Source organism: Trabulsiella guamensis ATCC 49490 (assembly GCF_000734965.1).
GTDB lineage: Bacteria > Pseudomonadota > Gammaproteobacteria > Enterobacterales > Enterobacteriaceae > Trabulsiella > Trabulsiella guamensis.
The window spans coordinates 55,346-104,117 of record NZ_JMTB01000062.1 but is presented as its reverse complement, the minus strand read 5'-3'; the positions used below and the strand labels follow the sequence as shown (position 1 = coordinate 104,117).

The following is a 48,772-nucleotide window of genomic DNA, read 5'->3' as shown; positions in this document are numbered from 1 at the left end:
AATTGTGGTTCATCGTCAGTTAAATTTTCGGTGATTGATGTAGAAACGCAGGATGTATTGCTGACGGGTATTACAGAAGGTATCAATACAGAAAAGGCATATTTACGTGTAAATGGAGGTGAGCCAGCTTTGCTGGCTCACCAGAATTACGAATGTGCTTTGAAAGCGATTACCTTCGAACTGGAAAAACGCAATTTAATGAACAGCGTGGCCTTAATTGGTCACCGAATTGCTCACGGCGGCAGTATATTTAATGAATCGGTAGTGATCACTGATGAGGTCATTGAACTGATTCGCCAGGTTTCCCCCCTGGCGCCGCTGCACAATTTTGCCAACCTGCGCGGCGTGGAATCCGCTCAGCAACTGTTTCCTGGCGTGAAGCAGGTCGCGGTATTTGATACCAGTTATCACCAGACCATGGAGCCTGAAGCCTATCTGTATGGCTTACCATGGCGCTATTTTGAAGAGCTTGGTGTGCGTCGCTATGGCTTTCACGGCACGTCGCACCGCTATGTCGCTCAGCGCGCGCATCACCTGTTGCGGCTGTCAGAGAAGGATTCCGGCGTAGTGATTGCTCACCTCGGAAATGGCGCGTCCATTTGTGCGGTGCGTAATGGCAAGAGCGTGGATACCTCCATGGGTATGACGCCGCTGGAAGGGTTGATGATGGGCACCCGCTGCGGCGACGTCGACTTTGGCGCCATGGCGTGGATTGCCAGCCAGACCGGGCAGACGCTCGGCGATCTCGAGCGTGTGGTGAATAAAGAGTCCGGCCTGTTAGGCATTTCCGGTCTGTCATCAGATTTGCGTGTACTGGAAAAAGCCTGGCACGAGGGGCATTACCATGCGCGGCTAGCCATCAAAACATTCGTGCACCGTATTGCGCGCCATATCGGCGGCCACGCCATGGCGCTGCATCGTCTCGACGGAATTATTTTCACCGGCGGTATCGGTGAAAACTCCTCACTTATTCGCCAGCTGGTTGTCGATCATTTACAGGTGTTTGGCATCGAACTGGATCAGGAAAAGAATAAATTACCGGGCAGTGCCGGTGAGCGCATTATTTCTGCGCCAGATTCGCGAATTGCCTGCGCGGTAATTCCTACCAATGAAGAGAAAATGATTGCGCTTGATGCCATTCATTTAGGAAAAATTAACACGACAGCCGAATACGCTTAATTTCTAAAGAGAGTAATTTCATGAAGGTAAATATCGATACCAGCGATATGCTGTATGCCGACGCCTGGCAGGGATTTAATGGCTCTGAATGGAAGCACGAGATCAACGTTCGCGATTTTATTCAGAATAATTATACGCCGTATGAAGGCGATGAATCATTCCTTGCCGACGCTACCCCGGCGACCGTTGCGCTGTGGGAAAAGGTCATGGCGGGCATCCGTACGGAGAACGCCACGCATGCGCCGGTCGATTTTGATGTCAACGTGGCGACAACGATTACTGCCCATGCACCAGGGTACATTGAAAAAGATCTGGAAAAAATCGTCGGCCTGCAGACCGACAAACCGCTGAAACGCGCGCTGCATCCGTTTGGCGGCATCAATATGATTAAAAGTTCATTCGACGCCTATGGCCGCGAAATGGACCCGCAGTTTGAGTATCTGTTCACACACTTACGTAAAACCCACAACCAGGGGGTTTTCGACGTTTACTCGCCCGAAATGCTGCGCTGCCGTAAATCAGGCATTCTGACCGGTCTGCCGGACGGGTATGGTCGTGGCCGCATCATCGGCGACTATCGCCGTGTGGCACTGTATGGTATTCGTTATCTGGTTCGCGAGCGTGAACTGCAGTTTGCCGATTTGCAGTCCCGCCTGGAGCGTGGCGACGATCTGGAAGCCACCATTCGCCTGCGCGAAGAGCTGGCAGAGCACCGCCGCGCGTTGCTGGAGATCCAACAAATGGCGGCAAGCTATGGCTGTGATATTTCACGCCCGGCCCGTACGGCGCAGGAAGCGGTTCAGTGGCTCTACTTCGCCTATCTGGCTGCCGTGAAATCACAGAATGGCGGGGCGATGTCATTAGGCCGCACCGCGTGCTTCCTGGATATTTACATCGAGCGTGACATACGTGCCGGTGTGCTGACGGAAACGCAGGCGCAGGAGCTGGTCGATCACTTCATTATGAAGATCCGCATGGTGCGCTTCCTGCGTACACCGGAATTTGACTCGCTGTTCTCCGGCGACCCGATCTGGGCGACAGAAGTGATCGGCGGGATGGGGCTGGATGGCCGCACGCTGGTGACCAAAAGCGCGTTCCGTTACCTGCATACCCTGCACACTATGGGCCCGGCACCGGAGCCAAACCTGACCATCCTGTGGTCGGAAGCGTTACCGATCGCCTTCAAGAAATACGCGGCGCAAATGTCGATTGCCACCTCGTCATTGCAGTATGAAAACGATGATCTGATGCGTGCGGATTTCAACAGCGATGACTACGCCATTGCCTGCTGCGTCAGCCCGATGGTGATCGGCAAACAGATGCAGTTCTTCGGTGCCCGCGCCAACCTGGCGAAAACGCTGCTGTACGCGATTAACGGCGGGGTGGATGAAAAACTGAAAATCCAGGTCGGGCCGAAAACCGCGCCGTTGATGGATGATGTGCTGGATTTCACCACCGTGATGAACAGCCTGGATCATTTCATGGACTGGCTGGCGGTGCAGTACATCAGCGCGCTGAATCTCATTCACTACATGCATGACAAATACAGCTATGAAGCATCACTGATGGCGCTGCATGACCGTGATGTTTACCGTACGATGGCCTGCGGTATCGCCGGGTTGTCCGTGGCGGTGGATTCGCTCTCCGCCATCAAATACGCCCGCGTTAAACCGGTGCGAGATGAGAACGGGCTGGCCATCGATTTTGAAATCGAAGGGGAATATCCGCAATACGGCAACAACGATGATCGTGTGGACAGCATCGCTTGTGATCTGGTCGAGCGCTTTATGAAGAAAATCAAAGCACTGCCGACTTACCGTAACGCAGTGCCGACGCAGTCGATCCTGACCATCACCTCCAATGTGGTGTATGGGCAGAAAACCGGCAACACACCGGATGGTCGCCGCGCCGGCACCCCGTTTGCGCCGGGGGCGAACCCGATGCACGGTCGTGACCGCAAAGGCGCGGTGGCCTCGCTGACGTCGGTCGCCAAACTGCCGTTTACCTACGCCAAAGACGGGATCTCCTACACCTTCTCTATTGTTCCGGCAGCGCTCGGCAAAGACGACAGCGTAAGGAAGACTAACCTGGTCGGTCTGCTGGATGGCTACTTCCATCACGAAGACGCCACGGTCGAAGGCGGGCAGCATCTCAACGTCAACGTTATGAATCGCGACATGCTGCTGGATGCCATCGAACATCCGGAAAACTATCCCAACCTGACGATTCGCGTGTCGGGTTATGCGGTGCGTTTTAACGCGCTGACGCGCGAACAGCAGCAGGATGTCATTTCGCGCACCTTTACCCAGGCGATTTGAAAAAGGAAATGAACATGAAAAAAGTGATTGAAACCACGCGCGCGCCGGGGACCATTGGCCCCTATGTGCAGGGCGTTGATCTCGGCGCGATGGTCTTTACGTCCGGGCAGATCCCGGTGAACCCGGAAAACGGTTCAGTGGCAGATGACGTCGCCGCGCAGGCCCGTCAGAGTCTGGAAAACGTGAAAGCCATTGTGACCGCGTCCGGTCTGAGTGTGGGAGACATTGTGAAAACCACCGTCTTCATCACTGACCTGAATGATTTTTCAGTGATCAATGAGGTCTATAAGCAGTTTTTTGATGAGCACGATGCGGTATATCCGACGCGCAGTTACGTGCAGGTGGCTCGCCTGCCGAAAGATGTGAAGCTGGAAATTGAAGCGATCGCCTTTCGCGGTGAACGCTAAGCGTGTGTCAGCCTGCAGGCCGTCTTCGTGACGGCCTGTCCTGAAGTCGGGTTTCCCCATACTTTTTGAGCGGGTGCTGAAGATGATTAGCTCATTCGATATTTTTAAAATTGGCATTGGACCCTCCAGTTCTCACACTGTTGGCCCTATGAACGCGGGCAAACAGTTTATTGATGAGCTGGAAAGCCTGGGATGGCTTTCACAAACTGGACGCATCAGTGTTGATCTGTATGGCTCACTGTCTCTGACCGGCAAAGGCCATGCCACCGATACCGCGGTGATCATGGGGCTGGCAGGCAACAGTCCGCAGGACGTAAAAATTGACGCCATTGCGGGATTTATTCAGCAGGTGGCCCGTAGCGGGCAACTGCCGGTGGCGAATGGCAAAACGCTCGTCTCCTTCCCGTTGCCGGAAAGCGTGGCTTTCCACAATACGGCGTTGCCACGGCATGAAAACGGGATGCGCATCACCGCCTGGCGTGGTAACGAGCCGCTGCTGGAGAAAACATATTACTCCATCGGCGGTGGGTTTATCGTCGAGGAGTCGCAGTTCGGCCAGAACCACAACATCGAACAGCCGGTACCGTATCCCTTCAGCTCTGCCAGCGAACTGCTGTCGTTGTGTAAACTGCACGGCTTGTCCATCTCCGGGCTGATGATGCAAAACGAACTGGCGCTGCGCAATAAAGAAGACATTGACGCGGGGTTTGAGCGCATCTGGCAAACCATGACCACCTGCATTGAGCGTGGGATCAACACCGAAGGGGTCCTGCCCGGTCCGCTGACGGTACCCCGTCGCGCGGTGGCGCTGCGGCGGATGCTGGTGTCGAGTGATCGCGTTTCGCAGGATCCGATGAACGTGATCGACTGGATCAACATGTTCGCGCTGGCGGTCAGTGAAGAAAATGCGGCGGGTGGACGCGTCGTCACCGCGCCGACAAACGGTGCCTGCGGGATCGTCCCGGCGGTGCTGGCGTACTACGACAAATTCCGCCGGGCAGTGAATGCCAATTCGGTATCGCGCTATTTCCTTGCCGCTGGTGCCATCGGCTCGCTGTATAAAATGAACGCCTCGATTTCAGGTGCTGAAGTCGGTTGCCAGGGCGAAGTGGGCGTGGCCTGCTCAATGGCGGCTGCCGGGTTAGCCGAATTGCTGGGCGGCAGCCCGCAGCAGGTATGCGTGGCAGCGGAAATCGCGATGGAGCATAACCTCGGACTGACCTGCGATCCGGTGGCTGGTCAGGTGCAGATCCCCTGCATCGAGCGTAACGCCATCAACGCTGTGAAGGCGGTGAACGCCGCGCGAATGGCGCTGCAACGCACCAGCGAAGCGCGGGTGTCGCTCGATAAAGTCATTGAAACGATGTATGAAACCGGTAAAGACATGAACGACAAATATCGTGAAACCTCCCGCGGCGGTCTGGCGATAAAAGTCGTCTGTGATTAAAACGATAAGCTCTTCTGTTGATTCCTGCTCAGCCCTGGCGTTTCGCCGGGGCTTTTTTTCTGTCTCGTCATAAGAAATGTGATATCTCTCTCATTTCAACTTCTAGTAGTAAATTTTTCTCCTTATATTATCAATATGGCAATTTTATTTCTTTAAAAGGCCATATGAATAAAAATGATGTGAATTTTTTCTCCCCAGTCGGCGGTATGATTTTTCACAATAAAACCAGAAATCGCCTGCAGTTACGTACCGGACATCGCACCGAAATAATTAAAAAAACTTCTACCTACACAAGCGAGAACCTAATGGAAACGGCTTCAAACAGCAGCGTAATACTGGACGACGCATCGCCTGCCCGACTGGCGGATATGACGGAAAGCGAATGGCGGGAAGCGACAAAATTCGACAGCACAGATACTGGCTGGGTCATCATGAGTATCGGGATGGCAATCGGCGCAGGGATTGTTTTTCTGCCGGTTCAGGTTGGTCTGATGGGGTTATGGGTATTTTTGCTCTCCTCAGTTATTGGCTACCCGGCAATGTATCTTTTTCAGCGGCTTTTTATTAACACCCTGGCGGAGTCGCCGGAATGCAAAGATTACCCGAGTGTGATCAGCGGTTATCTGGGTAAAAACTGGGGGATACTGCTCGGCGCGCTTTACTTTGTGATGCTGGTGATCTGGATGTTTGTTTATTCCACCGCCATCACCAACGACAGCGCTTCCTATTTGCATACCTTCGGGGTGACTGACGATTTGCTGTCTGACAATCCGTTCTACGGCCTGGTATTAATTTGCATCCTGGTAGCCATTTCGTCACGCGGTGAACAACTGCTGTTTAAGGTATCGAGCTTTATGGTGTTGACCAAATTGTTGGTTGTCGCGGCACTGGGGCTGTCAATGATCGGCCTGTGGCATTTGCATAATATCGGGGCGTTGCCGCCGATGGGGCTGCTGATTAAAAACGCCATTATTACGTTGCCGTTCACTCTGACGTCGATTCTGTTTATTCAGACCTTAAGCCCGATGGTGATTTCCTATCGCTCGCGAGAAAAATCGGTTGCTGTCGCGCGCCATAAAGCCTTGCGGGCAATGAATATTGCGTTTGGCGTACTGTTTGTCACCGTCTTTTTCTACGCCGTGTCGTTTACGCTTGCGATGGGGCATGACGAGGCGGTGAAGGCATACGAGCAAAATATTTCCGCGCTGGCGATTGCCGCGCAGTTTATTAGCGGTGACGGTGCCGCGTGGGTCAAAATCGTCAGCGTTATTCTCAATATTTTTGCTGTCATGACCGCTTTCTTCGGCGTTTATCTGGGCTTCCGGGAAGCAACGCAGGGCATCGTAATGAATCTGTTGCGCCGTAAATACGCGGCGGACAGCATTAATGAAAAAGTCGTACAGCGCGGGATCATGCTGTTCGCCATTCTGCTGGCCTGGAGCGCCATTGTGCTTAACGCGCCGGTGCTGAGTTTTACCTCAATTTGTAGCCCCATCTTTGGCATGGTGGGTTGTCTGATCCCGGCCTGGCTGGTTTACAAAGTGCCTGCGTTACATAAATACAAAGGTGCCTCGCTGTTGCTGATTATCGTGACGGGTTTGCTGTTATGCGTCTCGCCGTTCCTTGCATTCTCCTGATGCATATAAATACGTACTAAGGTTGTGATTATGTTGAGCCCTGAAAAACAGTCATTATGGAAAAAACTCATCTGCGCTGTGCAGGAAGAAGTAAAACCGGCGCTGGGGTGTACCGAGCCAGTTTCACTGGCGCTGGCCTGCGCTACTGCAGCGGCGAAACTGGACGGGCCTGTGGATCGCATTGACGCCTGGGTGTCGCCGAACCTGATGAAAAACGGCATGGGCGTGACGGTGCCGGGCACGGGCATGACCGGGCTGCCCGTCGCGGCGGCGCTTGGGGCGATCGCCGGTGATGCCGACGCCGGACTGGAAGTGCTCAACAAAGCTACTGCGGAGGACGTTGCCCGCGCCCGACAAATGCTGGAAAACGGCATGGTGCGCGTGATGCTGGAAATCCCTTGTGACGAGATCCTCTCTTCGCGGGCGAAAGTTTACGCGGGTGACGCGTGGGCCAGCGTTACTATTGCAGGCGGGCATACCTGCATTACCCGCATCGAAAAACAGGGCGATGTGCTTTTCGCTCTTGATGACGCGGTGCCTGCGGAAGAGGAAACATGTCCGCTGGCGGTACTCGAACAGACCTCGTTGCAGGATATTTTTGAATTTATCAATCATGTGCCGTTTGAGGATATTCGTTTTATCCTCGACGCCGCGCAGCTTAATGATGCTTTGTCCCGCGAAGGGCTGCGAGGACAGTGGGGGTTGCATATCGGCGCGACGCTGGACAGGCAATGTCAGCGCGGGCTGATGACCCGCGATCTGTCGAGCGACATCGTCATCCGCACCAGCGCCGCCTCGGACGCGCGCATGGGCGGCGCGACGCTGCCTGCAATGAGTAACTCCGGCTCCGGCAACCAGGGGATCGCCGCCACGCTGCCGGTCGTGGTGGTGGCGGAGCATTTCAACGCCAGCGAAGAGAAACTGGCCCGTGCGCTGATGCTGTCGCATCTCTGCGCTATCTACATTCATTTCCAGTTACCACGACTGTCGGCGCTGTGTGCCGTGACAACCGCATCAATGGGTGCGGCGGCTGGCATGGCCTGGCTGGTGGACGGGCGTTATGAAACTCTGGCGATGGCAATTGGCAGCATGATTGGCGACCTCAGCGGCATGATTTGCGACGGGGCCTCAAACAGCTGTGCAATGAAAGTCTCGACCAGCGCGTCGAGCGCCTGGAAAGCTGTGCTGATGGCGCTCGATGATACCGCCGTGACGGGTAACGAAGGGATTGTGGCGCATGATGTCGAGCAGTCTATCGCTAACCTGTGCGCGCTGGCGCGTCAGGCGATGCAGCAGACGGATCTGCAAATCATTGAGATAATGGCGAAGAAGGCGTCTTAAGGTACAGGTCTGAACTGACCTCTCAGGCCAGTTCAGCGTCCTGGATCAGACGGATTTCGGCTTCGGCGACGATCGCTTCCAGTTCGCTCAGCATCTCTTCATAACCGAACGCGACCGGGACGGCGACGTCGCCGTTCTCTGCAGGGGCGCTGACGATGTCAGGCGCCGTTTTAGACTGTCGTTTTTTGCTCACGTGCATCTTCCGCTGTTGCTTCTGTCTATACCGGTAAATCTATCAGCAAAGCGCGAAGCGGCGTATCTGCAACCAGCGTTATGTTAGCTTCGTCACGAATAAAAGCGCCGTCGCCGCAGGTCAACGACTGTTGCTCTTTTTGCACGCATTGTGCATGGACGGTGCCGTGAATCGACTGCAGATAAGCACGAGGACCGTGGAGCTGGAAGTTCAGTTGTTCGCCTTTTGCAATATCAATGTTATGGATCCACACCTGCTGGCGCAGCATCAGACTGCCGTTACTGCCATCGGGAGATGCCAGCAATTGCGTGGCGACATTATCGAGGCTGACTTTCTGCATCAACGGGTTTTCACGCTCCGGGCAGGCATCCAGCCACAGCTGCATCCGCGTCAGGGAGTGATCTTTACTCAGGTTGTGCTCGCTGTAGCTCACGCCAGGTTGTGTGGCGATGAGCAGTGCTTCTCCGGCTTTTGCCTGGACATGGTTGCCGTCACTGTCACGATACTCTGCTTCACCTTCCAGAATCAGGTTCAGAATATCGACTTTCGGGTAAGAGCGCGGCTGGAATGACGCGCCGGGTGCCAGCACTTCCTGATTCAATACACGCAGGGAGGCATAGCCCAACAGCTTCGGGTCAAAGTAGTGTCCAAAGGAAAAGGTGTATCGTGCCTGCAGCCAGCCGAAATCGGCTTTGCCACATTGACTGGCGGTACGGGTAGTAATCATAGTTCTTGACCTCTCTTTACTTCCTTTTATGTTAAGGGGCTGGACGCTGCATTGTTAGCCAGATATTCTGCCAGGTATGTTCAAATTTACTGAATGAGAGTGCGATGGCTAAAGAAAGAGCATTGACGCTGGAATCGCTGAGGGTGATGGACGCGATCGATCGCCGTGGCAGTTTCGCCGCTGCTGCGGACGAACTGGGGCGCGTACCTTCTGCGCTGAGCTACACCATGCAAAAGCTGGAAGAAGAGCTGGATGTGGTGCTGTTCGATCGTTCCGGGCACCGGACAAAATTTACCAACGTCGGTCGTATGCTGCTGGAGCGCGGGCGCGTTTTGCTGGAGGCTGCCGATAAACTAACGACCGATGCGGAAGCGCTGGCGCGCGGCTGGGAAACCCATTTAACCATTGTTACCGAGGCGCTGGTGCCGACAGCGGATCTGTTCCCGCTGGTCGACAGACTGGCCGCGAAAGCCAACACCCAGATGGCGATCATCACTGAAGTGCTGGCGGGTGCCTGGGAGCGTCTGGAGCAGGGAAGAGCGGATATCGTCATCGCCCCGGATATGCATTTTCGTTCGTCGTCTGAAATCAACTCACGCAAACTCTATTCGGTACTGAACGTCTATGTCGCCTCGCCGGATCACCCGATTCATCAGGAGCCGGAGCCGCTTTCGGAGGTCACGCGCGTGAAGTATCGCGGCGTGGCGGTGGCTGATACCGCCCGCGAGCGTCCGGTCTTAACCGTGCAGTTGCTGGATAAACAGCCGCGTCTGACGGTCAGTACCATTGAAGATAAACGCCAGGCACTGCTGGCCGGGCTGGGCGTCGCCACCATGCCTTATCCGTTGGTGGAACAGGATATCGCCGAAGGGCGGCTACGTGTGGTGAGCCCGGAATACACCAGCGAAGTGGATATCATCATGGCCTGGCGACGCGACAGCATGGGCGAAGCCAAATCCTGGTGCCTGCGCGAAATCCCCAAACTCTTCGCCGCGAAAAAATAGCCATAAAAAAGGGCATCGAAAGATGCCCTTTTGCTTTTACCGGAACCGGCTGTCGCGGCCGTGAGGCTCGTTGAGATCCTGCCACGGGCCGATGGAGATAATCCCCGTCGGGTTAATGGTCTTATGGCTGCGATAATAGTGGTTGCGGATGTGCGCGAAATCGACCGTTTCGGCAATCCCCGGCAACTGATAGATATCGCGCAGGAATCCGTACAGGTTCAGATAATCGCTGATGCGGTGTTTGTCACATTTAAAATGGGTGACATACACCGGATCAAAGCGTACCAGCGTGGTCCACAGACGAATGTCCGCTTCGGTCAGACGATCACCGGTCAGATAACGGTGCTGGCCGAGAATTTGTTCGATACGCGCCAGGGATTCAAACACCTTCGTCACGGCTTCATCATATGCCTGCTGGCTGGTGGCAAAGCCCGCTTTATAGACGCCGTTGTTGACGTTGTCGTAAATCCAGCCATTCAGTTCATCGATCTGGCTGCGTAATTCTGTCGGGTAGTAATCCCCCGCTTTTGCGCCCAGACTGTCGAACGCGGTATTGAACATGCGGATGATTTCCGCTGATTCATTGCTGACGATGGTGTGTTTCTTTTTATCCCACAATACCGGTACAGTGACGCGCCCGGTATAGTGTGGGTCAGCGTGCAGATAAAGCTGATACAGAAATTCATGCTGATACAGCGTATCGCCGGTCGCTGCCGGGAAGTCGTCATCGAAAGTCCAGCCATTTTCCAGCATCAGCGGGTTCACTACCGACACAGAAATAAACGGCTCCAGCCCTTTCAGCTTGCGCAGGATCAACGTGCGGTGCGCCCACGGGCAGGCAAGGGAAACATACAGATGATAACGATCTTTTTCGGCGGCAAAACCGCCCTCGCCGGTCGGGCCGGGAGCGCCATCCGCGGTCAGCCAGTTGCGAAAGGCCGAAACGGAACGCTTGAAACGCCCCCCGGTTGATTTGGTGTCATACCAGGTGTCATGCCAGACGCCGTCAATCAGTTGTCCCATAACAATCTCCTTTCTGAATTCGCAGACAGCAAAAGCGAGGAGAACGCTCCTCGCCTTGAACTTTATTGAGTATAAGCGCTTACCACTTTTTGTTCAGCGCGCGGTCGATGCTGATAGCGCCCGGACCAAAGATAGCCAGCAGCAGGAAACCACCTGCGATGGTCAGGTTTTTCATGAACATCAGTGAGTTCACGCCTTCCGCAAAGTTGCTGTGGAACAGCAGGGCGGTCAGGATGGTGAAGATAGCGGTGATAAACGCTGTTGTACGGGTCAGGAAACCGAACAGAATCGCCAGACCGCCGCCAAATTCAAGCAGAATGGTCAATGGCAGCAATGCGCCCGGAACACCCATGGCTTCCATGTATTGTTGCGTTCCGGCGTAGCCAGTGATTTTTCCCCAACCTGCGGTGATAAACAGGATCGGCATCAGAATACGCGCTACCAGAACACCAACATCTTCTAATTTTTTCATTTTACTCTCCAGAAAACCCCATGGGCGGCTGTGTTGATTTAGTGTGCAATTTCGCGGGGATACCGCGTTGTTGCTGTCGATGGAAAGGAGTGTAAACGTGACGAAGATCGAATGTAAGCAAGGAAAACTGTCGATCTCTTTCAAAGAATCTGAGTAATCGGGACGGCAGACATAAAAAGGCCTGATAAGCGTGACGCTATCAGGCCTGAAGAGGAAGGGCAGAGGGGATTATCCGCGCAGTTGCTGCTCGCGCACGGTGGCTTTGATGAGACGCCAGGCGCTCCAGATGCCGAGCCCGCGTTTTGCCCAGCGCACGAGGAATCGCGGGTGGCGCACGGTCCAGATGGCGGCCACGCTGCTGCCGACCAGCATCCATGAACGCAGGTTTAATAGGGCGCTCCAGCCGCGATCATAGCTGTGGGTGGCATCCAGCCAGTCACGGCGGCTGGCGGACAGGTCCAGCCGCTGTTGCTGGATCCGGCTCAACAGTCGCGCCTTGCGTTGCTGAAGTTCCAGTTTGTGATTCACGATCTCTCATCCTCAAGCAGCTCACGATCATTCGCCAGCTCTTTACGCGTATGGCGTAACAGCGTCGAACGACGTGCTTTGCGAAGGGTCCAGATCCCGCCAATGAGTGCGGCCAACAGCAGAACCACCGTTGTGGCGATCATGGCATTCAGGCGATATTGTGGATCGATGGCCCAGATAATCAGCACCATCAGACTCATCAAACCAAACGCCGCGAACAACATGGTCAGGCCAAGCATTAACAGCATCTGGAAGAGATTCGCCTTCTCCTCTTCCAGTTCGACCACCGCCAGACGCAGGCGGGTTTCGACCATCTCGACCACAAGCGTGACGATGCGCTGTCCAATGCCCAGAATGCTTTTGCCGGGGCCTTGTGCGTGGTGTGGATCAGCCATAATCAGCGACGCGTCAGCAGAACGCCCAGAACAACCCCGACCGCAGCGCCGATACCGACGCCGGTCCACGGATTTTCACGTACGTATTCATCCGCTCGGGCTGCGGCTTCGCGGGTTTGTTTCGCGATGGCATCCCCGGTTTCCCCCAGACGGTGTCGGCTGTCCTGTAAAGCCCGCTCTGCTTTGCTGCGCAGCTTGCTGATCTCTTCTTTTGATTTATCACTGGAGGAGTTCAGCACCTCTTCCAGGGTATCAGCCAGGGATTTCAGTTCCGCACGTAGATTTTCTGCAGTGGTATCTTTAGCCATGATGCTCTCCTGTTCGTCGTTCCATAAAATCAGTAATCACGCGACTCCAGCGCTTTCAGCTCGTCCTGCGCCTCTTTGAGTTTGCGTTCACGTTTGTCGATTTTGTCCGCATCGCCTTTCTGTGTTGCCTCGTGCAACTCTTGTTTTCGTTCAGCGACTTCGTCTTTCTGTCTGGCGATTTTTTTCTGATGGTCAGCACGGACCTGACCATCATTACAGTGGGCATTCACCTCGTGCAGCGCTTTATTCAGACCGTTGATCCTGTTCTGATTGTGATGCTTTTCGGCATAGCTGATTTCACGCTGAATATCCTGCGCCTTTTCCTGACAAGGCGAGGCGGCCAGGGTGCCAGCGCTAAGCGAGACGAGTGTCAATGCAATGACGATGCGGTATTTCATGTATGAAACCTTCCATTGTTATGGGCCGTTTTACGAGGTAGCCCGTTCCAGCGAATCAATGACTTCTGGCGTCTTCCGCATACAAAGCATAGTAACTCTGCGGTAAATCACCAAAAAAAGGGGTACGTTTCGGAATCCTCTATGGATTCAGCCGAGACGGTGTGCGTTATCACGCAGGCGGGAAATCCACAGCGACGCGGGCGTGTCGTCGTCCAGTTGCGCCACGGTATATCCCTGCGGCAATGAGCGATCCAGCACTTCTTTTGCCGCGCTGCTTTGCGCTCTGGAATCAAATTTAATCAGCAGGGTATCGTCTTTCGGCGTGATGCTTTTGAAGCGAATGCCGTTAGCGTCAAGATGGTGCCAGATGAAAAAGCCGTCCGGCATACTGGCGCCCTGACCCGACGGGCGAATCGCCAGCGTTGATTCACGATGCTGGAGCGCCGCCCAAAAACAGACGGCGAGCAGGAGCAGTACGACGGCGCCGGTCCCTAAGGAGAACCAGCGCAGCGTGTGGCGATTAATCACCATGATTGGCCAGTTTTCCGTATTTCTTTTTCCACAGGACGATCAGCGAACCGATCAGACCAAAGACCAACAACACCACCGGCAGCAGCATCAGGCAGGACATCAGCGCGTCTTCATACTTCTGGAAAACCGGCGTTTTACCAAGCGCGAAGCCGAGTGTCGTCAGAATCAATACCCACAGCAGGCCGCTCATCCAGTTGAAGAACTGGAAACGGGCGCTACTCAGGCCTGATAACCCGGCGATGGTCGGCAGCAGAGTGCGAACGAAAGCGATAAAGCGGCCGATCAGCAGGGCGGAAAGACCGTGTTTATGGAACAAATGGTGCGCGCGCTGGTGATAATGCGCGGGTAGATGAGAGAGCCAGTTTTGCACAATGCGCGTATTGCCCAGCCATCGCCCCTGGATATAGCTGAGCCAGCAGCCGAGACTTGCGGCGACGGTCAGCAGTATGATGGTATGCGGATACCCCATCGCGCCTTTGGCGATCAGCACGCCAACCAGCACTAATAAACTGTCGCCTGGTAAAAAAGCGGCAGGCAGTAACCCATTCTCAAGGAACAGGATCATAAACAGCACGAAATAGAGCATGCCGATCATGGAAGGATTAGCCAGAGTTTCGAAATCCTGGTTCCACAACGCATGCAACAATTGGGTGAATAATTCCATTCAGGTTTCCCGGTACATCGATTAACGTCGCGTTTGAACGCGGTAGAAAGATCCGGCGACATCGTCTTTTTAATTATGGTCGCAGCAACGCGTTCCAACTAATCCATGTTTTAGGTATGAGTCAGCCAAAACTGCCTCATGGAACGACAAAATGCATCTAATTGTAACAAAACTGCTGAAGTTTCGTCAGAGATTTTGCAGTTTGTTGAGGAATGATTTTGCGGGTTACGGGGAAGCGTGGCGAGGGTTTTTACACAGGCTGACATTATATTTGTTTAACTGACGCGCAAGGCGAAGCGGCATGCGCATCAGTCAATAAAAGATCTATTTTGCGCCACTGGTCGCCGTATCGAGATGGACCACCGGATTTTCAGCGAACAGATAGCGGTCGGCATTGAATTCAAAGTCATCACTGGTCTCGTTAAACAGCATCAGCTTGGTGTTCTCCAGATGCTGCCACATCGCCAGTTTCGCTGCGTGCGGGTCTTTACGAATCAGCGCTTTAAGGATTTGATCATGATCGTCGCACCAGTTGTCGACTGTGCGCAGATCAATATGATCATGCAGTTTTTTCCAGTATGGGTTATGAACGCGCTGCGTCCACATTTTTTCAACAATAGCGGCCAGAGCGGTATTCTGGGTGGCGAGCGCTACCTGCACGTGAAACTGAAGATCCCATTCGGAATCGCGGAAACATTTCTCTTTGCGCGCATTCTCCTGGATTTCCATCAGTTTCATGATGTCTTGTTTGGTGACCTGCGTGGCAGCAAATTCCGCAATATTGCTTTCGATGAGCTGGCGTGCCTGGAGCAGTTCAAAAGGACCATAATTAGCGAATTCGAGAGATTCGTCTGGCGCCTGGTAGTATTTGGGCTGGCTGGAAATCACGTGAATGCCGGAGCCTTTGCGGACTTCGACGTAGCCCTCAACTTCGAGCATGATAATCGCTTCACGCACTACCGTCCGGCTGACGTTTTTCTCATCAGCAATAAAACGTTCAGCAGGCAGTTTATCGCCAACCAGATAAACTCCTTGCTCAATGCGGCTTTTCAGCTCGGCAGCAAGCTGTTGATACAAACGGCGTGATTCAGTAACTTCCATATGCGCTCCAGGCAGGGTACGGCATCATTGATTTGTTATACCACTTTTGTTGCCTGTGCTCCATTATTCTTGTTACGAAAAAGCCGTCATAAAGACGGCTTTTGTCGGGAATACGCAGCGTTCACTAGCTTTGCGTGGCGGTATCTCCCACGGCACTATTCGGAATTTCCGCCGCCGGTCTGTTTTGCAGAACCGTCCAGATCACCAGGGCGCCAAGCAGGTCAAACACCGCCAGTACAGCAAATAGCGGGCTGAAACCGAGGGTATCTGCCAGCGCACCAACCACCAGGGCGAACAGCGTACTGGCTGTCCATGCCGCCATACCGGTCAGGCCGTTGGCGGTCGCGACTTCGTTACGACCAAAGACATCGGAAGATAGGGTAATCAGCGCGCCTGACAGCGACTGATGAGCGAAACCACCAATACACAGCAGCATAATGGCCACATACGGGCTGGTGAACAGACCAATCATCCCAGGGCCAATCATCAGCAGCGCGCCCATGGTCACCACCATTTTTCGGGAGACGATCAGGTTAACGCCAAACCAGCGCTGGAACAGCGGCGGCAGATAACCCCCGACGATACAGCCGAGATCCGCAAACAGCATGGGCATCCAGGCGAACATCGCGATCTCTTTCAGGTTAAAACCGTACACTTTAAACATGAACAGCGGGATCCAGGCGTTGAACGTCCCCCATGCGGGTTCCGCGAGGAAACGCGGTAGGGCGATCCCCCAGAACTGACGGGTGCGCAGGATCTGCCAGGGTGACATTTTCTTCGCATTGTTGGTCTGATGCTGCGCTTCCTGACCGCCAATAATGTACTCGCGTTCTTCTTCGGATAATTTTTCCTGATCGCGCGGGTGTTTATAGAAAATCAGCCATGACATAGCCCACGCGAAACTCAGCACACCAGAGATGATGAACGCCATTTGCCAGCTGTGCATGACAATCGCCCACACCACCAATGGCGGCGCAATCATCGCACCAATTGAGGAACCGACGTTGAAATAGCCGACCGCGATGGAACGTTCTTTTGCCGGGAACCATTCAGAACTAGCTTTCAGACCTGCCGGGATCATCGCTGCTTCTGCCGCACCGACTGCGCCACGCGCCAGCGCCAGGCCACCCCAACTGCCTGCAAGCGCTGTCGCGCCGCAGAAGACGGCCCACAGAACGGCAAACATGGCGTAGCCTATTTTGGTGCCGAGAATGTCCAGCACATAACCAGCAACCGGCTGCATAACGGTGTACGCAGCTGAGTAGGCTGCAATAATGTATGAATACTGCTGGGTTGAGATATGTAGCTCTTCCATCAGCGTTGGCGCTGCGGCCGCCACAGTGTTACGGGTCAGGTAACCCAGCACGGTGCCCAGCGTCACCAGTGCGATCATGTACCAACGTAACCCTTTAATTTTACGCATGTAAAACCTCATCGTTATGTTATATCCGCGTCCTGCGCGACCATCATCCATTCCAGGGCGAAGGAGGTGATGTAACGGTGGGCGAAGCCGAAAAAATCCGGTACGGCCCGAACCTTGCCATCAGTGCTTGTGCTTAATTCGGTATCCGTACCGGTGAGTCCGATCAAAACGTATCGGAAATGCATTCCGTCGGCTTATAGCTTGCGACGGCAGAACGATAACTTGTCATACAACTTTAAAAGGTGAGTGATATCACAAATGCTGGAATCTTAATGTGGTCTTTCAGCTTCGTGCTGCAAGCCAGAGCTGGCGCGGCCTGCGGTATGTATTACCCCTTTCGGGGTGGTTTTTTTGTCAGAGTTTATTGATCTAACTCACGAAAAAATCTTCGGGAGCTGGAAATTGGTGTGATAACTTTGTCAGCATTACAGATAAACATCTGACGCACTCGTTTAGAGGAAGACGCAAATGACGCCGTTTATGACTGAAGATTTCCTGCTTGATACTGAATTTGCCCGCCGTCTGTACCATGACTACGCGAAAGACCAGCCGATTTTTGATTATCATTGCCATCTGCCGCCGCAACAGGTTGCAGAGAACTATCGCTTCAAAAACCTGTATGACATCTGGCTGAAAGGCGATCATTATAAATGGCGCGCGATGCGCACCAATGGCGTGCCGGAGCGCCTGTGTACGGGCGACGCTTCTGATCGCGAGAAGTTTGACGCCTGGGCGGCGACCGTACCGCATACCATCGGTAATCCGTTATATCACTGGACGCATCTGGAGCTGCGTCGCCCCTTTGGTATTACAGGTAAGCTGCTTTCGCCATCCACGGCGAATGAGATCTGGAATCAATGTAACGATCTGCTGGCACAGGAAAAATTCTCCGCCCGCGGCATCATGAAACAGATGAACGTGAAGATGGTCGGCACCACTGACGATCCCATTGATTCGCTGGAACATCATGCCACCGTTGCTAAAGACAGCAGCTTTGACATCAAAGTGCTGCCGAGCTGGCGACCGGATAAAGCCTTTAACATCGAACAGGCGACCTTCAACGACTACATGCACAAGCTCGGTGAAGTTTCTGACACCGATATTCGCCGCTTTGCCGATCTGCAAACGGCGCTGAGCAAACGACTGGATCACTTCGCTGCCCACGGCTGTAAAGTGTCTGACCACGCGCTGGATGTGGTGCTGTTCGCGGACGCGACCGACGCGGAGCTGGACAGCATTCTCGCCCGTCGTCTGGCCGGTGAAACCCTGAGCGAACATAACGTCGCACAGTTTAAAACCGCCGTGCTGGTCTGGCTGGGCGCAGAATATGCCCGCCGCGGCTGGGTGCAGCAGTATCATATCGGCGCGCTGCGCAACAACAACCTGCGCCAGTTCAAACTGCTTGGGCCGGACGTGGGCTTTGACTCCATCAATGACCGCCCGCTGGCAGAAGAACTGTCAAAACTGCTCAGCAAGCAGAACGAAGAAAATCTGCTGCCGAAAACCATTCTCTACTGCCTGAACCCGCGTGATAACGAAGTGCTGGGCACTATGATCGGCAACTTCCAGGGCGAAGGCATGCCAGGCAAGATGCAGTTTGGCTCCGGCTGGTGGTTCAACGATCAAAAAGACGGGATGGAACGTCAGATGACGCAGCTCGCGCAACTTGGCTTGCTGAGCCGCTTTGTCGGCATGCTGACCGACAGCCGCAGCTTCCTTTCCTATACCCGTCATGAATATTTCCGCCGTATTCTGTGTCAGATGATTGGCCGCTGGGTTGCTGCAGGTGAAGCGCCGGCGGATATCCAGCTGTTGGGTGAGATGGTGCGTAATATTTGCTTTAACAATGCGCGTGATTACTTCGCCATTGAACTGAACTAAGCCCTGAGGTTGGTTGATATGCAATACATTAAGATCCATTCGCTGGATAACGTTGTTGTCGCGCTGGCTGAGATGGCCGAGGGCACTGTGGTGACAGTTGACGGGCAGACGGTAACGCTGCGTCAGGACGTCGCCCGTGGCCACAAGTTTGCGCTGCGTGAGATAGCGAAAGGGGAAAACGTCATTAAATATGGTCTGCCGATTGGTCATGCGTTGACGGCTATCGCGCCCGGGGAACATATTCACTCCCACAATACGCGAACCAATCTGAGCGATCTGGACGAGTACAGCTATCAACCTGAAACGCTGGAGACCATCACGCCGTCGGCGGATCGCGATATACAGATCTACCGCCGCGCCAATGGTGACGTTGGCGTGCGTAATGAATTATGGATCCTGCCGACGGTTGGTTGCGTCAATGGCATTGCACGGCAGATCCAGAACCGCTTCCTGAAAGAAACCCACGATGCCGAAGGCACCGACGGCGTGTTTCTTTTCAGCCACACCTATGGCTGCTCACAACTGGGCGATGACCATGTGAATACCCGGACCATGTTGCAGAATATGGTGCGTCACCCGAATGCGGGCGCGGTACTGGTAATTGGTCTCGGTTGCGAAAACAACCAGGTCGATGCGTTCCGCGAAACGCTGGGTGAGTACGATCCTGAGCGCGTGCACTTTATGGTCTGCCAGCACCAGGATGACGAAGTGGAAGCAGGACTGGAACATCTGCATCAGCTGTATGAGGTGATGCGGCATGATGTGCGCGAGCCGGGGAAACTCAGCGAGCTGAAGTTTGGTCTGGAATGCGGCGGCTCAGACGGGCTGTCCGGCATCACCGCCAACCCGATGCTGGGCCGTTTCTCCGACTATTTGATCGCTAACGGCGGCACCACCGTGCTGACAGAAGTGCCAGAGATGTTTGGCGCGGAACGCATTCTGATGAGTCATTGCCGTGATGAATCTACGTTTGAAAAAACGGTCGCCATGGTCAATGACTTCAAACAGTATTTCATCGCCCATAATCAGCCGATTTACGAAAACCCGTCGCCGGGCAACAAAGCGGGCGGTATCACTACCCTTGAGGAGAAATCTCTCGGCTGCACGCAAAAAGCGGGATCCAGCGAGGTGGTTGACGTCCTGCGTTATGGCGAACGCCTGAAAACACGCGGTCTGAATCTGCTGAGCGCGCCGGGCAATGATGCGGTGGCGACCAGCGCATTAGCGGGAGCCGGCTGTCACATGGTGCTGTTCAGTACCGGTCGTGGCACGCCGTATGGCGGTTTTGTCCCGACGGTAAAAATCGCCACCAACAGCGAGCTGGCGGCGAAGAAAAAGCACTGGATCGATTTTGATGCCGGGCAGTTGATCCACGGTAAACCGATGGCGCAACTGCTGGAGGAATTTGTCGATACGATCGTTGATTTCGCCAACGGCAAACCAACCTGCAATGAGCGGAATGATTTCCGCGAACTGGCGATCTTTAAAAGTGGCGTAACACTTTAAATCTGTTGCCGGGTAGCGCTAACGCTTACCCGGCCTACATTTTGTCCGTAGGCCGGTGCAAGCGAAGCGCCGCCCGGTTTTTTTAACTGCGCAGGGCGTTTTTCGCCAGACGCTCATCTTCCGCCATACAGGCCGCCGCGGTGAACAGCACGTCAGTGGACGAGTTCAGCGCCGTTTCGCAGGAATCCTGCAGTACGCCAATGATAAAGCCAACCGCCACGACCTGCATGGCAACATCGTTCGGAATGCCAAACATGTTACAGGCCAGCGGGATCAGCAGCAGCGAGCCACCCGCCACACCGGACGCGCCACAGGCACACAGCGACGCCACCACGCTCAACAGCAGCGCCGTCGGGATATCCACCGGAATATTCAGCGTATGCACCGCCGCCAGCGTCAGCACGGTGATAGTGATGGCTGCGCCTGCCATGTTGATGGTTGCACCCAGCGGAATAGAAACAGAGTAGGTATCGCGATCCAGATTCAGCTTTTCTGCCAGCGCCATGTTGACCGGAATGTTCGCTGCGGAACTGCGGGTGAAGAAGGCATACACGCCGCTTTCACGCAGGCAGGTCAGAACCAGCGGATACGGGTTGCGACGAATGCGCCAGAACACCAGCAGCGGGTTGATCACCAGCGCGACCAGCAACATACAGCTTACCAGTACCAGCAGCAGTTGTGCGTAGCCCCACAGCGCCTCGAAACCGGTGGTCGCCAGGGTCGATGACACCAGACCGAAAATACCAATCGGCGCGAAGCGAATCACCAGTTTCACCATGAAGGTAACGGCGTTCGACATGTCGTTCACCAGGTTTTTGGTGGTTTCGTTACCATGACGAAGCGCAAAACCAAGGCCAACAGCCCACACCAGGATCCCAATGTAGTTCGCGTTCAGCAGGGCGTTGATCGGATTTGCGACGGTGCTCATCAGCAGATCGCGCAGCACTTCCACGATGCCTGATGGCGGCGTGATATCGCCTGCGCCAGTGGTGAGATGCAACGTTGACGGAAACAGGAAACTGAACAGCACGGCCGCCAGTGCCGCGGAGAATGTCCCCAGCAAATAAAGAAATAGGATCGGGCGAATACTGGTTTTCTGACCCTGCTGATGGTTAGCGATGGACGCCATGACCAGCATCAGTACCAGCACTGGCGCAACGGCTTTCAGCGCGCCGACGAAGAGGGTACCCAACAGCCCCGTCGCTTCTGCGGCAGGTTTAGAGATCAAGGCCAGCAGAATACCGAGCACCAGACCAACGAGGATTTGTTTGACCAGACTGCCCTGCGCGAGGCGCTTTAGCAGACCCTGAGAAGCGGATTGCGTCATGAATTGTTCCTTGAAAGATGTTGCGTTCCATCACGGCACGTACTCTGCTGTTACGTTTATGTCCGGATGTAAACAAAGGTGTTTGCCTGGTCGAGTATAGAGAAAGATTTCAGGGCGAAAAGCGAGAAATTCTGGAATTATTGCTGATGTCTAATTTTTAAAACTGCGGGATTGCCATCGCGCGTTATGCATGCAGGGGAGTCTGTCGGCCCGGCCACAATGCGCCGCCGGACCATTCAACGCTTATCTCAGCGCCTTCTTTTTATCATTCAATCGGTTAACCACTGCGTTAATCACCAGCGTGCCGATAAGAATACCCCCGACTACACCCAGCGATACGGCAATAGGTATGTGGAAGAAATCGACGATCAGCATCTTGATGCCGATAAACACCAGGATCACCGACAGGCCATATTTCAGCATGGAGAACCGTTCCGCCACGCCCGCCAGCAGGAAGTACATCGCACGCAGGCCGAGGATCGCGAACAGGTTTGAGGTCAGCACAATGAACGGATCTGTAGTGACGGCGAAAATAGCCGGGATGCTGTCGACCGCAAAAATCACGTCGCTCAATTCCACCAGAATCAGCACCAGCATTAACGGGGTGGCATACAGCAGACCATTTTTGCGCACAAAGAAGTGCTCATTTTCAATTTTATCCGTCAGACGCAAATGACCCCGCAGCCAGCGTACCAGCGGCTTGTCGCCAATCCCTTCGTTGTCCTCTTTCGCCAGCGCCATTTTTACGCCAGTAAACAGCAGGAAAGCGCCGAAAATATACAGCAGCCATGAGAACTGTGAGATAAGCCAGCTACCGGTGAATATCATGATGGTTCGCAGCACAATCGCGCCGAGAACGCCATACACCAGTACGCGGCGCTGCAGTGCGGCAGGCACGGAGAAGTAGCTGAACAGCATCAGCCAGACAAAGACGTTATCCACCGCCAGCGCTTTTTCAATCAGATAACCGGTCAGGAAGGCCAGCGCCTGCGGGTCAGCGACTTCGCGCCCTTGCGTCGTCGCCAGATACCACCAGAAGGCGGCATTAAACAGCATCGACAGCGTGACCCACAATATTGACCAGCCTGCCGCCTGCTTCATTGACATGGCGTGCGTGCCACGGCGCCCCTGAAGCAACAGGTCGATAGCCAGCATAACCACCACAACCATGGCGAATCCGCCCCATAACATCGGTGTGCCGACACTATTCATATACTTTCCTTTCTCTTACGTACGTGCAAAAAAAACGGCTACGTCGAAAGACGATAGCCGTTGCTGATTCTTCGCACGGACCTCGCCTTTCGGCAAGGTCTCACTTACAACAAGAAAACCGGGTATTGCGATGCGGATTTCTTATTGCCCGGTAACCGGGTGTGGTTTTGCACACACCGTAATGACGATCCACCGGCAAGGAAGTTACTCCCCTTTGCTCGTTACAAAGTATTACAGGCCATTGATTCCGTCAATGGCCTGTAACAACTCATTTACTCAGCTTTACGCCAGTGCGTCGACGCTCAGATCATCCGCCGGGAATTTCACGCCAGTCTGGCGACGGATTTCCGTCAACAGCTTCGCGGTCGTACGGCTGACGGCGATCCCAGGGTGATTAACTTCACCGGTTTCGACCAGTCGGGCAAAGGTTTCTGCCTCATACAGCATTGTATTAATGTGCTGCGGCTGGGTCAGATCCTGCGCTTTTCCGCCGCGCGGAATAAAGCTCAGCTTCTGACATTCAGAAATTTTCTCGATGACCAGCGAACCAGCTTCGCCCTGGATTTCGCTCGGCTGAACGGAATCGCTGACTTTCGAGTGGTGCAGGGTGACGTCAAAATCACCATAGTCGAGCACCACCGTGCCGTGGGCATCCACGCCACTCTCCAGTAGCGTCGCGCTGGCCTGAACGCCATGCGGTTCACCCCATAGCGCTACCGCAGAGGCGAGACAGTAGAAACCGATATCCATAATCGAGCCGTTGGAAAATGCCGGATTGAAGGTGTTCGGGTTCTCGCCGTCCAGATAACGCTGGTAGCGCGAAGAATACTGGCAGTAGTTCAGAAACGCTTTGCGCAGCTTACCCACTTTGCTGAGGGACTGCTGTAACGTCAGGAAATTGGGCAGGCTGGCGGTTTTGAAGGCTTCGAACAGCACCACCTGGTTTTCGCGCGCCAGGGCGATGGCGCTTTCGGCTTCACGCAGATTCGACGCCAGCGGCTTTTCGCAAATTACATGTTTTTTATGGCTCAGAAACAGGCGTGTCTGGGGATAATGCAGCGAGTTCGGACTGGCAATATACACCGCGTCAATCGCATCGCTTTGTGCCATCTCCTCAAGCGAGGTGAACAGATGTTCTACAAGGTAGTCGTTCGCGAAAGTCTGTGCCTGTTCAAGGCTGCGGGAATAGACGGCGGTGAGCTTGTATTTGCCGGTTTCATGGGCGGCATCGACGAACTGTCGGGTGATCCAGTTCGTTCCAATGACAGCAAAACGTATCATAAACGTTCACGTACTCCATAGCTGGGGATCTTTTGTCACTGTAGCATGCAATGATGACAAAACGAGTGCGCTATCACGCAGAACGATTTAATGAAAGGTGCGTCAGCCACAGGCGGGTATCAAATTCCAGCTGATGGTATTGCGGCTCCATATAGCAGCAGAGCTGATAAAACGCCTTGTTGTGATCCTTTTCTTTCAGGTGCGCGAGTTCATGCACCACAATCATTTTTAAGAATGCTTCTGGCGCATGGCGAAACACGGTAGCGACGCGGATCTCCGCTTTCGCCTTCAGCTTGCCACCCTGCACGCGCGAGACGGCGGTATGCAGGCCGAGCGCATTTTTCAGCACATGGATTTTGTTGTCATACATCACTTTGTTGACTGGCGACGCGCCGCGCAGAAACTGATTTTTCAGATCCTGGGTGTACTGATACAGCGCCTTGTCCGTGGTGATGTCATGCTGACCGGGATAGCGTTTTTCCAGCACCTCGCCAAGGCGGTTCTGGTCAATGAGTGTTCTGACCTGCGTCAGCAGGGATTCAGGGTAGCCCTGCAAGTAAGTGAGCATAATAATAAAAAAGGTTTACATGTGTGGGTAATTAAGCGATAAAACGCGCGAATTTTAGCATCCCGGAGGGGCGATGAGCCAGGCAGAGTTAAACGGTGAGTTTTTCACGTTAGATCGTTTTCCACCCAATGTGGAGGATCCATCGTTACAGGCGTGGGACGCCGCCGATGAGTATCTGCTCCAGCAGGTGGGTGACACCGGAGGCCTGACGCTTATCCTCAACGACAGTTTCGGCGCACTGGCCTGTGCGCTGGCGGAACGTCATCCGGTCAGTATCGGAGATTCTTACATCGCCGAACTGGCGACCGGTCACAACCTGCGAATGAACGGCATTGACGAGTCCAGCGTGACTTTTCAGCACAGCCTGTCGCCGCTACCCTCTGCGCCAACGCTGGTGCTTATCAAAGTGCCGAAACAGCTGGCGCTGCTTGAGCAACAACTGCGTGCGTTACGCGAGGTGGTGACACCGGAAACCCGCATCATCGCCGGGGCGAAAACACGTGATATCCATAATTCCACCCTGGCGCTGTTTGAAAAGATCCTCGGCCCGACCACCACGTCGCTGGCATGGAAAAAAGCCCGGCTGATCCACTGCACGTTCAGTGCGCCTGCGCTTGAAGCGGCATCAGACATTTTCAGCTGGCCGCTCGATGGCACGGATTTCACGATTCATAACCATGCTAACGTCTTTTCCCGCAGCGGGCTGGATATCGGTGCGCGGCTGTTTCTGCAACATTTGCCGGAAGGGATTGACGGGGAGATGGTCGATCTCGGGTGTGGCAATGGCGTGATTGGCCTGCAATTGCTGGCGAAAAATCCGCAGGGGCGCGTGCTGTTTGTCGACGAATCCCACATGGCGGTGGCGTCGAGCCAGCTGAACGTTGAACGTAATCTGCCAGAGGCGATTGCGCGCAGCGAATTTATGGTCAACAACGCGCTGGCGGGTAATGAACCGGACCGTTTCGACGCGGTGTTCTGTAACCCGCCTTTTCATCAGCAGCATGCCATTACTGATCACATCGCCTGGCAGATGTTCAACGATGCCCGCCGCTCGCTGAAATACGGCGGGGCGCTGTACATTGTCGGCAACCGTCATCTGGACTATTTCCGCAAGCTGAAGCGCGTGTTTGGCAACTGCACCACTATCGACACCAACAACAAATTTGTAGTGCTGAAAGCGGTGAAAGTGCGTAAGACGCGGTAAGTACGCATCACCGGGCAAAATGTCAGATTTCCAGCGCCAGTTTCGTGCCCTGTGCAATCGCCCGGCGCGCGTCCAGCTCCATCGCCACGTCACAGCCGCCGATCAAATGCACCGTTTTGCCTTTCTCACGCAGCGGCTGCGCCAGCTGGCGGCGCGGTTCCTGCCCGGCGCAGATCACCACATGATCGACTACAAGCAGTTGCGGTTCGCCGCCGATCAGCACATGCAGCCCGTCGTCGTCGATCTTCTGATAACTGACTGCCGGGATCATTTTCACCCCGCGCGACAGCAGGGTGGTACGGTGGATCCAGCCGGTGGTTTTACCCAGACCCTCGCCGGGTTTACCGGCTTTGCGTTGCAGCATCACGATCTGTCGCGGGCTTTTCGGCAACTGAGGCCCTTCCGGGCGCAATCCGCCTGCAGTATTCAGACTGGTATCGATCCCCCATTCCACGCAGAATTCAGCGATGTTCTGGCTGGTGGGCTCACCCGGCTGGCTTAAATACATCGCCGTATCGAAGCCGATCCCGCCGCAGCCGATGATCGCCACGCGTTGTCCTACCGGGGTTTTATCGCGCAGCACGTCGAGGTAACTCAGTACTTTCGGATGATCAATGCCGTCAATTTCCGGGATCCGCGGTTCGATGCCGGTCGCGAGGATCACCTCATCAAACATCCCCAGTTGATCAGGCGAAACGGTGCGGTTGAGCTGCACATCCACACCGGTAATGTCGAGCATCCGACGGTAATAGCGCAGCGTTTCGTAAAACTCCTCTTTGCCGGGGATCTGTTTCGCGATATTAAACTGACCGCCAATTTCGGCTGCTGCATCAAACAGGGTCACCTGATGGCCGCGGGCAGCGGCATTCACAGCAAATGCCAGCCCCGCCGGGCCTGCGCCGACCACAGCGAGCAGCTTGCGACGCACCGCCGGGTGGACGGGCATTTTCGTTTCGTGGCAGGCGCGCGGATTCACCAGACAGGAAGTGACTTTTCCGGCGAAGATCTGATCGAGACAGGCCTGATTACAGCCGATGCAGGTGTTAATTTCATCGGCGCGATCCTGTTGTGCTTTGCTTAACAGTTCGGCGTCTGCGAGGAACGGGCGCGCCATCGACACCATATCGGCATCACCTCGCGCCAGAATATCGTCCGCCACCTGCGGATCGTTAATGCGGTTGGTGGTAATCAACGGGATCGACACGCTGCCTTTCAGCTTACGCGTCACCCAACTGAACGCCCCGCGCGGCACCGGCGTGGCAATAGTGGGGATGCGGGCTTCGTGCCAGCCAATGCCTGTATTAATGAGCGTGGCACCCGCCGCTTCCACCGCACGCGCCAGCTCGACAGCTTCGGCAACGGTGCCACCGCCCTCGACCAGATCGAGCATCGACAGGCGGTAGATAATAATGAAACCCTCACCCACCCGCTGGCGAACCGCGCGGACCACGTCCACGGCAAAGCGCATCCGGCGCGGATAGTCACCGCCCCATTCGTCAGTGCGCTGATTAGTGCGGGCGGCGAGAAATTCGTTAATCAAATAGCCTTCCGAGCCCATCACCTCAACGCCGTCATACCCCGCCTCGCGGGCAAGTTGCGCACAATGCGCAAAGTCTTCAATCAGCGTCAGGATTTCATCATGCGTGAGTTCATGAGGTTTAAAGCGGTTTATCGGTGCCTGAATCGCAGAAGGCGCTACCGGATGTGGCTGGTAGCTGTAGCGCCCGGAGTGCAGGATTTGCAGCGCGATTTTGCCGTCTTCCTGATGTACCGCGTCGGTAATAAGACGGTGATGCGGCAACTGGCTGGCATCGTTAAGCACTGCGGCACCCTCCATCGTCACCCCGGAAAGCGTCGGCGCAATGCCGCCAGTCACAATCAGCGCCACACCGTGGCGCGCGCGCTCCGCATAAAACGCCGCCAGCCGCTCTGCACCGTCCGGGCGTTCTTCCAGACCAGTATGCATCGAGCCCATTAACACGCGGTTTTTAAGCGTAGTGAAGCCCAGGTCAAGCGGGGCAAATAGCGACGGATAGCGGCTCATAAACGTTTCCAGTATGTAAAATTATTGTTATGTGGTCGGATGAGTTACTAATTTAGCCAGTCGCAGACAAAAGGGAAAACAGGGGAGGTTGTGATTGTGATGGGAATCAAAGAACTGATCCATCAGGGTGACGTCCTGAAGAATGTGACTGTGTGCGTGTTTTTTGCTGGCTGTTTATTCTACTGTTTTGAGCTGACTGTTCGTAACTTATTGATTATTAATGAGGTAAATGGAAGTGGTAAATGATTTCAGCGCATCAATGTATCTTCCCCGCACTCTGTTTGAAACGGTGGCACGTTTCGATGACACAACTGCTGATGACATGCAGTGTGGTGATATGAGCGATCAAGATCTGTTTTCGCTTGGCCTGAGCGATATCTCAGCAAAAGTGGATCCATACCGTCTGATTCACTACGATTTTCCCATGACTTATCAAATGGATAGCATATATAATACATCAGTGTCTGGCAGAAAAATATCACGTGATGAGTGTATTGATATCCTGTTTACCGAGATGAAGGATCTTGTGCAGATGTTTTCATTTTGGGGTGCATATAAGGCACTTATTGTAGAGCTAATTGATCATTTCAGACATAGGAATGGTAGTGGATTTTATAGCCAGCGGTTGAATTTGGCTTTTCATGAAAGGATAAATAGTTATTTCGTTGATAATCCACGCCTGATTATCGAAGGGATCATTCGGGATGAATTTAATTCTAAGCCAGATTCAATCCATTTACCATCGCTTTTAAATTCAATAAAGAGAAGTCTGTTAGAATCTAAGCTACCAAAATTCGATTCAAGAATAGACAGAATTAATGGTTTGGGTATCAGTGTGCACGATATTGCGGTCCAGAAAATAACGCTTGTAAATCTTCAGAGATACGCTATGGGGTGGAGTGCATAAATATTCTTTGAGGCACAAGATCATTTTGGTCTGGATGTTACCGATATTAAGAGCAAAATTTACAGCCAGTTTCGATTTTTCCGCATATGGTTTCTTTTGCAACGACATAAGGATTTTGCGTTTAAACCTTTTTTTACGAGGTTTAACTCAATAGAGAATATTGGACAGTATTGATGAAAAACAAATTTCCGGTAATGTTGTTATGCCTTTTTATGATTGGTGCAATTTATAATTTCTGGACGCTAAGACCCGTAAGTATTTTATATGTTTATTCTGATGGCTATGGGATTGTTAATCTGGTGGTTGATCACATGCCGTTGACTGACAGAGGCAAAATTGGCTGGTACCTGGCGCATCGGGAATACATTCAGTCTACATATCCGTTGTTTCCTGAAATCCGTCATCGCTACTATGTAACGAATGTTGGGGAAGGATTTACTAATCAGGAGAACAGTCCACATGAAGATCTTCGGTGTTTCCCGGCTATCGATAGTAAAAAAAATTGTGTCATAAAAGACTATTTTTTAATCGTTGATGAGAATGTTAATGAAAATACGCGATTTTATGTTTCAGATGGTGAAGTCGAATATCAGATGATGTCAGAGCATAAACTGGAATTTATTCCACGACCTGAAGCTTTGCAGGAATAAACAATGTGGCATCCCGGGGTGCGAGTCTGGGCCGGATAAGCGCAGCGTCGTCCGGTATTTGTTGATCATGTAGCCGAGCGCTCTGCTCATACCAGGCCCAACTGCCAGGTGCCCGCCTGCGGAGGTTATATCTTTGTGATCAGTTTTTTTATGCATAGAGACCGGGAAAGCATCTTTTGTCATACGACCATACTGATATTTTTAATTAAATATAAAATCACTGTCACAAAGATCTTCTTTTCATCGGTAGTAATTCATGGGGTGAATATTAATGAATGATGATTTTGCATTATCTATGGGTTTGCCGGCAACTATTTTCAGAACTATTCACCATAATGAATATGTTGATATCATATTTTATGAAATGAAAGATTTTCCATCCATGTTTTCTCTGTCGGGAAGTGATAAATATACACGTCTTATTGTCGAGATGCTTAGTTATTTCAGACTTGAAAATTGTGATAAATATTACAACCAATTTCGCTTTTTCCGGATATGGTTTTTCTTACAACGGCACAGGGGTTTTGCCTTTAAGCCATTTTTTACGAATTTCCACGCAACAGGGAAAATTGGGGAATATTGATGAAGAGGAAACTTTCAAAACTGCTGTTATATCTGTTTTTAATAGGAGGGATTTATAACTTATGGACTCTACGACCTGTTAAAGTACTGTATGTATATTCGGACGCAGGTTGGACAGTCTCTATGGTAGTGGATCATTTACCATGGACCGACAGAGATAAAATTGCCTGGTATCTGGCTCATCGTGACGAGCTCAAAAGAAAATACCCATTGTTCGATGTTAACTGGCAAACATATTACGTCACTGACATAGGTGAAGGGTTTACTAATTATGAAAAGAGCCCGCATGAGGATCTTCGATGTTACCCGACGATACACACTGAGAATAATTGTATTGTTAAAAATTATCTCTTAATCGTTGATGAATATATTGACAGTAATACCCGGTTATATGTGCCTGATAGTGATGTTGTGTATCAACTTACGCCAGAAAATAAGCTGGAAGTTATGCCTCCTCCTGACGGATGGAGATGATTATTTCGATGAAAAAGAAACTCCTGATCGTCCTGCTCGTATTATTTACTACTATGGCTTTATTTAATGCATGGACATTACAGCAAGTGACTGTTTTGTTTGTTGAAGAAGTAAGGACTGGCGATTATGTCATAGCAGTCGATCACCTTCCGCTAACGGATTACGATAAAATTAGCTGGTTTAATGATAACAAGCAAATGCTACAAAGCCATTATGCCATTTCAATGGAGGACTTTGAAAAGATAACAATAATGGAAGTCGTTGATGGCGTAAAAAGTGTTAATAGCCGTTGGGTCGATGACTATTACTGTTTCAATAGTATTGATAGTGACTATCGTTGCGTGGATAAAAACTTACAGGTTAATATTGCTCGTGCACAAGATAGTACTTTGATATTTTATATTCATAGTATCGGCGGTATTTATGTGCAGGGTGTGGATGGTAGCATGCAAAAAAGCAACTATGAATACTATTTTGATGATTTAAATGATCGATTAGGTGAAAGTCTGAATCGCTGGTTGTTCCGATAGTGCGCCAACAAAAAAACCTGGTAATAATTTTGTAGGCCGGATAAGCGCAGCGCCATCCGGCATTTGTTTACCGAGAAGCCGAAAGTTCCGCGCGCACTAACCCCGGTGCCTGTCACATCGATGTGGTAAAGCCACTGTCCACCAGGCCCAGTTGTTCGCCTGCGGAGGCTATATTTTTGTGATCAGATTTTTTATGCATAGAGACACGAAAAGCATCTTTTGTCATACGGCCACACTGATATTTTTAATTAAATATAACTTAGTATCATAAATATCTTCTTAATCGATAATGATTCACGGAGTGAATGTTAATGAATAATGATTTTGCATTATATATGAGTTTGCCAGAGACTATCTTCAGAACAACGATAAAACATTTCGATGACTCATCATCAGAAGATATGAAATGTGGCGATTTAGATGAGCGGCAACTGTTGTCTCTGGGTCTTGATAATATTTCAGCTAAGGTGGATCCCTACCGTTTAATTCGTTATGACGTTCCGTTATCAAATAACTATAACCGATTATATGGAGAGATGCATCCATTAGAGGTTAAAGGCAGACCGATTAGTCATCAGGAATGTGTTGAGGTTTTATTTGATGAATTGAAAGCATGTTCGTCCGAGTTTACTTTGTTTGGATGGGGTAAGTATTCACATCTTATCACTGAAATGATTGATCATTTCAGATATGGCAATGGTAGCCCTTTTTATAGTCTGTCCCTAAATGACGCTTATGAACAACGTATTATTGAACGTGGTTATAAATCTCCTCTTGTCGTAATAAAAGACACTATTAATAGTGTCTTTAGAAATAACAATAATATCGGAGTGCAGTTGAATCTTTTACAGCAAGTTAAGTTAGATTTGCGTGACTCCAGGTTGTCTAAATTTGATCGAAAAGAAGATAACTACAATGGGCTAGGTATAACTGTGCATGATATACATGCTCAACAAATTGATCTCATTAGATTCCAAAAATTTGCATTAGGCTGGGAGGCGTGGTTACAATTTCAAGCTCAGGATCATTTTGGCCTTGATACTACAGATATAACCAATTCTGTATTTAATAAGTTTCATTTTTTCCGTATCTGGTTTTTTCTACAGCGGCATAGAGATTTCGCTTTTAAACCGTTTTTCACTAACTTCAAGGCCTCGGTAAGACTGAGTGAATATTAATGAATCAAAAATATAGAAAAATGCGATTGTTATTGCTAATCATATTTCTATGCCTGGCAGGTTATAATTTCTGGACACTTCGGGATGTGAAAATTCTCTATACTGATTTTTTCTGGGGTAAAACGACGGTCGTTGTGGTTGACCATTTCCCTATGACTGACAGAAATAAGGTTCAATGGTATTTAGAACATGAAGAAGAGCTTAAGTCACGTTATGAAACAATAAAACCATTTACAACGAAAGTGATCATAATAGATGCCAATGGTGGGTTAGTCAGCGCCAGGGAAAACCCTCATGAGGATTTACGCTGTTTTGATGATATTCCTTCGGATAAAAAATGTGTTATCAAAAATACTGTCCTTATTGTTGATATTTTGGCACAAAGTCTTGTTCATTTTCAAATGGGTTATGGGGGCGCGCTCTATTCATTGGATGAAAATGGAAATATCCAACCCGAAATACAAGAATGGCCACATATGAGTGATTAACGATAAGGGGAAATACGGCAAAGTGATGTTTGAGAGTGCAGTACCAGTAAGCAAAATTTACAGAGGGAAAAAATTTTCCCTCTGTGGAGAGTATTTTTACGGACTGACTGTTCGTTCCTTAAGCCCCGGAGCCTGCCACATCGACGTGGTCAGGCCGCTATCCACCAGACCCAGTTGTTCGGTGTAGACTGCCTGCCATTTCTGCATCATGCCGTCATACAGTTCGCGATGGGTGGGGTTGGGCGTAAATTCCCGACTCCAGCTCACCAGCCGTTCGCCGGCGGAGGCCATGTCGCTGAATAGCCCGGCCCCCGCGCCCGCAGCTATTGCGCAGCCCAGTGCGGTGGCTTCTTTCACTTCGGGGACGCGTACCGGCAAACCAGTGACGTCGCTTAAAATCTGGCTCCATAATGCGCCTTTGGCACCGCCACCTGCAAAGACGAGGCTGTCAAACTGTACGCCGGAGAAGCGGGAGATCTGCGCCAGGTTGCAGGCGGAGACGATAGCGGCGTTCTCTTCCAGCGCACGGAACAACGTCGCTTTGTTGCATTTTTCCGGGTCGATGGAGAGATTGATGAACGAGGGTGCCGCGTGATACCACTGCTTAAAGTGCATCGCGTCAGAGAAAATCGGCATCACGCCGTGGGAACCTGCCGGAACCCGGCTGGCCATCTCTTCCAGCAGGGAATAGGTGTCGACGCCGAGCCGTTCAGCAATCAGTTTTTCTTCCGCACAGAACGCGTCGCGGAACCAGCGCATGGTTAAGCCGGTGAAAAAACTGATCGACTCCGCCTGCGCCATGCCTGGGATCACGTGCGGATTGACGCGAATATTCATGTCCGGATCGGTACGCACCTGCGGCAGGTTCACTACCTGCTGCCAGAAAGTGCCGCCGAGGACGGCAGTTTGCCCGGCACGTACCACGCCCAGCCCCAGACAACCCAACTGCACATCGCCGCCACCCATCACCACCGGGGTGCCTTCCCGCAGGCCGCTTTGCTGCGCCGCTGCTTTGGTCACGGCGCCGAGTACGGTACCGGTCTCTTTCACCGGTGAGAGAATATCCGCGCGCAGCCCGGCCATATCCAGCAGCGCCGGACGCCAGTCGCGGGTGAAGAGATCGAGCATACCGGTGGTGCCTGCATTAGAAGGGTCAACTGCCAGCTCGCCGGACAGCTTCGCCGCCAGCCAGTCGCTGATCATCGTCACCGTTGCCGCGTTGCGGTAAATATCGGGGCGATGGTGCGCCAGCCACAACAGACGCGGCATGGCGCTCAGTGCCAGTGTCTGGCCGGAAACGTCATACACTTCAGATTCAAAACGATAATCATGGATCTCTTTTAGCTCCGCCACTTCACGGCTGGCGCGGGCATCAACGTTCGCGCAGGCCCAGATGGCATCACCGTTGCGGTCGTAGAGCACAATCCCTTCGCGCATCGAGCAGCAGGCGACAGACTGAATATCTGCCGCCGTCAGCCCGGCGCGCTCCAGCGCCTGGCGGATACACTGACAGGCCAACTGCCAGTTGGTAACAAGGTCGAACTCCATTGAGCCGGGGACATTCTCCACGCTCAGGTGCTTCCACTCGGCCTGTCCAACGGCGATCTGCCGACCATTCAGGTCGAAGATCACGGCGCGAATGCTGCCTGTCCCTGCATCTAACGCTAAAAGGTAACTCATGACCAACGCCTCGCTATGTTTGCGCGGCGGCGCAGCTATTGCGCCAGAGCCAGTACCGCGCGGGCTGTCATCTCTTCCGTCACCAGGCCATTGATACGGCGACCCTTCAGTGCGGCATAAATCGCTTCTGCTTTTTCTTCGCCTCCGGCGACGCCCAGGATGGTGGGTAACTGCGCCAGCTCATCGAGGGTTACACCCAGTAATTCGCGGTGGATCTCTAATCCTTCCACCTTTTCCCCTTCGGCATTAATGAAGTAGCCGAGGATGTCGCCTACTGCGCCTTTTCGGGCATACATCAGTTGTTCACCCTCGCTGATATACCCTGAGCGCAAAATGGTAGCGTCACGGCGCTGATTCACCGAGCCGATGCCAACTACCGCGACATCCGCGGCGGTGGCGGCGAGGATCACATCCTGAACGCTCGATTCATGTTTGAGGATGTTTGCCACCTCTGCCGATGAGACGCGCAGCGGAGCAGGGATCATGCTGACGTTACAGGCGGCGTCGAGCTGGCCGATGCCCGTCATATACGGACCAACGCCACCGGAGAGTGTTACCAGGCGCACCTGTTGCGAGCCAATAAACCCGCTCAAATGTTGCAGGCAGCTCATGGTGGCTTCGCCAAAGCCAACGGCGAGCAACTGGTCCGGTTGCAGGACGCCCATCAGCGATTGTGCGGCGCCAATACCCAGACGTACGTTCATTGCCGGGGTGTTCAGTGCGGGGAGAACACGGGTGATCTTCAACCCAAAGCGCTGCTGAAGTTCAGTTTCCAGCGACAGACACCCTTCGTAACGGGAGTTGATCTGTACGCGGATCACCCCGGACTGACGTCCCTTTTCCAGCAGACGTGAGATTTTCAGTCGCGGCAGTCCGAGACGCTCGCCGATGTCGTTCTGCGTTAAGCCATCGTGGTAGTAGCACCACGCCACCCGCGCCACCAGCTCTTCTTCCGCCAGCGCCAGGCCAGCAAAACGTCCCTCATCCATTGCTCTTTTTTCGCTCATAACTGAACTCTTATGAAAATTTAGATCATATGTTCATCATTGTGCGCGCAGAAAGTGTGAACCGCGTGGCAAAAGTGAACTTTTGGCGAGAAGTTAACCATTCCTGAGACGCTAATGGTTAAAAGTGTGATCGCCGCACGATAATAATTATAGATCCCCGACTACGATTTTGAACATTATTAAATTAAAAAATCATTTGTTCAAATGCGGAGCGATGATGACCCCACTGATAGAAGCAAAAGCTATCCGAAAGGCATTTTCAGGTGTGCCGGTTCTGAAGGGCATTGATTTCACATTGCTTTCGGGGCAGGTGCATGCGCTGATGGGCGGCAACGGCGCCGGAAAATCGACGTTGATGAAGATCATCGCTGGCGTCGAAACACCTGACAGCGGCGAGCTCAGCATTAATGGCAAAGCCTTTTCACGTCTGAAACCCGGTCAGGCTCATCAGTTGGGCATCTATCTGGTGCCACAGGAACCGATGCTCTTTCCCAACCTGACCGTGCGGGAAAATATTCTCTTTCGTCTGCCCCGTACCGCCAACACCGACGCGTTGCTCGCTGAAAAGCTGCAACAGCTTAACTGCCAGCTCAATCTGCAGGCCGCGGCCAGCACGCTTGAGGTGGCTGATCAGCAGATGGTTGAGATCCTCCGCGGACTGATGCGTGAGGCACAGATCCTGATCCTCGACGAACCTACCGCGTCGCTGACACCAGGGGAAACGGATCGTTTGTTCAGCCAGATCCGCGCATTGCAGGGGCTGGGCGTGGGCATTGTGTTTATCTCCCACAAGTTACCGGAGATCCGCCAGCTCGCCAGCCACGTTTCGGTGATGCGCGATGGGGCGGTGGTACTTAGCGGCGAGACGGCGCAATTCGACAATAATGCGCTGATCGCCGCCATGACCCCGGCCAGCCGTGAGCATGCACTCAGTGATACGCAAAAACTGTGGCTGTCGTTGCCCGGCAACCGCCGCACGCAGGCGCAGGATTTTCCAGTATTGCGGGTGGAGGATCTGACCGGTGAAGGGTTTATCGATCTCAATCTCGAGGTGTACGCCGGGGAGATCGTCGGACTTGCCGGGCTGGTTGGTTCCGGTCGTACCGAGTTTGCCGAAACGCTTTACGGGTTGCGTCCGGTGCGCGCGGGCAGGATCTGGCTGGAGAATCAGGAGATCAACCGCGAATCCACGGCGGCACGTCTGGCGCGTGGTCTGGTTTATCTTCCCGAAGACCGCCAGGTCTCCGGGTTGTTTCTTGATGCGCCGGTCCGCTGGAACACCGTGGCGCTGAACGAGCCATCCGTCTGGCAGCAGCGTCAACGTGAATCGGCCGTGGTGGAACGTTATCACCGGGCGCTGGGGATCAAACTCAACAGCACCGAACAACCACTGCGGACGCTCTCCGGCGGCAACCAGCAGAAAGTGTTGCTGGCACGTTGTCTGGAGGCGAACCCGTTGCTACTGATTGTCGATGAGCCGACGCGCGGCGTGGATGTCTCCGCCCGCGCCGACATCTACCAGTTGCTGAAAAGCGTGGCGGCGCAAAACGTTGCCGTGCTGATGATCTCCTCGGATCTGGATGAGTTCCCGGGGCTGGCGGATCGGGTGCTGGTGATGCATCAGGGCGTGCTGAACGGTGAACTGTCGCAGCAGGCGATCAGCGTCGATCGCATGATGGCGCTCGCGTTTGGAGGTCATGCATGAAAACGTTGTTTAAAAACCGCGAACTGAGCGCGTTCCTCGCCATTCTGGCGCTGTTTGCCGTGCTGGTGGCACTGAACCCGGCGTACTTCAGTCTGCAGACGTTGGGCATGATTTTCGCCAGTAGTCAGATCCTGGTGTTACTGGCACTGGGCGCCACGATGGTGATGCTGACGCGCAATATCGACGTGTCGGTCGGCTCTACCGTCGGCCTGTGCGCGATTGCCGTCGGGGTAGCGCTGAACAATGGTTACAGCCTGCCGCTGGCGATGGGCTTTGCCCTGGCGATTGGCGCGGTGGCAGGGGCGTTTAACGGCCTGCTGGTGGTTGGATTGCGGGTACCCGCGATTGTCGCCACCCTCGGCACGCTGGGCCTGTATCGCGGCGCCATGTTGCTGTGGACGGGCGGGAAATGGATTGAAGGATTACCGGCCAGCCTGAAATCGCTGTCGGAGCCGGTGGCACTGGGGATTTCCCCCCTCGGCTACCTGGTGCTGTGCCTGCTGGCGACTGGCGCGTGGGTACTGTCACGCACCGCCTTTGGGCGTGATTTTTACGCGGTCGGCGATAACCTCGCTGCTGCCCGACAGCTCGGTGTGGCAGTCAACCGTACGCGGATGCTCGCCTTTAGCCTCAACGGCATGCTGGCGGCCTGCGCCGGGATCGTCTTCGCCGCACAAATTGGTTTCGTCCCCAACCAGACCGGCAGCGGGCTGGAGATGAAAGCCATCGCCGCCTGCGTGCTCGGCGGGATCTCCCTGCTCGGCGGCACCGGCACGCTGATTGGCGCGTTTCTCGGCGCCTTCTTCCTGACGCAAATCGACACCGTGCTGGTGCTGTTCCGCTTACCCGCCTGGTGGAACGACTTCATCGCCGGACTGGTGTTACTGGGTGTGCTGGTGCTTGATGGCCGTCTGCGCCAGGCGCTGACGCGTCACCAGCGGGCGCTGAAATACAGCCGTTTTCAGCCTGGCAACAAAGGCGGAAAAAAAGTTTCTCCTTTTCCAAAGCGTAAGAACAGAGAGGTGGCGTAAATGAAGCTTAACTGGGAAAGCGCGCTGCTGATCCTGTTGGTGCTGGAGATCCTGTTGTTCGGCGCCATCAACCCGCGGATGCTCGACATCAATATGCTGCTGTTCAGCACCAGCGATTTCATCTGCATCGGTATCGTCGCGTTGCCGCTGACGCTGGTGATCATCAGCGGCGGGATCGACATTTCGCTTGGTTCGACGATTGGCCTGTGCGCCATTGCACTGGGCGTGATGATGCAGTCAGGAGTCCCGATGAGCTTCGCCGTACCGCTGACGTTATTACTTGGGCTGGTGTGTGGTTTGTTTAACGCGGCGCTGATCCATTACACCGGCATCAATCCGCTGGTGATCACCCTGGGCACACTTTATCTCTATGGCGGCGGCGCGTTGCTGCTTTCCGGCATGGCCGGGGCGACCGGGTATGAAGGCATTGGCGGTTTCCCGGACAGCTTCACTGCGTTCGCTAACCTGACAGTATTTGGCCTGCCGGTACCGCTGGTGATGTTCGCGCTGATCACCCTCTTTTTCTGGGTGATTACTCATCGTGGGCGCTTTGGCCGCCACCTGTTTCTCATCGGGCAGAACCCACGGGCAGCGCGTTATGCCGCGCTGTCAGTCAACGGCATGCCCTACGCGCTGTACGGCATGGTAGGCGTGGCGTCGGCGATTGCGGCGCTGGTGATGGTCTCCTATTTCGGCTCGGCGCGTTCGGATCTCGGTCGCGACCTGCTGATGCCTGCGCTGACAGCCGCCGTGCTGGGCGGGGCAAATATCTACGGAGGTTCAGGTTCTGTGCTGGGTACGGCGCTGGCGGCGTTGCTGGTGGGGTATCTGCAACAGGGTTTACAAATGGTCGGCATCCCCAACCAGGTGTCGAGCGCGTTGTCCGGTGCGCTGTTGGTGGTGGTGGTGATGGGACGCTCGCTGAGTCTGCACCGTGAATGGGTGCGTACGGCATGGCGTCGGGTTCTCTCGCGAAAAACAATCGGAGCATGAGATGAAAGCAAAACTGATGGTGCAACTGAGTGCGCTGGCGCTGGCCATGAGCGTGGCAACCGCCCAGGCCGCAGATCGTATCGCCTTTATTCCAAAACTGGTGGGGGTAGGGTTCTTTACCAGCGGCGGCAATGGCGCGAAAGAGGCGGGGAAAGCGTTGGGCGCGGATGTGACCTACGACGGACCGACCGAGCCGAGCGTGTCCGGTCAGGTGCAGCTAATCAACAACTTCGTCAACCAGGGCTACAACGCAATAATCGTCTCCGCCGTATCGCCGGATGGTCTCTGCCCGGCGCTCAAACGTGCCATGCAGCGCGGCGTGAAAGTGCTGACGTGGGACTCAGACACCAAACCGGAATGCCGCAGCATTTACATCAACCAGGGGACGCCGGAACAACTGGGCGGCTTGCTGGTAGACATGGCGGCAAAACAGGTCACTAAACCGGCGGCAAAAGTGGCGTTTTTCTACTCAAGCCCGACAGTGACCGATCAGAACGCATGGGTGAAAGAGGCAAAAGCCAAAATCGCCAAAGATCACCCGCAATGGCAGGTGGTGGCAACGCAGTTTGGCTATAACGATGCGACCAAATCGCTGCAAACCGCCGAAGGGATCCTGAAAGCGTATCCGGATCTGGACGCGATCATCGCTCCGGATGCCAACGCATTGCCCGCAGCCGCACAGGCGGCAGAAAACCTGAAGCGTGAAGGAGTGGCGATTGTCGGGTTCAGTACGCCGAACGTCATGCGTCCGTATGTTGAGCGCGGAACGGTGAAAGCCTTCGGTCTGTGGGATGTGGTACAGCAGGGCAAAATTGCAGTCAACGTCGCCGATCATATGTTGAAAAAGGGCGATCTTAACCCTGGTGACAGTGTTGAGGTGAAAGATATCGGTACGCTGAAAGTCGAGCCAAACAGCGTACAGGGTTATCAGTATGAAGCGAAAGGCAACGGTATTGTGCTGCTGCCGGAGCGGGTGGTGTTCACCAAAGAGAACATCAATAACTACGATTTCTGATGGGGGAGAAGATGGCTGATTTAGACGACATCAAAGACGGGAAAGATTTTGGCATTGGTACGCCGCAGAAAAACGCGCTCTATACCCTGAAAGGCTGCGGTTCGCTGGACTGGGGAATGCAGTCGCGACTGGCGCGTATTTTTAACCCGAAAAGCAATCGAACCGCGATGCTGGCGTTCGATCATGGCTATTTTCAGGGGCCAACCACCGGGCTTGAGCGTATCGATCTCTCCATTGCGCCGCTGTTTCAGGAAACCGACGTGCTGATGTGTACGCGCGGCATTCTGCGCAGCCAGGTGCCGGCGGCGACCAACAAACCGGTCGTGCTACGCGCGTCGGGCGGCAACTCGATTCTGACCGAGCTGTCCAACGAGTGCGTGGCGGTGGCGATGGAAGATGCGCTGCGCCTCAATGTATGTGCAGTGGCGGCGCAGGTCTATATCGGCAGCGAACACGAGCATCAGTCGATCAACAACATCATCAAACTGGTGGATGCCGGTAACCGTTATGGTATGCCGGTACTCGCGGTCACCGGTGTCGGCAAGGAGATGGCGCGCGATGCCCGCTATTTCTCTCTCGCCAGCCGCATCGCTGCAGAAATGGGCGCGCAGTTCGTGAAAACTTACTATGTGGAAGAGGGCTTTGAAAAAGTCACCGCCAGTTGCCCGGTACCGATTGTGATTGCCGGTGGTAAAAAACTGCCGGAACACGAGGCGCTGGAAATGTGCTGGCGGGCGATCGACCAGGGCGCTTCCGGGGTGGATATGGGACGCAACATCTTCCAGTCCAGCGCGCCGTTGTCGATGCTGAAAGCGGTGAAAAAGGTCGTTCACGAGAACATGAGCGCCCGTGAGGCGTTCCAGTTCTGGCAGGAGGAAAAACAGGGAGAAGGCAAATGAATGTGACGCTGGTGGAAATCAACATTAAACCGGAACGGGTGGACGAATTTCTTGCGGTATTTCGCGCCAACCATGAAGGCGCGCTGACGGAGCCGGGCAACCTGCGTTTCGATGTGTTGCAGGACCCCGAGGTCAAAACGCGCTTTTACATCTACGAGGCGTATAAAGATGACGCGGCCGTGCTGGCGCACAAGAAAACCCCGCACTATCTGGCCTGCGTGGAAAAACTGGAAGCGTTGATGTCCGAACCGCGTAAAAAACGGAGCTTTATTGGATTGTTACCGGAAGTGTAGTGATTCCCTTCACCTGACCCTCTCCTCCGGGAGAGGGTTTCCTACGACACCGGCACCTGTTTTGCGCGATACGCACTCGGCGAGCAGCCCGTCAGGCGGTTAAAAAAGCGGGCGAAATAGGCCGGATCTTTAAACCCCAGTTGCCAGGCGATTTCATTCACCGCGCTGTCGGAGAAGAGCAGTAGTCGTTTGGCTTCACGCATTTGTCGGTCGAAAATCAGTCGCTTGGGGGGTCGGTTGGCGAAACGACGGCAGATATCGGTCAGCCGCGATTCGGTGATGTGCAGTTCGCGGGCATAATCCGGCAGCGTCCAGTGCTGATGGTAGTGCACGTCAATCAACTGAGTGAATCGCTGGAACAGCTTCAATTCGCCACGCATACCGCTGGCGGCGTGGTCGTCGAGTTTCGCATTACGCAGCAACAGGGTGAACACCGCCTGCGCCAGCAACACCAGTGTGTGCTCGCGCCCTGGCAGGCCGGCGGTGGATTCCCGTTTAATCAGTTGCCAGTAATGTGCCAGTGCTGCCAGTTCCTCGGGTTTTTCGGCGAGCGACAGGCAGATCCCCGGCAGGCCGAACGTTTCCCGCGTGCCGGGGTAGAGGACTTCCAGTAGCGGCCAGACCAGGTCTTCGCGTACCGTCAGTACGTGGCCGTCGCTGTCCGATTCAGTGATAAACGCGTGCGGTACCGACGGCGGCGTCAATACAAACAACGGCGCCTGTACCGAGTAGCGATGATCATCAAGTTGTAGCTCAATCTGCCCGGTATCGAGAAAGTGCATCTGGAAAAACTGGTCGTGGCGATGCGCCTGCATGTCGCGGCCAAAAAAGGCCGCCATGCGGGCAAACGACTGATAATGCACATCTTCGCTGCCCAGACTTTCATCGTAGTCTTTGCTGATATCGATGTTGGCGATAGTCGGCTGGCACATGGCGGCTCCTTAGTGGATCTTCTGCGGTGCCATATCCGCTGCGCGTTGGCGGCTTTCCTGCTGCGTCATCGGAATGCGCGTCAGCACCAGCGCCCCCACAATCAGCAATCCGGCAACGAACCACAGCCCTGAACTGAAGCTGCCGGTGGCATCGCGCAGAATCCCGATAAGCAGAGGGCTGACGGCGGATCCCACATTACCGATGGCGTTGATCACCGCCAGTGCCACCGCGCGTGACTGCAGACTAATCACCTGATCCGGCGTGGTCCAGAATATCGCCATGGCGGTAAACGATCCGGTGGAGGCCATAATGATGCCCAGCAGCTGAATCAGACTGTGATCGGTGGCCGAGGCCAGCAGCCATCCTGCAGCGGCGAACAGATAGGGCAGAATGGTGTGCTTTTTTCGCTCTTTTAACCTGTCCGAACGACGGCTCCACCAGATCATGCCGAGGATAGTGCAAAACTGCGGGATCGCCGCCAGCAGGCCAATCACAATATTGCTGCTGCCGGTGTTAAAGCTTTGCAGGATCTGCGGCGTCCAGATGTTGATGGCGCTGAGCGTGTTGGTCAGGCAAAAATAGGCCAGCGTGTAGAGCAGCACCGCGGGCGTCAGCACTTCGCGCAGGGTGGAACGCGACGCGAACGACGGCGTCACCGCCACTTCCTGTTCGCGGGCGATCATTGTCTTAAGCGTCTGTTTCTCCTGCTCATCTAGCCAGGTGGCCTGATCCGGCGTATCGTTGAGGAAAAACCAGGTCACCACGCCGAGCACGACAGACGGTAATCCTTCCAGCAGGAACAGCCACTGCCAGCCTTTCAGATTCCACAGGCCGTCGAGCGCCAGAATATAGCCGGAGAGGATTGAACCGAGCATCATCGTCACCGGCATGGCGATCATGAATAACGCATTGGCGCGGGCGCGGTGATAGGCCGGGAACCACCATGTCAGGTAGACCAGGATGCCTGGCAAAAAACCGGCTTCCGCAATGCCCACCAGCATGCGCAGAATGTATAACGTATGCGGGCTGGTGGCGAACATCGTACAGGTAGACGCGATGCCCCACACCACCATGATCCCGGCTATCCAGCGGCGTGCGCCGACTTTTGCCAGCATGATGTTGCTCGGGATCCCGCACAGCACATAGGTGACGTAAAACAGCGTCGCCGCCAGGCCAAACATGGTGGACGTCAGGCCCAGATCTTTGCCCATCGTCAGCCCGGCGAAGCCGATGTTAATGCGATCAAGAAACGAAAAAACAAACAGAATAAAAAGAAAAACGATCAAACGACGGAACAGCTTATTAATAACGCGATGCTCAACATCTTTATTATCATTAGATTGCAGGGTAGAGGTCGTCATGATGCGCTCCACATCGTACGGTTAGTAGACGGATTTATTGTTATTGCCTGACATAACCGGTGTATCGATAAAACGCGCCGCTAACGCTTCAGCGGCGCGGGCGAGTAAGGTGGTATCCACCCCGACGGCGACAAACAGCGCGCCGAGTTCAAGGTAGCGTTTCGCTAACGTTTCATTAGCCATCAGAATGCCCGGCGCTTTGCCGGCGCTCAGGATTTGCGCGATGGCGCGCTCAATGGCGGCCTGCACTTCCGGGTGCTGCGGATTTCCGGCAAAACCCATGTCGGCGCTGAGATCTGCCGGACCGATAAACACGCCGTCCACGCCATCAACGTCGAGAATTTGCGGCAGGTTTTTCAGCGCTTCCCGGGTTTCGATTTGCACCAGCACGCACATGGTGTCGTTGGCGTGTTGCAGATAATCCGGGATGCGGTTCCAGCGTGATGCCCGCGCCAGCGCACTGCCCACGCCGCGAATACCGGCGGGCGGATAACGGGTGGCGCGAACCGCCAGCCGGGCTTCGTCAGCGTTTTGTACCATCGGCACCAGCAACGTCTGCGCGCCAACATCCAATAACTGTTTGATCTGTACCGGATCATTCCACGACGGGCGCACCACCGGCTGGCTGCGGTATGGCGCGACCGCCTGCAACTGAGTTAATACCGTCTGTACATTGTTGGGCGCATGTTCTGCGTCGATCAGCAGCCAGTCAAAACCGCTACCGGCTAACAGTTCAGCGCTGTAGCTGCTGCACAATCCCAGCCACAGGCCGATTTGCGGACGACCCGCTTTCAGTGCGTCTTTAAAGGCGTTATTCATGCGCATCTCCTTACACAAAGCGGCAACTAATGGCGCCCATGTTGCCGTAATCGACGTGGAAGGTGTCGCCCTTACGCGCCGGCACCGGGCGGGTAAATGAGCCGCCAAGAATGATTTGCCCGGTTTCCAGTTGCACGTCATGTGGCGCCAGTTTGTTGGCCAGCCATGCCACGCCGTTGGCCGGATGATTCAGCACGCCCGCCGCGACGCCGGTCTCTTCGATCACCCCGTTGCGGTAGAGCAGGGCGGAGATCCAACGCAGATCCAGCGCATCAGGTTTAATCGGGCGACCGCCGAGGATCACTCCGGCGTTGGCAGCGTTATCAGAGATGGTGTCGAACACTTTGCGTGGGCGTTGGGTTTCGGGATCGACGTTGTGGCAGCGGGCATCGATCAGCTCCAGTGCCGGGATCACATAGTCAGTGGCGTTGTACACATCGAACAGTGTGCAGTTCGGGCCGCGCAGCGGTTTCGCCAGCACAAACGCCAGCTCGACTTCGATGCGTGGCACGATAAAGCGATCGGTCGGAATGTCGCTGCCGTCATGAAAAAACATGTCATCGAGCAGCGCGCCGTAATCCGGTTCGCTGATCTGCGAGCTGGCCTGCATCGCTTTGGAAGTCAGGCCGATTTTATGCCCCTTCAGCACGCGCCCTTCGGCAATTTTGAGGTCAACCCATTCACGTTGCACGGCATAGGCGTCTTCAATGGTGATGGTCGGGTAATCGAGCGAGATCGCACGGATTTGCTCACGCGTTTGTTCCGCCTGATGCAGACGATGCGCAATCAGGGTGTGGGTGTGTTTGTCGAGCATGTCGATGTCCTGTTGTATTGCCGGGTGGCGCTGCGCTACTTAAATAAGGCGTGTACGTTGTTCTGCTTGTAATTGAGCGTCGGGTGCAGCTCTTCGATTTCGAAAGAGAGCGCCAGATAGCGGCTCGCCATCAGTGCGGCAAAATGAGTTTTTATCAGCGCGAACAACTGCTCGCCAACCTGCTGGCGGCTCTCCAGGCTACGGCCTGCACCGATTTTCAGTGTCATATGTACGAAGGCATAATCATGCTTACCATCGGCCATTTGCCAGGTATCGAGCCACAGCGCGCGGCTGCGGATCCCGCCGATCGGGAAAATGCTGGTGGCGGCGAGCGCGTCGTTCACTTTGGCGAACAGACCCGGTAAGTCGGCCTGCTCGCGGATGTTCTCGGTACATTCAGCGATAAAATGCGGCATGATTATTCCTTACTCAGACAGCGGGAAAACGGCGTTCACCTGACCGGTGCCGGAACTGGGAAACAGGTCGGTGATAAACTCCACCTTGCCGTCGTAGTTGTCCCAGCCCAACAGGCCGAGCAGCATCACGGTGTCGTGCATGTTGCCTTCGCCGTAGCAGTAATCGGCGTATTCCGGCAGCATGCTGCAGAACTCCTTAAATTTGCCCTCGCGCCACAGCTTCACCACGCGTTCGTCCATCTGGCGGTCGAATTCGCGGGTGTAGCTGTTCATTCCTTCTTCCGCGCGCTGATCGTCAATGAACCGATGCGACAGCGACCCGCTGGCGAGCACTGCCACGGTACCGTCGTATTTTTCGATGGCGCTGAGAATGGCTTCGCCCAGCTTGCGGCTGTCGGCAAAATCGTGAACCGTGCAGAACGCCGAAATCGAGATCACCTTGAAATGCCGGTCGCTGTTCATGTAGCGCATCGGTACCAGCGTGCCGTACTCCAGTTTCAGGCTCGGGATGTTGTGCGCTTTGGCGCGCACGCCGCGCGTAATGGCTTCGTCGGCGATAAGCTGACCGAGCGCCGGATTGCCATCGTATTCGTAGGTCAGATCGCGGATAAAATGCGGCAGTTCGTTGCTGGTGTAGACTCCCGCGAAATGATCGGCGCAGTTAATGTGATACGCGCTGTTGACCAGCCAGTGGGTGTCGAAAACAATGATGGTATCGACGCCCATTTCGCGGCAACGCTTGCTGATTTCTTTATGCCCGTCGATCGCCGACTGGCGACAGCCGTGGTTTTTTCCCGGCAGTTCAGAAAGATACATCGACGGAACGTGAGTGACTTTGGCGGCTAACGCTAACTTTCCCATCTCAGACTCCCCATTTTGGGATCGGGTGATCACCCATGGAAATGCAGACATTTTTCATTTCGGCGAACACTTCAAAGCTGTACTCGCCCCCTTCGCGGCCGGTGCCGGAGGCTTTCACACCGCCGAATGGCTGGCGCAGATCACGTACGTTTTGGGTATTGACGAACACCATTCCGGCTTCAATACCGCGCGCCAGGCGCAGCACTTTGCTGACGTCCTGGGTCCAGATGTAGGAGGCGAGGCCGTATTCCACGTCGTTCGCCAGCCGCAATCCTTCGGCTTCGTCTTTGAACGGCAGCAGGCAGGCCACGGGGCCGAAAATTTCTTCTTGCGCCACGCGCATACGGTTGTCGACATCGGCCAGCACTGTCGGGCGCAGGAAATTGCCGCTTTTAAGATGCGCGGGCAAGTCCGCCGGTTTGTCCGGCCCGCCCGCCAGTAGCGTCGCGCCTTCTTCAATGCCGAGACGGATGTAGCCGGAAACTTTATCCCAGTGTTGCTGGCTGATAAGCGCCCCGACCTGAGTGTTCGGATCAGTCGGGTCGCCCACTCGCAGACGGGTGGCGCGTTCAGCAAAGCGCTTCACAAATTCCGGGTAGATGCTTTGCTGAATGAAAATGCGCGACCCGGCGGTACAGCGTTCGCCGTTGAGCGAGAAAATGGTAAACAGCGCGGCATCCAGTGCGCGTTCGATATCGGCGTCTTCAAACACCAGCACCGGCGATTTACCGCCCAGCTCCATCGAGTATTTTTTCAGTCCGGCATTCTGCATAATGCGGCGACCCGTCGCGGTCCCACCGGTGAACGACACGGCGCGGACATCGTGATGACGGACCAGCGCATCACCCGCCGTGGCGCCATACCCCTGCACCACGTTCAGCACGCCCGCCGGAATGCCCGCTTCCAGCGCGAGCTCGCCCAGACAATCGGCGGTCAGCGGCGACAGTTCGGACATTTTCAGCACCGCGGTATTGCCGAGCGCGAGGCACGGCGCGACTTTCCAGGTGGCAGTCATAAATGGCACGTTCCACGGCGAGACCAGCGCACAGACACCGACCGGCTGCACCAGGGTGTAGTTCAGCATCTTGTCGTCAACCGGGTAGGTTTTGCCGTTCATCTGCTGGCACACTTCGGCGAAAAACTCGAAGTTGTGCGAGGCGCGCGGGATCAACACGTTTTTGGTCTGGTGGATGGGCAGCCCGGTGTCAGCGGTTTCCATCGCCGCGATGTTCGGCACGTTTTCGTCGATCAGCTCACCGAGGCGGCGCATCAGGCGCGCGCGCTCTTTCATCGGCAGGTTAGCCCATTTCGGGAACGCCGCTTTTGCTGCGGTCACCGCTTCGTTGATTTCAGCTTCTCCGCCGGATGCCACCTCAGCCAGTACCTCGCCGGTGGCCGGGTTGGTCGAGTGGAAATAGTCGTTACCGGCGACGTTTTTGCCGTTAATCCAGTGATTTATCTTTTTCATTTCAGCGTCTCCTCATACGTCTGCTGGCTGATAATGTGGTTGACCAGGCGGCCCACGCCTTCCACTTCCACCACCACCTCGTCTCCAGGCACCACGTCAGACAGCCCTTTCGGCGTGCCGGTGGCGATCATGTCACCCGGTTGCAGGGTCATGAACTCGCTCAGGTACGCAATCAGGAAGGGGATGTCGAAAATGAGATCAGCCGTGGTGCCCTGCTGGCGCAACTCGCCATTAACCCAGGTACGCAGGGTGAGGTTATGCGGATCGGAAATCGCGGATTTATCGACGATCCACGGGGCGATGGGCGTCAGCGTATCGCGGCTTTTCACCCGCAAGTTCGGCCGGTAATAATTTTCCAGGTAGTCGCGAATGGCGTAGTCGTTGCAAAGGGTATAACCGGCAACGTAATCCATCGCCGTCTCGCGGCTGACGTGACGGGCAGTTTTGCCGATGACCACCACCAACTCGGCTTCGTAATGCATGTAATCAACGTTGTCCGGGCGAACGGAGACCTGGTTGTCGCCGGTAAACGAGTTGGCGGCTTTGATA

General features: G+C 54.1%; 48 protein-coding genes and 2 pseudogenes (1 of these 50 only partly in view). 23 read left to right on the top strand and 27 right to left on the bottom strand.

Annotated features, from left to right (window positions below; translation table 11 throughout):
- From tdcD to GTGU_RS09300, 6 genes are all read left to right on the top strand, one after another.
- A partial coding sequence (gene tdcD / locus GTGU_RS09325; protein WP_038156040.1) for a propionate kinase occupies positions 1–1,179 on the top strand: 1,179 nt, incomplete at its 5' end.
- Positions 1,180–1,199: 20 nt separating this feature from the next.
- A complete protein-coding gene (pflB, locus tag GTGU_RS09320) occupies positions 1,200–3,497 on the top strand; it encodes a formate C-acetyltransferase (RefSeq protein ID WP_038156026.1) in 2,298 nt (765 codons plus the stop codon).
- A 14-nt stretch (positions 3,498–3,511) separates the two neighbouring features.
- Positions 3,512–3,904: an enamine/imine deaminase gene (locus tag GTGU_RS09315; RefSeq protein WP_038156024.1), complete on the top strand. Its 393-nt coding sequence runs from the start codon at positions 3,512–3,514 to the stop codon at positions 3,902–3,904.
- A gap of 82 nt (positions 3,905–3,986) precedes the next feature.
- Positions 3,987–5,351, top strand: coding sequence for an L-serine ammonia-lyase (gene tdcG / locus GTGU_RS09310; protein WP_038156022.1), 1,365 nt, complete (start codon positions 3,987–3,989; stop codon positions 5,349–5,351).
- 305 nt (positions 5,352–5,656) lie between these two features.
- Complete coding sequence (locus GTGU_RS09305) at positions 5,657–6,988, top strand: SLC5/6 family protein (protein WP_038156038.1); 1,332 nt, start codon at positions 5,657–5,659, stop codon at positions 6,986–6,988.
- 30 nt (positions 6,989–7,018) lie between these two features.
- A complete protein-coding gene (locus GTGU_RS09300) occupies positions 7,019–8,329 on the top strand; it encodes an L-cysteine desulfidase family protein (protein ID WP_038156020.1) in 1,311 nt (436 codons plus the stop codon).
- Positions 8,330–8,351: 22 nt separating this feature from the next.
- On the opposite strand, the gene GTGU_RS26890 is transcribed toward GTGU_RS09300, so the two are convergent.
- Together GTGU_RS26890 and GTGU_RS09295 are read right to left on the bottom strand one after the other, a co-directional pair.
- A complete protein-coding gene (locus tag GTGU_RS26890; RefSeq protein ID WP_169741174.1) occupies positions 8,352–8,522 on the bottom strand; it encodes a hypothetical protein in 171 nt (56 codons plus the stop codon).
- Positions 8,523–8,547: 25 nt separating this feature from the next.
- The gene (locus GTGU_RS09295) at positions 8,548–9,249 is read right to left on the bottom strand and encodes a pirin family protein (protein ID WP_038156017.1); all 702 of its coding nucleotides are present in this window, start codon (positions 9,247–9,249) and stop codon (positions 8,548–8,550) included.
- Between the two features lie 104 nt (positions 9,250–9,353).
- On the opposite strand from GTGU_RS09295, the gene GTGU_RS09290 reads away from it, so the two are divergent.
- Positions 9,354–10,253 carry a LysR family transcriptional regulator gene (locus tag GTGU_RS09290; protein WP_038156015.1) on the top strand — a complete coding sequence of 300 codons (900 nt, stop codon included), beginning with the start codon at positions 9,354–9,356 and terminating at the stop codon, positions 10,251–10,253.
- Between the two features lie 36 nt (positions 10,254–10,289).
- Here GTGU_RS09290 and GTGU_RS09285 read toward each other — a convergent pair whose 3' ends face one another.
- The 10 genes from GTGU_RS09285 to GTGU_RS09240 all read right to left on the bottom strand — a co-directional run bounded on the left by GTGU_RS09285 (position 10,290) and on the right by GTGU_RS09240 (position 17,096).
- Positions 10,290–11,276: a glutathione S-transferase family protein gene (locus GTGU_RS09285; protein ID WP_038156012.1), complete on the bottom strand. Its 987-nt coding sequence runs from the start codon at positions 11,274–11,276 to the stop codon at positions 10,290–10,292.
- 79 nt (positions 11,277–11,355) lie between these two features.
- Entirely contained in the window at positions 11,356–11,748 is a 393-nt protein-coding gene (locus GTGU_RS09280; protein ID WP_038156011.1) for a DoxX family protein, read from the bottom strand.
- Between the two features lie 228 nt (positions 11,749–11,976).
- On the bottom strand, positions 11,977–12,276 hold the full coding sequence (locus tag GTGU_RS09275) for a YqjK-like family protein (RefSeq protein WP_038156010.1): 300 nt from the start codon (positions 12,274–12,276) through the stop codon (positions 11,977–11,979).
- The gene (locus tag GTGU_RS09270) at positions 12,273–12,671 is read right to left on the bottom strand and encodes a phage holin family protein (protein WP_038156008.1); all 399 of its coding nucleotides are present in this window, start codon (positions 12,669–12,671) and stop codon (positions 12,273–12,275) included. Before GTGU_RS09270 ends, GTGU_RS09275 begins: the two co-directional genes overlap by 4 nt.
- A gap of 2 nt (positions 12,672–12,673) precedes the next feature.
- The gene (locus GTGU_RS09265) at positions 12,674–12,979 is read right to left on the bottom strand and encodes an ElaB/YgaM/YqjD family protein (protein WP_038156006.1); all 306 of its coding nucleotides are present in this window, start codon (positions 12,977–12,979) and stop codon (positions 12,674–12,676) included.
- A 29-nt stretch (positions 12,980–13,008) separates the two neighbouring features.
- Positions 13,009–13,377 (bottom strand): DUF1090 domain-containing protein, encoded by a 369-nt coding sequence (locus GTGU_RS09260; protein ID WP_038156004.1) that lies wholly within the window; start codon positions 13,375–13,377, stop codon positions 13,009–13,011.
- Positions 13,378–13,524: 147 nt separating this feature from the next.
- A complete protein-coding gene (gene mzrA / locus GTGU_RS09255) occupies positions 13,525–13,908 on the bottom strand; it encodes an EnvZ/OmpR regulon moderator MzrA (protein WP_038156003.1) in 384 nt (127 codons plus the stop codon).
- Positions 13,898–14,572 (bottom strand): DedA family general envelope maintenance protein YqjA, encoded by a 675-nt coding sequence (gene yqjA / locus GTGU_RS09250; RefSeq protein ID WP_038156001.1) that lies wholly within the window; start codon positions 14,570–14,572, stop codon positions 13,898–13,900. The genes mzrA and yqjA overlap by 11 nt, the downstream gene beginning before the upstream one ends.
- Before the next feature lie 324 nt (positions 14,573–14,896).
- A complete protein-coding gene (exuR, locus tag GTGU_RS09245) occupies positions 14,897–15,673 on the bottom strand; it encodes a transcriptional regulator ExuR (protein ID WP_038155999.1) in 777 nt (258 codons plus the stop codon).
- Positions 15,674–15,797: 124 nt separating this feature from the next.
- Entirely contained in the window at positions 15,798–17,096 is a 1,299-nt protein-coding gene (locus GTGU_RS09240; RefSeq protein WP_038155997.1) for an MFS transporter, read from the bottom strand.
- 468 nt (positions 17,097–17,564) lie between these two features.
- Between GTGU_RS09240 and uxaC the strand changes: the two genes are divergently transcribed.
- Both uxaC and GTGU_RS09230 read left to right on the top strand, forming a co-directional pair.
- The gene (gene uxaC / locus GTGU_RS09235; RefSeq protein ID WP_038155995.1) at positions 17,565–18,977 is read left to right on the top strand and encodes a glucuronate isomerase; all 1,413 of its coding nucleotides are present in this window, start codon (positions 17,565–17,567) and stop codon (positions 18,975–18,977) included.
- Positions 18,978–18,995: 18 nt separating this feature from the next.
- A complete protein-coding gene (locus GTGU_RS09230; RefSeq protein WP_038155994.1) occupies positions 18,996–20,483 on the top strand; it encodes a UxaA family hydrolase in 1,488 nt (495 codons plus the stop codon).
- Positions 20,484–20,565: 82 nt separating this feature from the next.
- Here the strand turns inward: GTGU_RS09230 and sstT are convergent, their stop codons facing one another.
- The 4 genes from sstT to GTGU_RS09210 form a co-directional block, all read right to left on the bottom strand.
- On the bottom strand, positions 20,566–21,810 hold the full coding sequence (gene sstT / locus GTGU_RS09225) for a serine/threonine transporter SstT (protein WP_038155992.1): 1,245 nt from the start codon (positions 21,808–21,810) through the stop codon (positions 20,566–20,568).
- A gap of 243 nt (positions 21,811–22,053) precedes the next feature.
- A complete protein-coding gene (locus tag GTGU_RS09220; RefSeq protein WP_038155990.1) occupies positions 22,054–23,022 on the bottom strand; it encodes a TerC family protein in 969 nt (322 codons plus the stop codon).
- Between the two features lie 282 nt (positions 23,023–23,304).
- A complete protein-coding gene (locus tag GTGU_RS09215) occupies positions 23,305–24,303 on the bottom strand; it encodes a Gfo/Idh/MocA family protein (protein WP_038155988.1) in 999 nt (332 codons plus the stop codon).
- Positions 24,304–24,376: 73 nt separating this feature from the next.
- The gene (locus GTGU_RS09210) at positions 24,377–24,877 is read right to left on the bottom strand and encodes a M48 metallopeptidase family protein (RefSeq protein ID WP_156964107.1); all 501 of its coding nucleotides are present in this window, start codon (positions 24,875–24,877) and stop codon (positions 24,377–24,379) included.
- Between the two features lie 67 nt (positions 24,878–24,944).
- On the opposite strand from GTGU_RS09210, the gene rlmG reads away from it, so the two are divergent.
- Entirely contained in the window at positions 24,945–26,075 is a 1,131-nt protein-coding gene (gene rlmG, locus GTGU_RS09205; RefSeq protein WP_038155984.1) for a 23S rRNA (guanine(1835)-N(2))-methyltransferase RlmG, read from the top strand.
- Between the two features lie 22 nt (positions 26,076–26,097).
- On the opposite strand, the gene GTGU_RS09200 is transcribed toward rlmG, so the two are convergent.
- Positions 26,098–28,119 (bottom strand): NADPH-dependent 2,4-dienoyl-CoA reductase, encoded by a 2,022-nt coding sequence (locus GTGU_RS09200; RefSeq protein ID WP_038155982.1) that lies wholly within the window; start codon positions 28,117–28,119, stop codon positions 26,098–26,100.
- A gap of 235 nt (positions 28,120–28,354) precedes the next feature.
- Here GTGU_RS09200 and GTGU_RS09195 point away from each other — a divergent pair.
- From GTGU_RS09195 to GTGU_RS09165, 7 genes and pseudogenes are all read left to right on the top strand, one after another.
- Positions 28,355–29,200, top strand: a pseudogene (locus GTGU_RS09195) (YPO3983 family protein).
- Positions 29,200–29,676, top strand: coding sequence for a DUF943 family protein (locus GTGU_RS09190; protein ID WP_038155978.1), 477 nt, complete (start codon positions 29,200–29,202; stop codon positions 29,674–29,676). The pseudogene GTGU_RS09195 and the gene GTGU_RS09190 overlap by 1 nt, the downstream one beginning before the upstream one ends.
- A gap of 460 nt (positions 29,677–30,136) precedes the next feature.
- Positions 30,137–30,259, top strand: a pseudogene (locus GTGU_RS25710) (DUF3289 family protein); the annotation flags it as partial.
- Positions 30,259–30,732, top strand: a complete 474-nt coding sequence (locus tag GTGU_RS09180; RefSeq protein WP_038155974.1) for a DUF943 family protein — start codon at positions 30,259–30,261, stop codon at positions 30,730–30,732. The pseudogene GTGU_RS25710 and the gene GTGU_RS09180, both read left to right, overlap by 1 nt.
- 8 nt (positions 30,733–30,740) lie before the next feature.
- Complete coding sequence (locus GTGU_RS09175; RefSeq protein ID WP_169741173.1) at positions 30,741–31,262, top strand: DUF943 family protein; 522 nt, start codon at positions 30,741–30,743, stop codon at positions 31,260–31,262.
- Between the two features lie 311 nt (positions 31,263–31,573).
- A complete protein-coding gene (locus GTGU_RS09170; RefSeq protein ID WP_038155971.1) occupies positions 31,574–32,440 on the top strand; it encodes a YPO3983 family protein in 867 nt (288 codons plus the stop codon).
- Positions 32,440–32,928 carry a DUF943 family protein gene (locus GTGU_RS09165; RefSeq protein WP_051857320.1) on the top strand — a complete coding sequence of 163 codons (489 nt, stop codon included), beginning with the start codon at positions 32,440–32,442 and terminating at the stop codon, positions 32,926–32,928. Before GTGU_RS09170 ends, GTGU_RS09165 begins: the two co-directional genes overlap by 1 nt.
- A gap of 96 nt (positions 32,929–33,024) precedes the next feature.
- Here the strand turns inward: GTGU_RS09165 and lsrK are convergent, their stop codons facing one another.
- Both lsrK and lsrR read right to left on the bottom strand, forming a co-directional pair.
- Entirely contained in the window at positions 33,025–34,608 is a 1,584-nt protein-coding gene (gene lsrK, locus GTGU_RS09160; RefSeq protein ID WP_038155970.1) for an autoinducer-2 kinase, read from the bottom strand.
- Positions 34,609–34,643: 35 nt separating this feature from the next.
- The gene (lsrR, locus tag GTGU_RS09155) at positions 34,644–35,615 is read right to left on the bottom strand and encodes a transcriptional regulator LsrR (RefSeq protein WP_038155969.1); all 972 of its coding nucleotides are present in this window, start codon (positions 35,613–35,615) and stop codon (positions 34,644–34,646) included.
- A gap of 217 nt (positions 35,616–35,832) precedes the next feature.
- Here lsrR and lsrA point away from each other — a divergent pair, with 217 nt between their 5' ends.
- From lsrA to lsrG, 6 genes are read left to right on the top strand one after another with little or no spacing between them, the layout of a single operon-like run.
- On the top strand, positions 35,833–37,320 hold the full coding sequence (lsrA, locus tag GTGU_RS09150; protein ID WP_038155967.1) for an autoinducer 2 ABC transporter ATP-binding protein LsrA: 1,488 nt from the start codon (positions 35,833–35,835) through the stop codon (positions 37,318–37,320).
- On the top strand, positions 37,317–38,351 hold the full coding sequence (gene lsrC, locus GTGU_RS09145) for an autoinducer 2 ABC transporter permease LsrC (RefSeq protein WP_038155965.1): 1,035 nt from the start codon (positions 37,317–37,319) through the stop codon (positions 38,349–38,351). Before lsrA ends, lsrC begins: the two co-directional genes overlap by 4 nt.
- Positions 38,352–39,344: an autoinducer 2 ABC transporter permease LsrD gene (gene lsrD / locus GTGU_RS09140; protein ID WP_038155963.1), complete on the top strand. Its 993-nt coding sequence runs from the start codon at positions 38,352–38,354 to the stop codon at positions 39,342–39,344.
- Between the two features lies 1 nt (position 39,345).
- A complete protein-coding gene (gene lsrB, locus GTGU_RS09135) occupies positions 39,346–40,359 on the top strand; it encodes an autoinducer 2 ABC transporter substrate-binding protein LsrB (protein ID WP_038155961.1) in 1,014 nt (337 codons plus the stop codon).
- A gap of 11 nt (positions 40,360–40,370) precedes the next feature.
- Positions 40,371–41,258 carry a 3-hydroxy-5-phosphonooxypentane-2,4-dione thiolase gene (lsrF, locus tag GTGU_RS09130; RefSeq protein ID WP_038155959.1) on the top strand — a complete coding sequence of 296 codons (888 nt, stop codon included), beginning with the start codon at positions 40,371–40,373 and terminating at the stop codon, positions 41,256–41,258.
- On the top strand, positions 41,255–41,551 hold the full coding sequence (lsrG, locus tag GTGU_RS09125) for a (4S)-4-hydroxy-5-phosphonooxypentane-2,3-dione isomerase (RefSeq protein ID WP_038155957.1): 297 nt from the start codon (positions 41,255–41,257) through the stop codon (positions 41,549–41,551). Before lsrF ends, lsrG begins: the two co-directional genes overlap by 4 nt.
- 41 nt (positions 41,552–41,592) lie before the next feature.
- Here the strand turns inward: lsrG and hpaA are convergent, their stop codons facing one another.
- The 8 genes in view from hpaA to hpaG are tightly spaced (at most 35 nt apart) and all read right to left on the bottom strand, a layout consistent with a single transcriptional unit that may run on beyond the window.
- A complete protein-coding gene (hpaA, locus tag GTGU_RS09120) occupies positions 41,593–42,483 on the bottom strand; it encodes a 4-hydroxyphenylacetate catabolism regulatory protein HpaA (protein WP_038155955.1) in 891 nt (296 codons plus the stop codon).
- A gap of 9 nt (positions 42,484–42,492) precedes the next feature.
- Complete coding sequence (gene hpaX, locus GTGU_RS09115; protein WP_038155954.1) at positions 42,493–43,845, bottom strand: 4-hydroxyphenylacetate permease; 1,353 nt, start codon at positions 43,843–43,845, stop codon at positions 42,493–42,495.
- 21 nt (positions 43,846–43,866) lie between these two features.
- Positions 43,867–44,664, bottom strand: a complete 798-nt coding sequence (gene hpaI / locus GTGU_RS09110; RefSeq protein ID WP_038155952.1) for a 4-hydroxy-2-oxoheptanedioate aldolase — start codon at positions 44,662–44,664, stop codon at positions 43,867–43,869.
- Between the two features lie 10 nt (positions 44,665–44,674).
- Positions 44,675–45,478 carry a 2-oxo-hept-4-ene-1,7-dioate hydratase gene (hpaH, locus tag GTGU_RS09105; RefSeq protein WP_038155949.1) on the bottom strand — a complete coding sequence of 268 codons (804 nt, stop codon included), beginning with the start codon at positions 45,476–45,478 and terminating at the stop codon, positions 44,675–44,677.
- A 35-nt stretch (positions 45,479–45,513) separates the two neighbouring features.
- Complete coding sequence (locus GTGU_RS09100) at positions 45,514–45,894, bottom strand: 5-carboxymethyl-2-hydroxymuconate Delta-isomerase (RefSeq protein ID WP_038155947.1); 381 nt, start codon at positions 45,892–45,894, stop codon at positions 45,514–45,516.
- A 9-nt stretch (positions 45,895–45,903) separates the two neighbouring features.
- A complete protein-coding gene (gene hpaD, locus GTGU_RS09095; RefSeq protein ID WP_038155946.1) occupies positions 45,904–46,755 on the bottom strand; it encodes a 3,4-dihydroxyphenylacetate 2,3-dioxygenase in 852 nt (283 codons plus the stop codon).
- 1 nt (position 46,756) lies between these two features.
- Entirely contained in the window at positions 46,757–48,223 is a 1,467-nt protein-coding gene (gene hpaE, locus GTGU_RS09090; protein ID WP_038155944.1) for a 5-carboxymethyl-2-hydroxymuconate semialdehyde dehydrogenase, read from the bottom strand.
- Positions 48,220–48,772 carry the end of a 4-hydroxyphenylacetate degradation bifunctional isomerase/decarboxylase gene (hpaG, locus tag GTGU_RS09085; protein WP_038155942.1) on the bottom strand. Its footprint extends 749 nt past the window's final position, so 553 of the gene's 1,302 nt are visible here — the last part of the coding sequence; its start codon lies off the right edge, out of view; it ends in the stop codon at positions 48,220–48,222. Before hpaG ends, hpaE begins: the two co-directional genes overlap by 4 nt.

Bases quoted from the DNA above. Each gene is read 5' to 3' on its own strand.
- GTGU_RS09200 (WP_038155982.1), bottom strand. From the start codon at position 28,119: ATGAGCCGCTATCCGTCGCTATTTGCCCCGCTTGACCTGGGCTTCACT.
- lsrF (WP_038155959.1), top strand. From the start codon at position 40,371: ATGGCTGATTTAGACGACATCAAAGACGGGAAAGATTTTGGCATTGGT.
- mzrA (WP_038156003.1), bottom strand. From the start codon at position 13,908: ATGGTGATTAATCGCCACACGCTGCGCTGGTTCTCCTTAGGGACCGGC.
- GTGU_RS09175 (WP_169741173.1), top strand. From the start codon at position 30,741: ATGAAAAAGAAACTCCTGATCGTCCTGCTCGTATTATTTACTACTATG.
- GTGU_RS09215 (WP_038155988.1), bottom strand. From the start codon at position 24,303: ATGATACGTTTTGCTGTCATTGGAACGAACTGGATCACCCGACAGTTC.
- hpaE (WP_038155944.1), bottom strand. From the start codon at position 48,223: ATGAAAAAGATAAATCACTGGATTAACGGCAAAAACGTCGCCGGTAAC.
- lsrB (WP_038155961.1), top strand. From the start codon at position 39,346: ATGAAAGCAAAACTGATGGTGCAACTGAGTGCGCTGGCGCTGGCCATG.
- GTGU_RS09280 (WP_038156011.1), bottom strand. From the start codon at position 11,748: ATGAAAAAATTAGAAGATGTTGGTGTTCTGGTAGCGCGTATTCTGATG.
- GTGU_RS09180 (WP_038155974.1), top strand. From the start codon at position 30,259: ATGAAGAGGAAACTTTCAAAACTGCTGTTATATCTGTTTTTAATAGGA.
- hpaX (WP_038155954.1), bottom strand. From the start codon at position 43,845: ATGACGACCTCTACCCTGCAATCTAATGATAATAAAGATGTTGAGCAT.
- lsrA (WP_038155967.1), top strand. From the start codon at position 35,833: ATGACCCCACTGATAGAAGCAAAAGCTATCCGAAAGGCATTTTCAGGT.
- pflB (WP_038156026.1), top strand. From the start codon at position 1,200: ATGAAGGTAAATATCGATACCAGCGATATGCTGTATGCCGACGCCTGG.
- GTGU_RS09220 (WP_038155990.1), bottom strand. From the start codon at position 23,022: ATGAATAGTGTCGGCACACCGATGTTATGGGGCGGATTCGCCATGGTT.
- GTGU_RS09170 (WP_038155971.1), top strand. From the start codon at position 31,574: ATGAATAATGATTTTGCATTATATATGAGTTTGCCAGAGACTATCTTC.
- GTGU_RS09240 (WP_038155997.1), bottom strand. From the start codon at position 17,096: ATGCGTAAAATTAAAGGGTTACGTTGGTACATGATCGCACTGGTGACG.
- rlmG (WP_038155984.1), top strand. From the start codon at position 24,945: ATGAGCCAGGCAGAGTTAAACGGTGAGTTTTTCACGTTAGATCGTTTT.
- GTGU_RS09260 (WP_038156004.1), bottom strand. From the start codon at position 13,377: ATGAAATACCGCATCGTCATTGCATTGACACTCGTCTCGCTTAGCGCT.
- hpaA (WP_038155955.1), bottom strand. From the start codon at position 42,483: ATGTGCCAGCCGACTATCGCCAACATCGATATCAGCAAAGACTACGAT.
- sstT (WP_038155992.1), bottom strand. From the start codon at position 21,810: ATGACGCAATCCGCTTCTCAGGGTCTGCTAAAGCGCCTCGCGCAGGGC.
- exuR (WP_038155999.1), bottom strand. From the start codon at position 15,673: ATGGAAGTTACTGAATCACGCCGTTTGTATCAACAGCTTGCTGCCGAG.
- GTGU_RS09300 (WP_038156020.1), top strand. From the start codon at position 7,019: ATGTTGAGCCCTGAAAAACAGTCATTATGGAAAAAACTCATCTGCGCT.
- GTGU_RS09270 (WP_038156008.1), bottom strand. From the start codon at position 12,671: ATGGCTGATCCACACCACGCACAAGGCCCCGGCAAAAGCATTCTGGGC.
- GTGU_RS09265 (WP_038156006.1), bottom strand. From the start codon at position 12,979: ATGGCTAAAGATACCACTGCAGAAAATCTACGTGCGGAACTGAAATCC.
- GTGU_RS09165 (WP_051857320.1), top strand. From the start codon at position 32,440: ATGAATCAAAAATATAGAAAAATGCGATTGTTATTGCTAATCATATTT.
- uxaC (WP_038155995.1), top strand. From the start codon at position 17,565: ATGACGCCGTTTATGACTGAAGATTTCCTGCTTGATACTGAATTTGCC.
- GTGU_RS09305 (WP_038156038.1), top strand. From the start codon at position 5,657: ATGGAAACGGCTTCAAACAGCAGCGTAATACTGGACGACGCATCGCCT.
- GTGU_RS09190 (WP_038155978.1), top strand. From the start codon at position 29,200: ATGAAAAACAAATTTCCGGTAATGTTGTTATGCCTTTTTATGATTGGT.
- yqjA (WP_038156001.1), bottom strand. From the start codon at position 14,572: ATGGAATTATTCACCCAATTGTTGCATGCGTTGTGGAACCAGGATTTC.
- lsrK (WP_038155970.1), bottom strand. From the start codon at position 34,608: ATGAGTTACCTTTTAGCGTTAGATGCAGGGACAGGCAGCATTCGCGCC.
- lsrG (WP_038155957.1), top strand. From the start codon at position 41,255: ATGAATGTGACGCTGGTGGAAATCAACATTAAACCGGAACGGGTGGAC.
- lsrC (WP_038155965.1), top strand. From the start codon at position 37,317: ATGAAAACGTTGTTTAAAAACCGCGAACTGAGCGCGTTCCTCGCCATT.
- GTGU_RS09315 (WP_038156024.1), top strand. From the start codon at position 3,512: ATGAAAAAAGTGATTGAAACCACGCGCGCGCCGGGGACCATTGGCCCC.
- lsrD (WP_038155963.1), top strand. From the start codon at position 38,352: ATGAAGCTTAACTGGGAAAGCGCGCTGCTGATCCTGTTGGTGCTGGAG.
- hpaH (WP_038155949.1), bottom strand. From the start codon at position 45,478: ATGCTCGACAAACACACCCACACCCTGATTGCGCATCGTCTGCATCAG.
- GTGU_RS09295 (WP_038156017.1), bottom strand. From the start codon at position 9,249: ATGATTACTACCCGTACCGCCAGTCAATGTGGCAAAGCCGATTTCGGC.
- hpaD (WP_038155946.1), bottom strand. From the start codon at position 46,755: ATGGGAAAGTTAGCGTTAGCCGCCAAAGTCACTCACGTTCCGTCGATG.
- GTGU_RS09230 (WP_038155994.1), top strand. From the start codon at position 18,996: ATGCAATACATTAAGATCCATTCGCTGGATAACGTTGTTGTCGCGCTG.
- tdcG (WP_038156022.1), top strand. From the start codon at position 3,987: ATGATTAGCTCATTCGATATTTTTAAAATTGGCATTGGACCCTCCAGT.
- GTGU_RS09285 (WP_038156012.1), bottom strand. From the start codon at position 11,276: ATGGGACAACTGATTGACGGCGTCTGGCATGACACCTGGTATGACACC.
- GTGU_RS09100 (WP_038155947.1), bottom strand. From the start codon at position 45,894: ATGCCGCATTTTATCGCTGAATGTACCGAGAACATCCGCGAGCAGGCC.
- hpaI (WP_038155952.1), bottom strand. From the start codon at position 44,664: ATGAATAACGCCTTTAAAGACGCACTGAAAGCGGGTCGTCCGCAAATC.
- lsrR (WP_038155969.1), bottom strand. From the start codon at position 35,615: ATGAGCGAAAAAAGAGCAATGGATGAGGGACGTTTTGCTGGCCTGGCG.
- GTGU_RS09290 (WP_038156015.1), top strand. From the start codon at position 9,354: ATGGCTAAAGAAAGAGCATTGACGCTGGAATCGCTGAGGGTGATGGAC.